The 57,671-nt window shown below is 67.7% G+C and carries 41 protein-coding genes (2 of these 41 cut by a window edge); 26 read left to right on the forward strand and 15 right to left on the reverse strand.

The window, feature by feature from the left end; translation table 11 throughout:
* Positions 1 to 1,863, forward strand: partial view of a glycoside hydrolase family 84 protein gene (locus ACOQFL_RS17675; RefSeq protein WP_435545290.1) — the 3' portion only. Its footprint begins 186 nt before the window's first position; the window shows 1,863 of its 2,049 coding nt (coding positions 187-2,049); the start codon falls outside the window, past its left edge; the stop codon is at positions 1,861 to 1,863.
* 34 nt (positions 1,864 to 1,897) lie between these two features.
* Here ACOQFL_RS17675 and ACOQFL_RS17680 read toward each other — a convergent pair whose 3' ends face one another.
* Positions 1,898 to 2,152, reverse strand: a complete 255-nt coding sequence (locus tag ACOQFL_RS17680; protein ID WP_435545291.1) for a PspC domain-containing protein — start codon at positions 2,150 to 2,152, stop codon at positions 1,898 to 1,900.
* A 151-nt stretch (positions 2,153 to 2,303) separates the two neighbouring features.
* Positions 2,304 to 2,861 (reverse strand): suppressor of fused domain protein, encoded by a 558-nt coding sequence (locus ACOQFL_RS17685; protein WP_435545292.1) that lies wholly within the window; start codon positions 2,859 to 2,861, stop codon positions 2,304 to 2,306.
* Between the two features lie 200 nt (positions 2,862 to 3,061).
* Between ACOQFL_RS17685 and ACOQFL_RS17690 the strand changes: the two genes are divergently transcribed.
* Positions 3,062 to 3,943, forward strand: coding sequence for an AAA family ATPase (locus tag ACOQFL_RS17690; RefSeq protein WP_435545363.1), 882 nt, complete (start codon positions 3,062 to 3,064; stop codon positions 3,941 to 3,943).
* Positions 3,944 to 3,980: 37 nt separating this feature from the next.
* On the opposite strand, the gene ACOQFL_RS17695 is transcribed toward ACOQFL_RS17690, so the two are convergent.
* Both ACOQFL_RS17695 and ACOQFL_RS17700 read right to left on the reverse strand, forming a co-directional pair.
* The gene (locus ACOQFL_RS17695) at positions 3,981 to 5,525 is read right to left on the reverse strand and encodes an MFS transporter (RefSeq protein ID WP_435545293.1); all 1,545 of its coding nucleotides are present in this window, start codon (positions 5,523 to 5,525) and stop codon (positions 3,981 to 3,983) included.
* Between the two features lie 467 nt (positions 5,526 to 5,992).
* Entirely contained in the window at positions 5,993 to 6,610 is a 618-nt protein-coding gene (locus ACOQFL_RS17700; protein ID WP_435545294.1) for an RNA polymerase sigma factor, read from the reverse strand.
* Between the two features lie 197 nt (positions 6,611 to 6,807).
* On the opposite strand from ACOQFL_RS17700, the gene ACOQFL_RS17705 reads away from it, so the two are divergent.
* On the forward strand, positions 6,808 to 7,536 hold the full coding sequence (locus tag ACOQFL_RS17705; protein ID WP_435545295.1) for a TetR/AcrR family transcriptional regulator: 729 nt from the start codon (positions 6,808 to 6,810) through the stop codon (positions 7,534 to 7,536).
* A gap of 144 nt (positions 7,537 to 7,680) precedes the next feature.
* Here the strand turns inward: ACOQFL_RS17705 and ACOQFL_RS17710 are convergent, their stop codons facing one another.
* From ACOQFL_RS17710 to ACOQFL_RS17720, 3 genes are all read right to left on the reverse strand, one after another.
* Positions 7,681 to 8,097 (reverse strand): hypothetical protein, encoded by a 417-nt coding sequence (locus ACOQFL_RS17710; RefSeq protein ID WP_435545296.1) that lies wholly within the window; start codon positions 8,095 to 8,097, stop codon positions 7,681 to 7,683.
* Positions 8,098 to 8,395: 298 nt separating this feature from the next.
* A complete protein-coding gene (locus ACOQFL_RS17715; RefSeq protein ID WP_435545297.1) occupies positions 8,396 to 8,944 on the reverse strand; it encodes a DUF4188 domain-containing protein in 549 nt (182 codons plus the stop codon).
* Between the two features lie 49 nt (positions 8,945 to 8,993).
* Positions 8,994 to 10,475: an aldehyde dehydrogenase family protein gene (locus ACOQFL_RS17720; protein WP_435545298.1), complete on the reverse strand. Its 1,482-nt coding sequence runs from the start codon at positions 10,473 to 10,475 to the stop codon at positions 8,994 to 8,996.
* A 244-nt stretch (positions 10,476 to 10,719) separates the two neighbouring features.
* Here ACOQFL_RS17720 and ACOQFL_RS17725 point away from each other — a divergent pair, with 244 nt between their 5' ends.
* The 14 genes from ACOQFL_RS17725 (at position 10,720) to ACOQFL_RS17790 (ending at position 36,695) form a co-directional block, all read left to right on the forward strand.
* Complete coding sequence (locus ACOQFL_RS17725) at positions 10,720 to 12,030, forward strand: NAD(P)/FAD-dependent oxidoreductase (protein WP_435545299.1); 1,311 nt, start codon at positions 10,720 to 10,722, stop codon at positions 12,028 to 12,030.
* 81 nt (positions 12,031 to 12,111) lie between these two features.
* Entirely contained in the window at positions 12,112 to 12,387 is a 276-nt protein-coding gene (locus ACOQFL_RS17730; RefSeq protein WP_435545300.1) for an acyl carrier protein, read from the forward strand.
* Positions 12,377 to 13,261 carry a thioesterase domain-containing protein gene (locus tag ACOQFL_RS17735; RefSeq protein ID WP_435545301.1) on the forward strand — a complete coding sequence of 295 codons (885 nt, stop codon included), beginning with the start codon at positions 12,377 to 12,379 and terminating at the stop codon, positions 13,259 to 13,261. Before ACOQFL_RS17730 ends, ACOQFL_RS17735 begins: the two co-directional genes overlap by 11 nt.
* A gap of 67 nt (positions 13,262 to 13,328) precedes the next feature.
* On the forward strand, positions 13,329 to 17,267 hold the full coding sequence (locus tag ACOQFL_RS17740; protein WP_435545302.1) for a beta-ketoacyl synthase N-terminal-like domain-containing protein: 3,939 nt from the start codon (positions 13,329 to 13,331) through the stop codon (positions 17,265 to 17,267).
* Positions 17,264 to 19,546 (forward strand): SDR family NAD(P)-dependent oxidoreductase, encoded by a 2,283-nt coding sequence (locus tag ACOQFL_RS17745; protein ID WP_435545303.1) that lies wholly within the window; start codon positions 17,264 to 17,266, stop codon positions 19,544 to 19,546. Before ACOQFL_RS17740 ends, ACOQFL_RS17745 begins: the two co-directional genes overlap by 4 nt.
* Positions 19,547 to 19,560: 14 nt before the next feature.
* Positions 19,561 to 26,841, forward strand: coding sequence for a beta-ketoacyl synthase N-terminal-like domain-containing protein (locus tag ACOQFL_RS17750; protein ID WP_435545304.1), 7,281 nt, complete (start codon positions 19,561 to 19,563; stop codon positions 26,839 to 26,841).
* Positions 26,842 to 26,846: 5 nt separating this feature from the next.
* Positions 26,847 to 28,430, forward strand: coding sequence for a PfaD family polyunsaturated fatty acid/polyketide biosynthesis protein (locus ACOQFL_RS17755; RefSeq protein ID WP_435545305.1), 1,584 nt, complete (start codon positions 26,847 to 26,849; stop codon positions 28,428 to 28,430).
* The gene (locus tag ACOQFL_RS17760; protein WP_435545306.1) at positions 28,427 to 30,199 is read left to right on the forward strand and encodes an acyl-CoA dehydrogenase family protein; all 1,773 of its coding nucleotides are present in this window, start codon (positions 28,427 to 28,429) and stop codon (positions 30,197 to 30,199) included. Before ACOQFL_RS17755 ends, ACOQFL_RS17760 begins: the two co-directional genes overlap by 4 nt.
* Entirely contained in the window at positions 30,196 to 31,959 is a 1,764-nt protein-coding gene (locus ACOQFL_RS17765) for an acyl-CoA dehydrogenase family protein (protein WP_435545307.1), read from the forward strand. The genes ACOQFL_RS17760 and ACOQFL_RS17765 overlap by 4 nt, the downstream gene beginning before the upstream one ends.
* A 115-nt stretch (positions 31,960 to 32,074) precedes the next feature.
* A complete protein-coding gene (gene accA, locus ACOQFL_RS17770) occupies positions 32,075 to 33,763 on the forward strand; it encodes an acetyl-CoA carboxylase carboxyl transferase subunit alpha (RefSeq protein ID WP_435545308.1) in 1,689 nt (562 codons plus the stop codon).
* A 107-nt stretch (positions 33,764 to 33,870) separates the two neighbouring features.
* Complete coding sequence (locus ACOQFL_RS17775; RefSeq protein WP_435545309.1) at positions 33,871 to 34,398, forward strand: acetyl-CoA carboxylase biotin carboxyl carrier protein; 528 nt, start codon at positions 33,871 to 33,873, stop codon at positions 34,396 to 34,398.
* Positions 34,395 to 35,759 (forward strand): acetyl-CoA carboxylase biotin carboxylase subunit, encoded by a 1,365-nt coding sequence (locus tag ACOQFL_RS17780; protein ID WP_435545310.1) that lies wholly within the window; start codon positions 34,395 to 34,397, stop codon positions 35,757 to 35,759. The genes ACOQFL_RS17775 and ACOQFL_RS17780 overlap by 4 nt, the downstream gene beginning before the upstream one ends.
* Positions 35,760 to 36,104: 345 nt before the next feature.
* Positions 36,105 to 36,308 (forward strand): cold-shock protein, encoded by a 204-nt coding sequence (locus tag ACOQFL_RS17785; protein ID WP_092974098.1) that lies wholly within the window; start codon positions 36,105 to 36,107, stop codon positions 36,306 to 36,308.
* Positions 36,309 to 36,518: 210 nt separating this feature from the next.
* Positions 36,519 to 36,695, forward strand: a complete 177-nt coding sequence (locus ACOQFL_RS17790; RefSeq protein ID WP_435545311.1) for a hypothetical protein — start codon at positions 36,519 to 36,521, stop codon at positions 36,693 to 36,695.
* A 129-nt stretch (positions 36,696 to 36,824) separates the two neighbouring features.
* Here the strand turns inward: ACOQFL_RS17790 and ACOQFL_RS17795 are convergent, their stop codons facing one another.
* Positions 36,825 to 38,723: a bifunctional sugar phosphate isomerase/epimerase/4-hydroxyphenylpyruvate dioxygenase family protein gene (locus ACOQFL_RS17795; protein WP_435545312.1), complete on the reverse strand. Its 1,899-nt coding sequence runs from the start codon at positions 38,721 to 38,723 to the stop codon at positions 36,825 to 36,827.
* A gap of 74 nt (positions 38,724 to 38,797) precedes the next feature.
* Here ACOQFL_RS17795 and ACOQFL_RS17800 point away from each other — a divergent pair, with 74 nt between their 5' ends.
* On the forward strand, positions 38,798 to 39,598 hold the full coding sequence (locus tag ACOQFL_RS17800) for an IclR family transcriptional regulator domain-containing protein (RefSeq protein WP_435545313.1): 801 nt from the start codon (positions 38,798 to 38,800) through the stop codon (positions 39,596 to 39,598).
* A 10-nt stretch (positions 39,599 to 39,608) separates the two neighbouring features.
* Here the strand turns inward: ACOQFL_RS17800 and ACOQFL_RS17805 are convergent, their stop codons facing one another.
* Complete coding sequence (locus ACOQFL_RS17805; RefSeq protein WP_435545314.1) at positions 39,609 to 40,583, reverse strand: zinc-dependent alcohol dehydrogenase; 975 nt, start codon at positions 40,581 to 40,583, stop codon at positions 39,609 to 39,611.
* Positions 40,584 to 40,781: 198 nt separating this feature from the next.
* Here ACOQFL_RS17805 and shiA point away from each other — a divergent pair, with 198 nt between their 5' ends.
* Positions 40,782 to 42,116: a shikimate transporter gene (gene shiA, locus ACOQFL_RS17810; protein WP_435545315.1), complete on the forward strand. Its 1,335-nt coding sequence runs from the start codon at positions 40,782 to 40,784 to the stop codon at positions 42,114 to 42,116.
* A 212-nt stretch (positions 42,117 to 42,328) separates the two neighbouring features.
* On the opposite strand, the gene ACOQFL_RS17815 is transcribed toward shiA, so the two are convergent.
* The 3 genes from ACOQFL_RS17815 to ACOQFL_RS17825 form a co-directional block, all read right to left on the reverse strand.
* Positions 42,329 to 42,529, reverse strand: a complete 201-nt coding sequence (locus tag ACOQFL_RS17815) for a hypothetical protein (RefSeq protein WP_435545316.1) — start codon at positions 42,527 to 42,529, stop codon at positions 42,329 to 42,331.
* A gap of 207 nt (positions 42,530 to 42,736) precedes the next feature.
* The gene (locus tag ACOQFL_RS17820) at positions 42,737 to 42,991 is read right to left on the reverse strand and encodes a hypothetical protein (RefSeq protein ID WP_435545317.1); all 255 of its coding nucleotides are present in this window, start codon (positions 42,989 to 42,991) and stop codon (positions 42,737 to 42,739) included.
* 180 nt (positions 42,992 to 43,171) lie between these two features.
* Positions 43,172 to 44,431: an SGNH/GDSL hydrolase family protein gene (locus ACOQFL_RS17825; RefSeq protein ID WP_435545318.1), complete on the reverse strand. Its 1,260-nt coding sequence runs from the start codon at positions 44,429 to 44,431 to the stop codon at positions 43,172 to 43,174.
* 342 nt (positions 44,432 to 44,773) lie between these two features.
* On the opposite strand from ACOQFL_RS17825, the gene purU reads away from it, so the two are divergent.
* From purU to ACOQFL_RS17840, 3 genes are all read left to right on the forward strand, one after another.
* Positions 44,774 to 45,694: a formyltetrahydrofolate deformylase gene (gene purU / locus ACOQFL_RS17830; RefSeq protein WP_435545319.1), complete on the forward strand. Its 921-nt coding sequence runs from the start codon at positions 44,774 to 44,776 to the stop codon at positions 45,692 to 45,694.
* A gap of 83 nt (positions 45,695 to 45,777) precedes the next feature.
* The gene (locus tag ACOQFL_RS17835) at positions 45,778 to 46,944 is read left to right on the forward strand and encodes a vWA domain-containing protein (protein WP_435545320.1); all 1,167 of its coding nucleotides are present in this window, start codon (positions 45,778 to 45,780) and stop codon (positions 46,942 to 46,944) included.
* Positions 46,937 to 48,097, forward strand: coding sequence for an XdhC family protein (locus tag ACOQFL_RS17840; protein ID WP_435545321.1), 1,161 nt, complete (start codon positions 46,937 to 46,939; stop codon positions 48,095 to 48,097). The genes ACOQFL_RS17835 and ACOQFL_RS17840 overlap by 8 nt, the downstream gene beginning before the upstream one ends.
* Positions 48,098 to 48,228: 131 nt before the next feature.
* Here the strand turns inward: ACOQFL_RS17840 and lexA are convergent, their stop codons facing one another.
* Entirely contained in the window at positions 48,229 to 48,882 is a 654-nt protein-coding gene (gene lexA, locus ACOQFL_RS17845; protein ID WP_435545322.1) for a transcriptional repressor LexA, read from the reverse strand.
* 659 nt (positions 48,883 to 49,541) lie between these two features.
* Here lexA and ACOQFL_RS17850 point away from each other — a divergent pair.
* The 4 genes from ACOQFL_RS17850 to ACOQFL_RS17865 all read left to right on the forward strand — a co-directional run bounded on the left by ACOQFL_RS17850 (position 49,542) and on the right by ACOQFL_RS17865 (position 54,473).
* Positions 49,542 to 50,105: a (2Fe-2S)-binding protein gene (locus ACOQFL_RS17850; RefSeq protein ID WP_435545323.1), complete on the forward strand. Its 564-nt coding sequence runs from the start codon at positions 49,542 to 49,544 to the stop codon at positions 50,103 to 50,105.
* Positions 50,102 to 52,570, forward strand: a complete 2,469-nt coding sequence (locus ACOQFL_RS17855; RefSeq protein ID WP_435545324.1) for a xanthine dehydrogenase family protein molybdopterin-binding subunit — start codon at positions 50,102 to 50,104, stop codon at positions 52,568 to 52,570. The genes ACOQFL_RS17850 and ACOQFL_RS17855 overlap by 4 nt, the downstream gene beginning before the upstream one ends.
* Positions 52,567 to 53,421 carry an FAD binding domain-containing protein gene (locus ACOQFL_RS17860; RefSeq protein WP_435545325.1) on the forward strand — a complete coding sequence of 285 codons (855 nt, stop codon included), beginning with the start codon at positions 52,567 to 52,569 and terminating at the stop codon, positions 53,419 to 53,421. The genes ACOQFL_RS17855 and ACOQFL_RS17860 overlap by 4 nt, the downstream gene beginning before the upstream one ends.
* A gap of 116 nt (positions 53,422 to 53,537) precedes the next feature.
* Positions 53,538 to 54,473 carry an SRPBCC family protein gene (locus tag ACOQFL_RS17865; RefSeq protein ID WP_435545326.1) on the forward strand — a complete coding sequence of 312 codons (936 nt, stop codon included), beginning with the start codon at positions 53,538 to 53,540 and terminating at the stop codon, positions 54,471 to 54,473.
* A 176-nt stretch (positions 54,474 to 54,649) separates the two neighbouring features.
* Here ACOQFL_RS17865 and ACOQFL_RS17870 read toward each other — a convergent pair whose 3' ends face one another.
* Together ACOQFL_RS17870 and ACOQFL_RS17875 are read right to left on the reverse strand one after the other, a co-directional pair.
* Positions 54,650 to 56,011 (reverse strand): SPFH domain-containing protein, encoded by a 1,362-nt coding sequence (locus ACOQFL_RS17870; protein ID WP_435545327.1) that lies wholly within the window; start codon positions 56,009 to 56,011, stop codon positions 54,650 to 54,652.
* Positions 56,011 to 57,671: the 3' portion of an SPFH domain-containing protein gene (locus ACOQFL_RS17875; protein ID WP_435545328.1), read on the reverse strand. The gene runs 139 nt beyond the window's last position; 1,661 of the gene's 1,800 nt are visible here — the last part of the coding sequence; its start codon lies off the right edge, out of view; it ends in the stop codon at positions 56,011 to 56,013. The genes ACOQFL_RS17870 and ACOQFL_RS17875 overlap by 1 nt, the downstream gene beginning before the upstream one ends.

Raw genomic sequence — 57,671 nt, forward strand, 5'->3', positions numbered from 1 at the left:
CCGACCAGCATGATTCCCAACGGTGGGGACGTGCGCGTGTCGGGCAAGGTCGCCCTGGTCACCGATCCCAGTGTGGAACCGTGGACCCGCAGCCTGGCGGTGCGGGTGCTGCGCGCAATCGGTGCCGAGGAGGTCGTCGTGCGGGAGCCAGGTCGCTCCATCGATGACTCCGACCTGCGGGTTCGGCTGGGAAGCCGTTGGTCGCCCACGGTACGCAAGACCTTCCAGGACACCGAGCTGGACTTCCCGGACGGGGACGAGAAGCTGGCATCCGAGAGCTACGCGATATCGGTGCGCGACGGTCAGAGCCCGGCCATCGCGCTCGGCGGGATAGACCCCGCGGGCGCCTACTACGCCGTGCAGACGCTGCGGCAGCTCGCCACACCCGGGCGGGTCGCGGGGGTCGCTGTTCTCGACGAGCCGGAGATGTCCACTCGTGGAGTTATCGAAGGCTTCTACGGCAGTCCGTGGACCCATGCCGAGCGGATGGACCAGCTCGCGTTCTACGGTTCCGTCAAGCTGAACAGCTACGTCTACGCACCGAAGGACGACCCGTACCACCGCGACCGCTGGCGCGATCCCTACCCGGCCGACCGATTGCGGCGGTTGCGCGATCTGCAGCAGCAGGCCACGCAGCACCACGTCAAACTCACGTTCGCGCTCTCGCCCGGCAAGTCGATCTGCTTCTCCGATCCGGACGACTGGCGTGCGCTGACGGACAAACTCCAGTCGTTGTACGACATCGGTATCCGCAGCTTCTCGGTACCGTTCGACGACATCGACTACGCCGAGTGGAACTGCGAGTCGGACCGCGCCGAGTACGGTGCGCCCTCCGCACGTGCGGCGGGGGTGGCGCAGGCACGGCTGCTCAATAGGTTGCAGCGTGAGTTCCTCGACGCTCACGTCGGGACGATGCCGCTGCAGACGGTGCCGACCGAGTACTCCGACACCGACAACTCACCGTACAAAACCGCGATTCGACAGCGGTTGGATCCCGCGGTCGAGGTGATGTGGACCGGTGAGGGAGTGATCCCGGAAGACATCACCGTCGATGACGCGGCCTCGGCCGAGCAGGTGTGGGGCAGGAAACCGCTGCTCTGGGACAACTATCCGGTCAACGACTACGACGCCACCGAGGGACTGATGATGCTCGGCCCCTACGCCGAACGGCAACCGGGGCTGGGGCTGCGACTCTCCGGGCTGGTGATCAACCCGATGAACCAGGCAGCCGCGAGCAAGGTGGTCGAGATCTCGGCGGCGGACTTCGCGTGGAACAGCACCGACTTCGACGAGCGACGGGCCTGGCACGAGGCCGCCGAGTATCTGGCCGGTGATCGTTTCCGGGGTGACGAACAGCGCTTTTCCCCGGACAGCGGGACGGTCAACGCCTTGATGGTCTTCTTCGACCTCAACCACACCGCTGTGCTGCCGGACGGTGAGCCGTGGCTGGAGCCCGCACCGGAGCTGCGGCGTCGGCTGGACGAGTTCCGCGAGGCGTGGAACGGCGATGCCTCGAACCGGCAGGGGGCGGTTTCCGAGCTGCGTGGTTACGCGCGCTCGATCGCCGAAGCCCCCGAGAAGATCCGGAAGGGCACCCCGGAGGATTTCGTCTCCGATGTGCGGCCCTGGTTGCGGGCCACTGATCTCTGGGGCGATGCCCTGCTGGCCGCACTGGACGGACTGTCCGCGCGGGCGTCGGGGGATTCGGCGACCGCTTCCGAGGAATTCCGCCGGGCCGCGGAGCTGGCCGCCCGCGCGGGTTCGGTGCGTACCGTCAAGGGCGAGACACTGCCGCAGGGGCCGGTGCGCCTCGCGGACGGTGTGCTCGACGACTTCGTCCGCCAAGCTCCCGACATGCGGTGAGCTTCCGAACGGGGTGTGGTTCGGTTCCGGAGTCTCACGCCTCCGGGACTATCAGCCAGCAGGCCAGATAGATCAGCAGTCCGGTGCCGAATCCCACCAGCGTGGCGACGACCAGCAGGATGCGCACGATCGTGGCGTCGATGCCGAACAGTTCCGCGGCGCCGCCGCAGACCCCCGCGATCATTCGTTCGTCGCGGCTGCGGCGGAAGCGGTGCTCGCGGTGCTGCCCCGTCGAGGCCTGCTCTCCCGTGCCGGTTGGCGGTTGTCCGAGCTGTTCCTGGTTCGTCATGACTTCAGTGAACCCGTCCGACCGGCGCGACGACTCCGGGAAGTGCCCTGACCCGTCCCGTAGTCCCGCCGAGGCGCCCCCCGAGACACCCCCGAGACGCCCCGGCGATTTCGCGAGAAACCGACACCGAGGTGACGGTTCGTCGCGGATCCTAGGCCACTGAGGGACGAAATACGTCGAGTAGATCGGTCTCCTGCTCCTGCCAGCGGTCGTAGAGCACGTCGCTGCCGTAACGCGCCACCAGCTGACTCTCGCCCCGTGAGATCGGCAGCAGGGTGATCAGGCGCAGCACGGCCTCGCCCGAACCGTCGCGGACCACGTCGAAGTCCTCCCCCAGGTAGGGGTGCGGGGCCGCCAGGGCGCCGCTGATCGAGGTTTCCGGCAGCAGTGCCCGATCGTTCATGATCAGCGCCCCCGGGCCCACGCGGCTGTTCGACTCCTCGAGCAGCTCCGCGACGACACCGGTGAGGTGTCGTGCGTACAGCTCCTGTCCGTGGTGCAGGGTGCAGACCAGCTCGTGCGGCAGCGGGGCTCCCGCGGTACGCGAACGCAGCCCGCTGGTCAGTACCGAGACGTGCCCGCCGTGCGGCGGATCGCAGTACACCAGGTGGTATCCCCGCTCCCGTGAGCCCGCCTCCGGGCTGTCCGCCCCGCGGATCCTGCCGAGGTAGTGCTCGACATGCGCGGGGAATTCACTGAACCGGCTCAAGATCCACCTCGGCTGTAGTTCGTTCCGCCACGTCGAGTATGCCCCCCGCCGACCGATGACGGTTCCTCTTTCGCGATTCCGCTCTCGGATCACGACCTCCGCTCGGAATATCGTGTTCGACCGGCCGGTGTTTCACCGGTGCGCCCGCATTTCGGGAAACGAGCACGTACCGGAATCGCACGGGCACCGAAAGTCCTAGAATCGGTGGGGTGAATTCTCCGGAGGACGTCTCGGCAGCGCTGCGCGGGACCGGCTACCTGCCCGACGAGGGCATCGCCACCGCTGCCTTTCTCGCGGGCAGGATGCACCGGCCGCTGTTGTGCGAGGGCGAGCCGGGCACCGGCAAGACGGCGCTGGCACACGCGCTCTCGGCCGCTCACGGGATCGAGCTGATCCGACTGCAGTGCCACGAGGGGATCGACGCGTCCCAGGCACTGTACGAGTGGGACTTTCCGAGGCAGCTGTTGCACCTGCGCACGCTGGAGGCGGCCGCCGATGGCGGTCTCGACGCCGAGGCGGCGGAAGCGTCGCTTTACACCTCGCGGTTCCTGCTGGCCCGACCGCTGCTGCGGGCGCTGCGCGAGACCCCCTGCGTGTTGCTGGTGGACGAGATAGACCGCGCCGACGACGAGTTCGAGGCGTTCCTGCTGGAGATCCTCTCGGACTACACGGTGACCATCCCCGAGTTCGGGGTGGTGGCCGCTGCGGAACCGCCGCTGGTGGTGCTCACCTCCAACCGCACCCGCGAGATCCACGACGCTTTGAAGCGGCGCTGCCTCTACCACTGGCTGGAGCACCCCGATCCGGAACGCGAGGTGAGCATTCTGCGCAGCAGGGTTCCCGAGCTGGACCGGCGACTGGCCGAGCAGGTGGCCGGCGCGGTGCGCCGGATGCGTTCGCTCGAGCTGCTCAAGCCGCCGGGTGTGGCGGAGTCCATCGACTGGGCGAGTGCGCTGCTCGCGCTGGGCAGGACCGAGCTGGACACCGAGACGGCCGCCCGGACACTCGGCGCGGTGCTGAAGTACCGCGAGGACGCCCAGCGCGTGCACGCCGCGGGCGGGTTGAGTGACTTCGAGACGTGAAGCCACGGTTGCCCGTCCCGGTGTTTCCGAGTCCGTCTCAGGCGGACTTCTTTCGACTCAACCACACGAATGCCACGGCGACAGTCGATGCGCACAGCAGAACCACGCCGTTGCACAGCAGACTGAGCTGTACCCCGGACTCGTAGGAGCGCAGAATCGCCGCCTGGATCATCGGGTCCTCGCTGCGGGGAACGCCCTGCCGCGCCGCTTCGACCAGTGCCTCGGCCTTCGGGGCGGCGACACCTGATTCGGCGAGCTCCTCCGAGAGTGCTCCCGCGAACCGAGTGCCCAGCACGGCTCCCAGAACCGCCGTACCCAGTACCGATCCGATCTGCCGAAAGCCGGTCACCGCGTTCGAGGCCGCTGGAGCCTGTTGCGGAGGTACCACCGACAACGCGGCCGAAGTGGAGGGTGCGATCACCAGTCCGCTCCCGGCACCGACGAGCGCCAGTGCCAAGCCGCTGAACAGGTAGGGGGTGTCCCTGCTCTGGGTGCTCAGCAGAAAGGCGGCGACCGCCGCGACGAACAAGCCGGTCAGCAGCATTCGTGCCGGGCCGAAACGCGCGGTCCAACGGCCGGCCAGCACCGTGACGATCATGAACGCCGCCATTTCGGCCAGCAGTCGCAGACCCGACTCCAGCGGAGTGTGCTGCTGGACCTGTTGCAGGAACATGACCTCCACATAGGTCACTCCCACGAAGCCGAACAGGCCGACGGCCGCGAGCGTCAGGGCTATCGAGTACGGCAGCGAGCGCATCATCCGCACGTTCAGCATCGGCTGCTCGGCACGCGCCTCGACCAGCACCAGTCCGATCAGGCACAGCACCCCCAGCGCAAGGCTGGTGAGCACGTGCGGTGCCGAGTAACCGTCCCGTCCACCCGCGATCACACCGTAGACCAGTCCGGTGAGTCCGATGATGGCGAGCAGCTGCCCACCGGGATCGAGGCGACGTTCCGGATTCGCCGATTCGCGTAGCGCGCGGATGCCCAGTGGCACCGTGATCAGTGCCAGCGGAGCGTTGATCAGGAAAACCGCTCGCCAGCTGGTCATGGAGTTCAACGCCCCGCCGAGTACCGGTCCGAGCGCCAGTGCGACCCCGGACATGGACACCCAGACCGAGATCATCCGGGCTCGTACGCTCGCGTCGGTGAAGGTCGTGACTACGTAGGACAGCGACAGCGGCAGGATCAGCGCACCGCCGATCCCGCTGATGATGCGTCCCGCCATGACGGTCCCGAAGGTCGGAGCCGCGGCGACCACCAGCGATCCGGCAGCGAGGATCACCACGCCAGTGAGGTAGGAGCGTTTCCTGCCGAAACGTTCACCTATGGCGCCGCCCGACAGCACCAGTGCCGCCAGCGCGAGCGTGTACGCACTGGACACCCAGCTCAGAAGCGCGGGTGGCACAGACAGTTCCACCTGCATGCTGCGCAGGGTGGAGATAGCGGCGGTGACCTCGATGAATGCCATGAACATTCCCAGGCAGCAGGTCACCATGATCATGAGATGCCGTGGCCGTTCGGCATCGGCTTCGGCGGTCTTCGTCGGACTACTGTCCCGTTGCTCGTCGGCTGTCGACATGGCCGATCCGTCCAACTCCGTTCATCTCGCACCCTCCGGCGGAAGGTCGTCGGGTTCGGAGGTCCTCACGGAACGGCTCGCGCGGTACCCCGGCTCACGCGCCGGAGAACCTCGGAAGCTCGGGCTGAGCGCACGTACCGGGAGAGGGCGTCCCGAAAGGACTTCCCGTAGGGGTGGCGACCCGTTGGTGAGGCAAGCGTGCCGCCACCCGGACAGATCCACCGCGGGCACGCACGGATACATCCCGACTCGGATATCACCCGAGCGTGGGAAATAGATCGTCCGGAACCCCCATGTGCCCGGCTGTTCAGCTATCCTGATTGCTCCGTTGAGTCGAGCCGCACGTCTCGTGGTGCCGTGGAATCGGTTGCGTGGACGTTGCTCGCGGCGGGCGAAGCCATCACCTCGGCACCGGTGCGCCGGGCCGAATTTCGCGCACCGGTGCCGAGCTCTCGTGGTGAATCGATCTAGACCATGTGCTGCTTGATCTTACGCAGAATTCGGTCCCTGGTGGGACCGATGGACCCCCGTGGCATCCCCAGAGTTCGACTGATCGCCTCGTAGCTCGCCGGTGGTTCCGACATGAGCATCCCCAGTAGGTTTCGTTGGTGCTGGTTCAGGGTTTGCACGGCCGCCCGTAGTCGAGGATCGAGTATCCGTTCGATACAGATCTCCTCCGCGGGGCGTTCGTGAACGGACGCGGTGCAGCGCTCCATGATCTGCACGCTGTCCACCGGTACCTGCCACGCGTGCTTGGACACGTGCTTCATGGCTTCCCGCCTGCTGGTGGTCACGATCCAGGCGGAGACGCGGTGTGGTTCCTGCAATCGATGGATGTGTTCGTGCAACCGTTGCCAGGTCTGCTGGCACAGGTCCTCGCTGTCGGCGTGGTTGAGGCCGAACGAACGTGCCACGGTCCATACCAGCGGCTGATACTCGGTGATCAACCTCGACCAGGCCCCGGCCTTACCCGCTCGGCACTCCTCGACCAATCCTGCTCTGAAGGCAGTCGATCTCCGTCCCCGTGCTTCGGATAACGGTCTTTCCGGCTCGTGCGTGATATCGGCGACCGCCGGTTCCGACATGTTGCCTCCTACGGACTTGACGTATCCGATCGAAGGCTAGCTATCACAGGACAAGTTTGAAAGAGCCTGTTTGCTTTAGTTACATAGCGCTAACTAGCGGGACACTGCTATAATGCGAGTTCATCATCTGTTCGGGTTGACGTGTTTCGCGATCGCGGGATCGACCCGAGAATTCCCCGAATGTGAGGTAGCGAGTGATGGTGTCCGAGGCCGCATCGAACAGGCGTTCTCCCTGGCAGGAACGCATGCGCGAGCGGACAGCCAACGAGATCAGGCAGAGCGCGGCGAAGCTGCTCAACGAACAGGGCATCGACGCCGTGTCCATACGTGCTGTAGCAAGAGAGCTCGGCATGAGTTCACCCGCGATATACAGATATTTCAGTAACCACGAGGACCTCGTGAACGCGGTCATCATCGACGTGTTCGAGGACCTCAACAAGTACCTGAGCGACGAAGCGGACGCGGTCTCGAACGTGGAGGACAAGATCGTCACTGCCAGCTGGGCGTTTCGGGAGTGGGCCGTCGCGCATCAGCGCGAGTTCGAGCTGATCCTGCATCATCCGCTTCCGCCTCGGATTCCCGAGGAAGTGGTCAACGCCCGGTGGAAGTTCGGGGCCACGTTCATGCAGCTGTTCGCCAGGCTCTGGTACGAGCGCGGTTACGCCACTCCCGCTCCGGAGGACATGACCGAGCAGCAGCACACCGTGGTCGAACGCTTCCGCTCGAACACCGGGGGAGCTTTCGATCTCCCCCCTGAGGCGTTGCTGGTCTTCATCCGCAACTGGAGCAAGCTCTACGGTGTGGTCTCGATGGAGGCCATGGGGCAGAACACCATGATGGGCGACGCCGCCAACCTGGTGTTCGACATGGAACTGGCGGAGATGGGCGACGCTTTGGGAGTGCCCCGACGGCCCCCGCACAAATGAGTGGTCGGCAGGTCGAACACGACTGGCCCGCTGGCCGCACTGCTCCTGGCGGGCTCCCGGAGCAGTGTCGGGCAAAGTCCCGAGCGGACGATGCGATCCCAGCGGTCCGAGTCCCGCGGGCCACCAGGTGCCGGAGTGCTCAGCTCAGGCGATCAGCAGGCCGATCCCGAGCGTGACGACTCCCAGCGCCAGAATCGCGGCACCGAGCCAAACCACGGCGATCATGCCGTTGGGCCGTGTCACGTCCCGACCCGCCGAGGACAGATAGAACCCGAGGGGCATCAACACGGCGGCCACCGGAACGCCGAGCCTCGCCACCCAGCCGAACGCACCGTCGACAGCCGCCGCGTCCGCCAGTATCAGGCATACCAGACTCAACGTGACCAGCATGCCCGCGTGTCCGTGCATGGCACGTGCGAACGCTCGTTGGAAATCGGTCATGGGAACATCACCGCGGACGATGCGCGAGACGAACCATCCGCCGAACTCGATCGTGACGATCGTCAGCAGGACTACTCCCGCGATGTACTGCGATTCGGGACTCAAGGCCAGGGTGGACAACTCTGCTGCGCTCCTCTGTGAATCCATTGCGGAACTTGCTCGTGTGGTGGACCGATCCGCACGGTGTGCGAAAGCCCCGCTTTCGCTGCCGCGAGCTCGTGGTGGCTCACGAGCTTCGCCGGGTGGGCGTCACGCGAGTCGAGGTGGTCCGAGCCGCCTCGGTCGGTTACGTCCGCCGGAGGAATCATCGACACGTTTTTCGGTGTGCGGTCGTGGTGCAGCGCCGATTCCCGGTGGGGAACCGAGATACCGTAGTGGGGTTCGTACTTTCGGTTCTCCCGGTTTTCCCGCGGCACGGTCACTCTTGGTCGCGAACTTGTTGCGCGTTCTCCTGGTGCGCTTCGTAAGGGGTTTCCCGTGGGGCTACTGTGGTCGCTCCGGAGCCTTCCTGCACCGGTGCTTCGGTGAATCTACCCATACCGAATTCGGGCATGTTCCGGTAGATGATGTGCATCTCATTCGGATGAGTGACGTAAGCTTCGTGGAAGACCCCGACACTGCCGTCCACGCCCACCCGGCGGTTGAAATTCCGCCACGCCGGCACGTGTTCCTGGTCGGCGCTGCGGGCATAGGCCATCAGATGGTCCATGTCCTTCCAGTACTCGACCAGCAGTGTCGTCCGCCCGAACCAGACGTGGTAGCCCAACATGCCCAGCTCCGGTTGTTTCCGCAGCTCGACGAGCATCGGTGGCATCGCCAGGAAACTCGGCAACCAGCGGTGAATCTTCCACCATTTGTTGATTCGCATTCCTATCAGGAAGACGACGGTACCGTCGGGTACGTCGGCGGTGCGTCGTCCACCAGTAGGGGAGTTGCGTCCCATCGCTGTCACCTCCGCGTTGGACATGCGTAATCGATTCCCGCGAGCACTTCGTCGTTTTGATTCCGGGGTATTCTCAGAAAACGAACGGTCTGCCCGGTTCGGTGACGGTCGTGGTTCGCCAGGTGCTGAATGTCTCGACACTCGCGACACCACCGAAACCTCCGCCGTTACCGGACGTCCCGAAACCACCGAACGGCAATCGTGGTTCACTGTTGACGGTCTGGTCACCGATGTGCACCATTGCGGCCCGCAATCTCTGCGCGATGGCCCGGCCCCGCTCCACCGAACCGCTCCGTACAGCCGCGGCCAAGCCGTACTCGGAGGCGTTCGCCAGCCTCACCGCCTCACTCTCGTGGTCGACGATCGTCACCGCCGCGACGGGACCGAAGATCTCCTCGGCGAATGCCGGACTCCCGTACGGCACGTCGGTCAGCACCGTCGGCGGGTAGTACGGCGCCGCCGCCTCCCTGGAGGTCAGCTTCCGTGCCCCCGCCTCGACCGAGGTGCTCACGATGGACGTGATCCGGTCGTGCTGTGTCCGGTTGATGATCGGTCCGACCTGTGTGTTCGGATCGTGCGGATCACTCACCACCAGACTCTCCGCGCGTTCCACCAGCGCGTGCAGATAGTCATCGGCGACCGAGCGATGCACCAGATGGCGCCCGATCCCGATGCACAGCTGTCCCGAGTGGATGAAACTTCCCCAGGCCCCCGCCTCGGCTGCGCTCTTCGGCTCCGCGTCCTCCGTCACCAGGAACGGGTTGTTGCCGCCCAGTTCGAGCGAGCACTTCTTCAGGCCCGCGCCCGCGCGGCGTCCCACTTCACGTCCGGCCCGCGTAGAGCCGGTGAAGGACACGCCGGCGACCTCGGGAGCATCGATGATCGCACCGGCCGTCTCGGCACCGCCGGGCAGCACGGCGAACACGCCGTCGGGTACCCCCGCTTCCCGCAGCACGTGCGCGAGCAGCATCCCGCCGCTCACCGGGGTGTTCGGGTCGGGTTTGAGCAACACCGCGTTGCCCATGGCCAGTGCCGGTCCGACCGAGCGCGTCGCCAACAGCACCGGCATGTTCCAGGGAGTGATCACTCCCACCACTCCGAGCGGGACGCGATGAGCACCCGCCACCCTGCCCGGCACCGTGCTCTCCGCCTCCACGGCCGTGTCGAGCAACGCGAGTTCGGCGGCCTCGGCCAGCTCCGCCGCACCGCCCCCCAGTTCCCAACGAGCCTTCGACCACACCGCGCCGGACTCCGCGACCAGCCAACCGGCGAGCTCCTCCCGCTCCCGGGTCAGCAGCCCGGCCGCGCGCCGCAGCACCTCCGCCCTGCTCTCGGCCGGAAGAGACCACCATTCCCGCTGCGCCTCGGCGGCTCGCGCCGCGGTCTCCGCCGTTTGCGTGGCGTCCGGGACGCCCACGGTCAGCAGCTTGCGGCCGCTCACCACCTCCGTGCTTTCCAGGCCGGAAGCGCCCGGTTGCCATCCGGCACCGAAGAAGTTGCCCTCCCAGGAAGCCACGGGCAGGACGGCCTGCCCGTGCGCGCCTTCGTGCTCCATCGCCGTTCCCCCTCCGAGCGGATCCCAGTCCTCGCGTTACCCACAGAACCCGCGTGAAGACCCGCTGATACATGAAACCGCGAAATCACCCGAGTCCCCACCGCACACGGCGGGCGTGTCCGGGTGGAAGCCGGTGGGGAAGCGGTCGTACGAGAAAAAATTCGCGGAAGGTGTATCTGTGTATCGCTCGCGGACTCTGTGTTGGCGAAGTCCCCCTGACGAGGGTCCGGTTGAAAGGGGAACGGTGACACCACGTACAGCAGTGATCGGTGGCGGGATAGCCGGTTTGTCGGCTGCCTACCATCTCCGCGACGAAACGCACGTGACTCTGTTCGAGTCCGATTCCGCTCTTGGGGGACACGCCTACACCGTCGAAGTCGAGGAAAACGGCCGAACAACGGGGCTAGACACCGCGTTCATCGTTTACAACGCGCCGCACTACCCGAAGATCGCCAACTTTTTCGACGAACTGGGAGTGGAGACACAGGATCACCCCGGAAGATTCAGCTTTTTCGATCTCGACACGGGGTCGAGCTACGTCTCGGACGACTTCGAGCTGACCGAGGAACAGGTCAGACAGCGTTATCCCGCGGACTTTCTGGAGCTGTGGCGCGAAGCCAAACGCTTCTACACGGAGTCTCCCAAGCACTTCATGCGCAAGCAGGCGGACATGCCGCTCGGCGAGTACTTGGACCGCAACGGTTACAGCGAGTCGTTCCGGTACGGTTTCGTCGTCCTGATAGCCACCGCCGCCTGGTCCGTGCCCGCCGACAAGATCTGGGAGATGCCCGCCAGCACCGTGATCGCGTTCTTCTTCGCGCACGGTGCGGAGGGGCTCGGCGGCAGGACCGTGCCCTGGCGCACGGTCACCGGCGGCAGCGTCAACTACGTACGCGCGGTGCGACGTGCCCTCGACGAGGCCGGCGCACAGGTGCGGCTGTCCTGTCCGGTGATGGGGGTGGAGGAGCGGCCCGACGGTGTCGCCGTTCGCACCGAACGCGGTGAGCTGGACGTTTTCGATCACGTCGTGCTCGCCACCCACGCCGATGACTCGATGGCGATGCTGCGTCGACCGAATCCGCGGCAGCGCGAACTCGCGGCGGTGCGCTACCACCCCACCAGGGCGACACTGCACACCGACAGCGCTGTCATGCCCTCCGATCGCACGGTGTGGCGGAGCTGGAACTACGGCAGGGTCGGCGACGGTGAGGAGTACAACTCCTGGGTCGTGTACTACCTCAACGATCTGCAGCAGATCCCCGGGGACACCGACTACTTCCTCACGCTCGACTCGGGCGTGCCGATCAGGGACGAGGCGGTGATCGAGGAGATCTCGTACCGTCACCCCGTTTTCGACATCGGGGCTCGTCGGTTGCAACACGACATATATTCGATCAACGAGAGCAGTCGACGGGTAAAATTCGCCGGTTCCTATTTCCACTCCCGCAAGATGGGGCCGGACATCATCGGTTCGCACGAGTCGGCATTCGATTCCGGTCAGGCGGCCGCGGAATCCGTACTTCGATCGGTCGCCGAGCCGGAACCCGCGCGCTGAAAGAAGAGCACCCACTCCTCCGAACCATCTGTATCTAGAGTACTAGAACAGTTTTCGTCCATATCCGCAGGAGGGATACCTGTGTCCGAAAACGGGCAGAAAACGCTCACGGCCGAAGGTGTACGCGAATGGCTCGTGGAAAAAGTGGCGCATCGTCTCGACATCGGTGCCGACCAGATAGATGTCAACCAGTACTTCGACGAATTCAACCTCGATTCGACGGAGGCGCTGGTCCTCTCCGGGGAGTTGGAGAACTGGCTCGGTTTCGAGCTGGAGACCACCGCCCTGTGGTATCACCCGACGATCGCCGAACTGTCCGAGTACATCGTGGAAGTACGTGACGCGAATGCGGCCTGACTCCCCCCGGCCGCTGATTCGACGGGTCGATGAGCGGACCGGTGCCGAACACCCGCTGGTGCTGGTGCACCCCGGCGCGCTGCGTGCCGACGTCTACGGGCGGATCGGTGAGAACCTCCCCGAGGACCGAAGTCTGCACGTGATCGACATGGAGGCGATCGACGAGTACTACGCCGCGGCGTTCGGTCAGTGGTACGGCGACGTCTCGGTGGAGAGCCTGGCCACCACCGTAATCGGCGCGCTCCGCGACGCGATCGGCGAACCGGCCGGTGGTTGGACCCTCGCCGGGTGGTCCTTCGGCGGTGTGATCGCGCACTCCGCGGCGGGCATGCTCGATGCCTCGGAACCGCCCGAGCGGTTGGTGCTGCTGGACAGCATCGCGCCGGTCCCCGGCTACCTCCGTGCTCCTGACGAGGAGTTGGAACCCGAACTGGTGCTGCCCTGGTTCGGGTTCTATCTGGGAGCCAGGCGTGGTGTGGACATCCCGGAAGCCGACTACTCCGATGTCGACCTCGTCGACGGTCTGCGACGACTGCTCGAACTGGCGATCGAGGCCGGCGCGCTGCCCTCCGGAACGACCTACCCCGGCCTCCGCAAGGTCTTCGACACCTACAACGCCGGACTGCTGCGCAACAACCGCATCACCCGGGGACACCGCCCGATCGCCTGCCGCGCGCCGGTCACGCTGGTTCGGCCGCGCTCGGGATTGCTGGACACGCCACGACCTCTGGGTTGGGAACAACTCCACGACGACGTCGACGTGGTGCGTTGTCCCGGAAACCACTACTCGATGCTCAGCGAGCACGAGCCGGCGAGCCTGATCGCCTCGGCACTCGTCGAACCGCGGTCCCGGGCTCTCGGAGAACCCGCCTGAACTCCCCACCCGATCCGCCGAAAACCAACGGGCACGCCCGATCGCCCGTCTACCGCTGGGAAGCAACATGCGACAGGACGAGCACGCGAGCACACGGCTCGGCGACACGCCGATCGCGATTGTCGGACTAGGCGCGCTGTACCCGCGTTCGGGAGACCTACGCGAATTCTGGAGCAACGTCGTCGAGGCACGGGACTGCATCGAGGAGGTTCCCGAGAGTCACTGGAGTATCGCCGATTACTACGATCCCGATCCGACCGCGCCGGACAAGACCTACAGCAAGCGCGGCGGATTCATCCCGACGGTGCCGTTCAACCCGATGGAGTTCGGGTTGCCACCCAACACGCTCGAAGTCACCGACGTGTTGCAGCTGCTTAGCCTGGTGGTGGCCAAGCAGACACTGCACGACGCCGGTGCCGCCGACATGTCCCGGGAGCACAAGGATCGGACCGGGGTCGTTCTCGGTATCACCGGGGCGAACTCGCTGACCCAACCGCTGGCGACGAGGCTACAGACCCCCGTCCTCAAGGAAGTGGTGCGTAGCTGCGGACTCGACGACACCGCCGCCGAGGAGATCGCGGACAAGTTCACCAAGGCGTTCGCGCCCTGGGAGGAGAACTCCTTTCCGGGAATGCTCGGCAATGTGGTCGCGGGGCGTATCACGAACCGTTTCGATCTGGGCGGAACCAACTGCACCATCGACGCCGCCTGTGCCAGCTCGCTCGCGGCCGTACGCATGGCCGTGGACGAGCTGGTCTCCGGGCGTGCGGACATGATGGTCACCGGTGGGTGCGACGCGGAGAACACCATCCTGATGTATCTGTGCTTCTCCAAGACGCCCGCACTGTCCAAGACCGACCACATCCGTCCGTTCGACGACTCCTCCGACGGCACGCTCATCGGCGAGGGCATGGGGATGCTCGCGCTGAAACGTCTCGACGACGCGGAGCGCGACGGGGACCGCATCTACAGTGTGCTGCGCGGGATCGGCTCCTCCAGTGACGGCCGGTTCAAGAGCATCTACGCCCCTCGCGAGGACGGGCAGGTCACCGCGCTGAACCGCGCCTATACCGACGCCGGGTTCGGTCCGGAGAAGGTCGGGCTGCTGGAGTGCCACGGCACCGGCACCGCGGTGGGGGACCTCACGGAGCTCACGGCGCTGGGCAGGCTCTTCTCCGGCGGTGAACGTTCCCAGTTCGCGGCCGTCGGCAGCGTCAAGTCCCAGATCGGCCACACCAAGGCCGCGGCCGGGGCGGCCGGACTGATCAAGACGTCGCTGGCGCTGCACCACAAGGTGCTGCCGCCCACCATCAACGTGGAAACCCCCCGTGCGGACGCCGATTTCGAGAACTCGCCGTTCTACGTCAGCGGCCGTACCCGCCCGTGGGTGTTGGAGCCCGAACGCGAACGCCGTCGTGCCGGGGTCTCCTCGTTCGGGTTCGGCGGGACCAATTTCCACTGCGTTCTCGAAGAGCACACTCCCGACGCGGACGATCTCGCGGTGCTTCACCCGGCCTGCCGGGTTCACTTCTGGCACGCCGCCTCGACCGCTGAACTCGCCGATTCGCTGCTGGAGGACGCGGCTCCGGACGATCCCGACGGGGAGATTCCGAGCACCGACGCCAGGGTGGCGATCGTCGCCCGAACCCAGGATGAGCTCGACGAGCTCCGGCAAGACGTGGCCGATAAGCTGTGCTCCGGTTCGCAAGGCGAGCCGGGGCCGTTGCCCAACGGTGTGCATTTCCGCTCGGAGGGCGGGGACCCCGGCAGAGTGGCGGCGTTGTTCGCCGGTCAGGGCAGCCAGTACGTCGGTATGGGGGAGCGGGCCGCGATCTGTCTTCCCCCCGTCCGTGCCGGGTTCGACGCCGCGAGCACGGCGGGGGACGCCGCCGCTCCGCTGAGTGGGGCGGTGTTCCCGCCGCCCGCCTTCGACAAGGCCACCGCCGAACGGCAGCAGGAGACGCTGCGGCGCACGGACAACGCGCAGCCCGCGATCGGTGCGTTGTCGGTGGGGCAGTACAACTACCTGCGGCACCTGGGATTCACCGCCGACGGCGCGATCGGGCACAGCTTCGGTGAGCTCACCGCCCTTTGGTGCGCGGGCAGCCTCTCGGAGGAGACGTTCCACCATCTCGCCCATCAGCGAGGCGGGGCCATGGCCGAGCGCGCCGACCCGGACGAGGACCCCGGAACGCTGGCCGCGATTCGGGTCGGGCGTGACCGGGTGGAGGAGCTGCTGGGTTCTCACCCCGATGTGACGTTGTGCAACGACAACAGTCACGATCAAGTCGTCGTCGGCGGGAAGACCGCCGCTGTCGAGGCCTTCGTCGAACGGTGCCGCACGGAGGGGATCGGGGCACAGCTGCTCCCCGTGGCCGCGGCCTTCCACACGTCCTGTGTGGAGCACGCCGTGGAACGCTTCCGCGAGACGGTCCTGAGCAGTGATGTCTCCGCACCCGGGATACCGGTCTACGCGAACACGCGTGGCGCCGAGTACGGCGAGGACGTCGACAGCAACCGCTCCGTGCTCGTGGACCAGTTGATCAACCCGGTCGACTTCCGTGAGCGGATCGAGCAGATGTACTCGCAAGGGTTCCGGACTTTCGTCGAGTTCGGCCCGAAATCCGTGCTCAGCGGTCTTGTGCGCTCCGTTCTCGCCGATCGCGCGGACGTCGTCGTGCTCAGCGCCGACGCCGGTCCGAACTCGGACTCCGACTACTCGCTCAAGCAGCTCGCGGCACGGCTCGCGGTGCTGGGCATCCCGTTGCGGGGTTTCAACGACTTCACCGCGCGGAGCGAACCCGCTCCGGCTCCCACCGGGATGAACATTCCGCTGAACGGTGTGAACCATGTTTCCGAACGGCGTCGGGCCGAGTACCGCGAGGCGCTGAACAACGGTTACCGGATAACGCCACCGACCGCTCAGGACCTCCCGCACGACCGGGACGTCCGGCCCGATGTCTCCCCCGTCGTCCGTGCCGAGCCCCAACAACTCGTCGCCCACTCGGCCGGTGACGACTCCGCGCGACCCGAACCGCTCGCGGAGCGGCCGGGCTCCGGCACCGCTTACCACGAACAGGGGAACGAAACCGTGTATCGCCAACCGCAAGGAGGAAGTGTCGGCATGCGAAACGATTCCGGTGGGACCGAAGGCTCGATCGGTTCGATGGCTTCCGACCATCTCTCGATGCACGGTGAGTATCTCAACAGTCAGCTCAGAATCGCCGAACGGCTCAGTGAGCTGCTCGGCGAGCGCGCTTCCGAGGGCGGTCCGGACCAGCACGTGGTGGACGGCATCAACGCCGTCACCAACCACAGCCTCGCCATCGGTCGCAGTCACGTGCACGCCAGCGAGGTGTTGCGCAGCTTCGCGCATCTCGCCGCTGGAGCCACACCGCAGGCACCGGTCGCCGACCCCGACGGTTCGTCCGTTACCGCTGTGGGGCCTTCGGAGCCGACTGATCCGCACGCCGGCTTCGCCCGACTCGGTGGCCCGGAAACGGCCGCTACGGAACGGCAGGCCCTTACCGCCTTCTCCGGTCCGGCGGTGAACGGCGACGGACCCGCGGTCAACGGCGCGGACGAGCGGAACGGTCGAGCCGTCGGCGAACCCCGTCCCGCCGTCGGGACGGCCGTGGCGGATAGCCCCGTGGTGGGGAGCCCCGTTCCGGAGGAGCCCGCCGCCGGTGTGTCCGCCGTTGAGGGTGTTTCGGAGGTTGTCTCGTCGGGTTTGGATGTCGGGACGGTGCGTGAGGCGTTGTTGGCGATCGTGTCCGACAAGACCGGTTATCCGAGCGACATGTTGGATTCGGGGATGCATGTCGAGGCGGATCTGGGGATCGACTCGATCAAGCGGGTGGAGATCATGGGTGCGCTGCGTGAGCGTTTTCCGGATGCGCCCGCTGTTTCTCCGGAGCGGTTGGCCGAGTTGAACACGCTCGACGACATCGTCGGTTTCCTGGCCGGAACCACCGAGGAGGTGGCCGAGGCCCTCCCAAAAGCGTGACGCCCGGGATCGGGCGCACCCATCCACACCTGGTCGCGCTGCCACCTCCAGCCGAGCTGATCGGCGCTTTCCGGCAACGACCGGTCGCGCTGCTGGCGGGTGAGGACTGCCCGCTGCGGCACGAGCTCGAAACCGCGCTGCGGCGGTACGGCTGGACAGTGCACCACGGCCAACAGCCGCCGGAGGATTCGGAGCTGGACGCGGTGATAGCCGTGTACGACCCCGCCTCCGACGACACCGAGCGGGCGCTGCGCGGGCTCGCGGACGCTCTCCTGCTGGCCAGGAACACGCAGGGGCCGCTCCGTGCGGGTGCCGAGGGACGTGGCGCGTTCCTCACCGTCACCAGGTTGGACGGCCGATTGGGCACCGGCGGCACGGCCGACCGCTCGAATGCCGTGCTCGGTGGACTTCCGGGGTTGGTCAAGACCCTCGACATCGAGGCTCCGGAACTGTTCTGCAGGAGCCTGGACATCTCGCCGCGGCTCGACGAGCGGGAGGCGGCTTCGGCGGTGCTCGCGGAACTGAACGCCGCCGAGGTCGGATCGCCACAGGTCGGGATCGACGAGGACGGCCGCTGGACGGTCCGACTCGGCGAACAACCCCCGGCCGCCGTGCGCTCCGAGATGAGCGAACCCGGCCCGGACGACCTGCTCGTGGTAACCGGCGGAGGGCGGGGAGTCACCGCGACGTGTGTCACCGAACTCGCACGCCTCCACCGCCCGGGACTGCTGTTGCTGGGGCGCACCCCGCTGGAGGAGGAGCCCGAGTGGGCCCGTTCCGCGCCGGACGAACGGCTGAAGGAAGCCGCGGCGGCCGACATCAGGAGTCGTGGTGACAAACCCACGCCCCGAGCAGTGGACGAATCCGCCAACCGGATACGTGCGCAGCGCGAGATCCGGGAGACGCTGGAAGAGCTTCGTGCCTCCGGTAGCAGGGCCGAGTATCTCGCGGTGGACGCCACCGACGCCGCCGAGACCGCTCGGGTGCTGCGTCCGCACGCCCAACGGATCACCGGGATCGTGCACGGGGCGGGAGTGTTGACAGACAGGCTGATCGCCGACAAGGACGAACGGGAAGTCCGCCGCGTACTGGACGCGAAACTGGTCGGCCTCGACAACCTGCTCGCCGCCGTCGAGCGGGACAGGCTGCGACACGTCGTGCTGTTCTCCTCGGTGGCCGGGTTCTTCGGCAACCGGGGGCAGTCCGACTACGCGATGGCCAACGAGGCGCTCAACCGCATCGCCTGGTCGTTGAAGCACGACTCCCCGGAGCTGGCCGTCACCTCCGTCAACTGGGGAGCGTGGGCGGGCGGCATGGTCACTCCCGAACTGGAACGAATGTTCGCCGAACGGGGCGTGCCACTGATTCAGCGGGAAACCGGTGCCGCGCTGTTCGCGGAACAGTTCTCCCCCGAACGCGGTGACGACACCGTTGTCGTCGTGGGGCCGAACACCCCGCTCTCCGAAGCGTCCCCGGCTCTTCCCGAGCGGGGCTTGACCGTGCGGCGAGGCCTCGAAGCGGTGGTTCACTCGCCAGTGATCACCGATCACGTCGTCGGGGACACACCGGTACTGCCCGCGACCGCCGCTCTCGGTGCGATGCTGCGGATCGGGCACGACCTGGGGATCGAGAGCGCACGGCCCCACGAGTTCAAGGTTTTCAAGGGCATCACGTTCGACGGTTCCGCACCGGGACACCTGGATTTCCGGGTGGAACCGGACGACTCCACCGATTACGTCGTCACGGCCCTGGATCCGCACGGCAGGCCCCGCTACCGGGTGAAACTGGACACCGGTCCGCCCACGTCGGGTGATGCCGTCCTGGACCCTGTGGACGTTTCCGCGCTTTCCGCCGCCGAGGTCTACGAGGACGGCACACTGTTCCACGGCCCGCTGTTGCGCGGTGTCGAGTGGATCGGGGGCGACGCGGACGAACTGGTGCTGCGCTGTCGGATGCGTGATCACGATCTCGCGCGGGGCGCCTGCGGGGCTCACGACTACAGTCCCGTGCTCGCCGATCTGTTGCTCCAGGCCGCACTGGTGCGTGTCCGGAAGCAGCACGGAGTGGCGAGTCTGCCCACCGGGATCGGTTCGGTCGAGCGGTTCTCCGAACTGCCCGACGACTCGGATTTCCTGATCACGGTGTCCCATGCCGAACAAGCGGCCGGTTGTTACCGCTGCACCGTCACGGCTGTCGAACCGGCCGGGCGTGTCCTGCTGCGATTCCGTGACGTGGAGCTGGTCACGAACGCGGAGCTCGAAGGGAAGTTCTCCCAGTGACGCGGAGCGATGCGATGTCCGGACAAGCCAATACCGGGCAGGAACTGGCCGTCGTCGGCACGGCCTGTCTGCTACCCGGTGCCAACACTCCCGAACAGTTCTGGCGAACGATCGCGTCCGGGTCGGACTTCCGGGTCGAGGGCGGCACCGAGACCTTCGGCACCGGCCCCGAGATTCCCGGCGGGTGGGGCGACGAGGAACACCGGATCACCACCACACGAGGCGGATTCGTCACCGAACCCGACATCGACCTCGACGGCCTGGGCATCCCGGAACAACGGCTGCGGGAGCTCGACGACGTGGTTCGCTGGCCGCTGCACACCGTGCGGGCCGCCCTCGCCGACGCCGGTATGGCGGAGGCTGACGAGCGGCTCGCACGCACCGGCCTGGTGCTCGGCAACTACTCGTTCCCCACCAAGTCCAGTGTGGAGCTCTGTGTGCCACTGGTGCGCTCGATGGTCGACGAGGGGATGCGCAGGGCCGATATTCCCGTGCCTGGCGGTGAACCCACCGGACACGGTGTGGCGGCGGAGAATCTGCGGCCCTCCGGGCTACCCGCCACCGTCGTCGGCTCGGCCTTCGGTCTCGGCGGCCCGACGCTGGCACTCGACGCGGCCTGCTCGTCCGCGCTCTACGGCGTTTCACTGGCCCGGGACTACCTCGGCACCGGAAAGGCCGACGTGATGCTGGCGGGTGCGGTCTGCGCTCCCGATCCGTTGCTGATCCATCTGTCGTTCTCCGACCTCGGCGCCTACCCCGAGGACGGCCGCAGCGTGCCGTTCGACGCCGGTTCCAACGGTATTCTTACCGGTCAGGGCGCCGGTATCCTGGTGCTCAAACGCCTGGCCGACGCCGAACGGGACGGCGACCGAATCCATGCCGTCGTCTCCTCGATCGGTCTGACCAACGACGGCGCGGGCAAGCACCTGCTGAGCCCGAGCGAAACCGGTCAGATCGGGGCCTACGAACACGCCTACCGCGACGTGTCGCCGGATTCGGTGGACTACATCGAGTGCCACGCCACCGGAACTCCACTGGGCGACGCCACCGAACTGCGTGGCATCTCGGCCTTCTTCGGGGAGCGCGTTCCGTGGCTCGGCTCGGTAAAGGGCAACATCGGGCACCTGCTCACGGTGGCGGGATTCAGCAGCATGCTCAAAGCGGTACTGATGCTGCGTGAGGGAGTCGTGCCGCCGTTGCCGGGACTCGACGAGGTCCGAACCCCCGAGGGGGGTGAGGGCGCCGCCGCCCGAGTGGTCCACGACGAGACCGGGAATCCCGCGGGGGCGACCGGGCCGAGTCGGATCGGCGTGTCGGCGTTCGGCTTCGGCGGTACCAACGCGCACCTGCTGCTCGACGCGCACGACGGTCGGTCGTCCACTTCGCCCGACCGCACGCAGCACGCCGAGGCCGTGACCGTGGTGGGGCTGGGAGCTCGGGCCGCTGCGGCCACCTCGCCGACCGAACTGCACCGCGCCTTGCACCACGGTGCGAACCTGCTGCGGGAGCTGCCCGAGCCACGCTGGTACGGCTCGGATGCGATCTCCGACTCCCCGGCCGCCGTGCCGGTGGAACAGGGCTACATGGCCTCCCTGGAGGTCGCCGCCTCGACCTATCGGATCCCACCCGCCGAACTGGGCCACTTCAATCCGCAGCACCTCGCGCTCTTCCAAGCGGCAGAGCAGGCACTGGACGAGGCGGGGCTGCACGCCCCCGGCCCCGGAACCAGCGCGACCGACCTGCCACCCCGGCGCGTCGCCGTGGTCGTGGCCATGGAAATGGACCCGCGCACCCACAGCCACCGGGCCCGGTTCGACATCGGAGCCCACGTCCGTGCCGAGTGCGCACGGGCGGGTGTCGATATCGGTGCGGACGAGATGGACTCGCTCGAAGCGGCCGTACGCGGTGCCGTGCACGACCGGATCGGTTCCAACGAGGTCCTCAGCTACATCGGCAACATCATGGCGAGCCGGATCTCGGCCTCGCGCAACCTCACCGGACCCTCGTTCACGGTCTCGTCGGACGAGACGGCCGGCGCCCGGGCGATCGAGGTCGCCCAGCTGCTGCTGTGCGACCCCTCGGTGGAAGGGGTCCTGGTGGGTGGGGTGGATCTCGCCGCCAGCGCGGAGAACACCGCGGCCGACGCCCGGTTGACGAACGAAGCGGGCGTCACCGCGCTACCCAACGGCGATGGTGCGGCGGCCGTGTTGCTGACCCGCGAGCGGCAGGCCGAGGAGTGGCCTCGTCGCTACGCGACGGTGGACGGGCTGCACTTGCGCACCGAGCGGCACCCCGGCGCGGATTCGGTGAGAGCGGGTGCCCGCGCGGCGCTGGCCGAGGCCGACATCGATCGGACCGAACTCGATTACGTGGAACTCGTCGGTTCCAGCACCGAGGAGCTGACCGGACTGATCAGCGGGATCGCCTCGCTCGTCCCACGGCCTTCCGACGGGGACCCCACGTGCGTGCTCGGCGAGTCGGCGAGCCTGACCGGGAACACGCGCAGCGCCGCTGTGCTGTTGTCGCTGGTGCGGGTGTGCGTGTCGATGTATCTCGCCGAACTTCCGGTAAGCAGCGCACGCGCAGTGGAAGCGGCCTCCGCCGTTTCGGACCTCGACTCGTCGGCGCTGTGCGTAAACACCGGCACCGAACCGTGGCTGCGTTCCGCCACCGACACCGACCGCAGGGCGATGCTCAGCGTCGTCGGCCGCACCGGAACGCTCGCCGGGACGGTGGCCCACCTGCTGCTGCGGGGCGCCGATGTTCGCAGCGACGAGGTGAGCATCGACTGGCAGCGGCGGGAGGAGGCGCTGATCCTGCCGATCACCGGTCGGGACGGTACCGAGCTCGCGCGACGGGCCGCCGTGCTCCGTGACGAACTCACCGCGAATCCGGCACGGCAGGTGATCCGATCGGCGATCGACGCCGCCGATCGGCGGGGCTACCGCGCGGTGCTGGTCGCCCGGAACGACAGCGAACTGGTCAAGGAGCTGACCGCGGCCGAACGGGACCTGCCGGACGTGATCACCACCGGAGGGGAGTGGGCAACCCCGGCCGGTAGCTACTGCACGGCCGATCCCATCGGAACCGGGAAGATCGCGTTCGTGTACCCGGGTGCCTTCACCGCCTATCCACGGGCGGGTGATGGCCTGTTCCGCCTGTTCCCGGGGCTGCTCGCCCGGTTCGAGAGCGGTTGTCGGCAACCGGGCCTGCGCTACAAACAGCGTGCGCTCTACCCCAGGGCGACCGGTGGTGTGGAGCGCGGGAAGTTGATGCGGCACGAGTCCGGGCTCATCGAGGACATCCCCACCATGCTCGCGCTGGGCACCAACCTGGCGGTGCTCCACACCCAGCTGCTGCGGGACGAGCTGGGGATCGTGCCGGACGGTGCGTTCGGCTACAGCCTCGGCGAGAGCAGCATGCTGTTCGCCACCGGTGTCTGGGCCGAGTCCTCCCGGGACGACAGCGCGTTGACAGCAACCCCGCTCTTCAGGGACCAGCTGCGCGGGCCGAAGCGGCTGATCCGGAGAACCTGGGGAATCGACGACGAGACCCCGGACAGCGCGGTGTGGACGACGCGGGTGCTGCTGACCGCCCCGACATCGGTGCGCGCGGGCATGCACGGCCTCGACCGAGTGTTCCTCACCCACGTCAACACCCCGACCGAAGTGGTCGTCGCAGGTGCTCCGGAGCAGTGCGAGCGGTTGATCGAACGGCTCGGCTGCCAAGCGGCCAGGGCACCTGCCAACCACGTCATGCACAACTCGCTCGTGGACCCGGTGCTCTCGGAGCTCGCCGATCTGAATCGCTATCCGATGGGGGACGGTCCTGCTCCCGGAACGGAGCTGTTGTCCGGTTACACCGGCGGGCCGAGCGAGGTGTCCGATCCGGACGAGATCGCCTGGCGCATCGCGCGGACCCTGCGCGACACGGTCGACTTCGCCGCGCTGACCGAAACCGCACACGAACGGGGATACCGCTACTTCGTGGAGATGGGGCCAGCCGCGACCTGCACCAGGTGGATCGGCGAGACCCTGCGCGAGAAGCGCCACCTCGCCGTACCGATCGACAACCGGGGTAAGCAGGTCGGTGCTTCCGTGGCGAGGCTGCTGGCCCGACTCCACTCGCACGGCGTCGACATCGATCTGGCGAGGTTGTACCCGGCGGAGTCCGCGGAATCCGCGCGCGACGCCCTCACCGTAAGCGCGACCTGCGGCGGCGAATCGATCGTCGACCGGGTCGCCACCGCCTGCGCGGCGGTGCGTTCCGAGTCGAGCACGTGGAGGTACGGCATGTCCCCGGCGGCGGATTCCCCTTCGGGCACCGCGGGCACCGGAGCCATCGGCGGTGACGCGATAACCGAGGCCCCCTCACCAACCCGGTCACCCTCGCTGTCCACCGGTGCCGAGGACGTGCTCTTCGAGGGCGACGGTTCGGACGGCAACGCGATTCTCGTGGAGGGTGAGCCGTTCGTGTATCCACCGGCGATACGGGAGCAACTGTCGAACGCGCGGACCCGACCCGTGCCGGACACACCCGCTGCCGTGGCGCCCGCCTCTTCGTCCCGGCCCGGAGAACCTCGTCCTCCCGCGAGTCCTGAGCGGACGGGTCAGCGTGCCGCCGCGGATGTCCCGGCGAGTCACATGAGTCTGCTGTCGCGGCAGATCGCCGAAGCGCACCGTGCCGCACTACGTGCCCAGGACGCGTTGTTGTGGGAGACGATGCGGCAGCTGGAGCCGGACACGCCCCCGCCCGCCGTCGACGACGGCGCCGAGCGGAGCTTCCACACCGGTGCGGTCGCCCGGACCGGACCGAGCGCGCCCACCCCCGTGCCGACCGCTCCCGACCGCGGCGGAGCTCCCGAGACGTCCCCCACCGTCGACAAGCCGATCCTGGACGAACGCGACCTGCTCGAATTCGCGGGCGGTTCCGTCGGCGAGGTGTTCGGTTCGCGATTCGCCGAGATCGACGCCTACCCGCGGCGTGTCCGGCTGCCCGAACCGCCCTACCTGTTCGTCAGCCGGGTCACGGAGCTGGCGGGCCGGACGGGGGTGTTCGAGCCGTCCTCCATCACCACCGAGTACGACATCCCGCACGACGCCTGGTTCGCGGTGGACGGGTTGACCCCCTGCGCGGTGACGATCGAGGCGGGGCAGTGCGATCTCCTGCTGATCAGCTACCTGGGCATCGACTTCCACAACCGGGGAGAACGGGTTTACCGGCTGTTGGACAGCCGACTGGTCTTCCACGGTCCGCTGCCACGCGCGGGCCAGACGTTGCGCTATCGGATCAACATCGATCGTTTCGTCTGGAACGACGGTTCGCTGTTGTTCTTCTTCAACTACCGCTGCTATGCCGACGACGAGCTGATCCTCGAACTGCTCGATGCCTGCGCAGGCTTTTTCACCAAGACCGAGCTGGACAACTCCATCGGTGTGGTGACCGGCGAGTCCGACCGACGGCGGCGTGCCGAGTTCACCGAGTCCTGGTTCAAACCGTTGGCCCGGACCCCGCGCACGGAGCTGTCCGACGCGGATCTTCGGCTGTTGACCGAGGGCAGGCGCGGCGAGGTGTTCGGCCCCGAGTGGGACCAGCACGCCGACGGCTGCAACCCCTCACTGCGGCTACCGGACGAGATGCTGCGGATGATCGACGAGATCCCGCTGATCGACCGTCTCGGCGGGCCGCGGTCCCTCGGAGAACTGACCGCCGTCAAGAACCTGGAGCCCGACGGCTGGTACTTCCGCTGCCACTTCACCGGTGACCCCGTGCTCGCGGGATCCATGGTGGCCGAAGGCGCGGTCCAGCTGTTGCAGACCTACAGCTTGTACCTGGGTATGCACCTCGTCTTCCCGGATGCCGAGTTCCAGTCGGTGCCCGGGTTGGAGACCGAGGTCAAGGTGCGGGGACAGATCACACCGGAGACCTCGCGAATCCGGTACCACGCCGAGATCACCGAGTTGTCCATGCTGCCGCGCCCCACCGTGATCGCCGACATCGTGGTCTACGACGGGGAGAAACCGATCATCAGCATGCGCGACTTCGGTATCCAGGTCCGCGAGAAGCCCGGCACGCCCTATCGCCCCGAGCGAGGTGGTGTTCCCGAGTTCCTGGGCAGGCGCAATCATCGCGGTGAGGCGGCTTTCATCAACGAACTGCATCTCGCGCACGCTGCCAAGGGCGATCTGGCCACCGCGATGGGCACCGAGTTCGAGATCTACGACAACCGCCGCGCGCCGCACATCCCCAACGGCGATTTCCAGTTCGTGGACAGGATCATGCGGCTGGACGGCACTCGGGGAGAGCTCACACCCGGCTCGACCATGGCCACCGAGTACGACAGCCCGCCCGAAGCCTGGTACTACCGGGACAACTCGCGTGCCGCGATGCCGAACTGCGTGTTCATGGAGACATCGCTGCAGGCGGCGATCCTGCTGGGGTACTACATCGGCGCCACGCTGGAGACACCGGAAGACGAGCTGTCCATCCGGAACCTGGACGGCAACGCCCGACTGGTCACCGACATGGACCTCCGGGGCAGGACCATCCGGCACGAGTCCGAACTGCTGTCGCACCAGACCGTGACCGGAGCGACGTTGCAGAACTTCGGCTATCGGCTCTACGCCGACGACGTACTCGTCTACGAGGGCGAGTCGCTCTTCGGGTATTTCACCGCCGACGCGCTGTCGCAGCAGGTCGGTCTCGACGCCGGTCGCTACGTTCCACCCTGGTTGGACGAACAGCAGGGGAGCCGGGTCCGCACATTGCCGGTCCGAGCACGTGACGAGTGGTTCCGGCCGGACCCCGAGAGCGGGTTGCGACTGGACGACGGGCACCTGCGGCTGGTCGACGAGGTGGACGTGGTCGACGGCGGAGGACGGTTCGGGGAGGGATACCTGCGCGGCCGTCGCGTGATCGACCCGGACGACTGGTACTTCAGCTGTCATTTTCACCGCGACCCGGTCATGCCCGGTTCGTTGGGCGTGGAAGCCGTGATCCAGGCCCTGCAGCTCCACGTCATCGATTCCGGACTCGCCTCCGGCATGTCGGGGGCCTACTTCGCCATCCCCACCGACGTGGCGATGAGCTGGAAATATCGCGGACAGATTCTCCGCGGCGACCGCGAGATGACCTTCGATCTGCACGTCAAACGGGTGCACCGGGAGAACGGGAGGTTGCTGGTGATCGCCGACGCGAACGTGTGGAAACCCGGACTGCGCATCTACGAACTGCATGACGTGGCCGTCGAGGTCCGTGCCGAATCCGCCGCCGAGCACTCGAATACCGAGAGGTGATCGCAGTGACCGTCACCGAACCGACACTCCGGTCCGGCCCTCGGGCCGATCCGGCAGGAATCAACGCCGTACTCGGCGAACTCGACAAACCGTGCTACGTGATCCGCACTCACGAGGGCCCCGCGGTGTGCGACGAGCCCGTGGCCGACGATTCCCGGATCGTGGCCGCCATCGGCCCACTGCCCGCCGAGCGGCTGGGGTCGCCGCGTTTCCGTGCCGACCACGGTGTCCGATACGCCTACGTCGGTGGAGCGATGGCGGGCGGCATCGCACAGGAGGACTTCGTCATCGCCCTCGCCCGTGCGGGGTTCCTCGGCTCGTTCGGGGCGGCCGGTCTGCTGCCCGATCGGATCGAACGCGCGCTGCGGCGGTTCGCCGCGGAGATTCCGGGACTTCCCTACGCGGTCAACCTGATCCACAGTCCCAGTGAGGAAGCACTCGAACGGCAAACCGTCGAGCTGCTGCTCCGGCACGGGGTGCGTCGCGTGGAGGCCTCGGCCTTCATGGAACTGACCGAGCACATCGTGCGGTACCGGGTCGCCGGGCTCTCCGCGAACCAACGTGGGGAACCGCTGATCGCCAACAGGGTGATCGCGAAGGTTTCGCGTACCGAAGTCGCCGAGCGCTTCATGCGTCCCCCGCCCGTCGAGCTGGTGCGGCGGCTGCTCAACGAGGGGACGATCACCCGGCAGCAGGCAGAGTTGGCGGCGAGCGTGCCGATGGCCGACGACATCACGGTGGAGGCCGATTCGGGCGGTCACACCGACCGTCGTCCGATGACCGCGCTGTTCCCGGCGGTGGTACGCACCAGGGAGACCGTGGCGAGCGAGTTCGCGCCCGCGGCGCGGCTGCGGATCGGCGCGGCAGGCGGGATCGGCACCCCACACGCCGCCGCGGCCGCGTTCGCGCTCGGTGCCGACTACGTGGTGACCGGCTCGGTGAACCAGTCCTGTGTGGAGGCCGGAACCTCGGAGTCCGCGAAGGAACTGCTCGCCAAGGCGGGAGTGGCCGACTGCGAGATGGCTCCCGCCGCGGACATGTTCGAACTGGGCGTCGAATTGCAGGTGCTGCGCAAGGGAACGCTCTTTCCGATGCGGGCGAAACGGCTGTTCGAGCTGTACCGCTCGTACACCGGCATCGAATCGCTGTCCGCCGAGGACAGGGAAAAGCTGGAGAAGCAGATCCTGCGTAAACCGGTGGCCGAGGTCTGGGAGGAGGTGACCGAGTACTTCGAGCGCAGGGATCCCGAGCAGCTGCGCCGTGCCGAACAGGATCCCAAGCGCAGGATGGCGCTGATCTTCCGCTGGTATCTCGGCATGGCCTCGCGCTGGGCCTCGGTCGGTGACGACACCCGCACACCCGACTACCAGATCTGGTGCGGCCCCGCGATGGGCGCCTTCAACGACTGGGTGGCCGACACCTATCTGGCCGATCCCGGCAACCGGCGCGTCGCCGACGTGGCCGGACACATCATGCGAGGTGCCTGCCTGGTCGGCCGCGCCAATCAGCTCCGGCAGGCGGGTGTCCATCTCCCCGCGTCCTGCTCCGACTACCGCCCCCGCCGACCCGTCCACGCGGAGGAACGATGACTGTCCTCGCACCTTCGTCCGAGACGGCCGGACGCTACGCGGGAGCGAGCGCGCTGGACCACGCGCTGGGTGATCCGAGCGACCCGGGGAATCCTTACGGGTTCGCGGCCATGGTCGCCCGCGACCGGGACGCCGCTTTCCCGGAGGCCTTCCGGGAGCGAGTGGGACCCGAACTGCGATTGAGCTTCGTGCCGACCGCACACGGCGGCACGATGGTGGGACTGGACGAGACGCTGCTGCGTGTACGCCTCGCGGCCCGTCGCGATCTGACCGTCATGCCCGCCACGATGTTCAGCGTCACCGCGACGTGCTGCGTGCTCATCGCGGGCTCCGAACGGCAACGGGCCGAAGCGGTCGACCTGCTCGCACGTGGGGAATCCATCGGGTTCGCGCTGTCCGAACCGGAGCACGGCAGCGACCTGCTCAACAACGAGTGCGCCATGACTCCGGTCGACGACGAGCGGTTCCTGGTCGAGGGCTCCAAATGGCTGGTCGGGCTGGGGCAGCGCTGCACGGCGTTGTTGCTGGTCGCGCGTACCGGCGGTCGCGGTCCCGCCGCGTTCTCCGCCGCGCTGCTCCGGGACCGGCCGGTGAGTTCCGCCCGTAGCTCCGTGCCGCGGCACACCGCTGCCATGCGCGGGGTGGATTTCGCGGATTTCGAGTTCCGCGATACCGAAGTGCCCGGTACCGCACTGGTCGGCGAACGTGGTCGCGGTATGGAAACCGCGATGAAGGCGATGCAGCTCGTCCGGGCGCTGAGCACCGGGGCCAACCTGGCGGCTTCGGACACCGCGTTACGTCTGACCACCGGTTTCGCCGCCGAACACGAGGTCGCCGGGCGCCGCCTGCTGGAGCAGCCCCATCCGAGGCGGGAACTCGCGACCGCTGCCGCCGCCGTGTTCGCCGCCGACGTCGTGGCCGTCACCTGCGCGCGCGGTGTGCACGCACTGCCCGGGACGCAGAGTGTCTGGTCCAGTGTCGCCAAGGCGGTGCTGACCGACTGCAGCGAGGAGGCCTTCGCCAGATGCGCCAACGTTCTCGGCAGCCGCGGTCTGCTCGGTGACGGCGAGTACGCGCCGTTCGACGTGGCCCGTCGGGACAACGCGGTCGTGCGATTCATCGACACCAGTCCGGTGGCGAACCTGCGGCTGGTGGCGATGCAGCTCGGCCAGCTCTCCGCCACGACCATGGCCCGGTGCGAGACGGACGAGCGGTGGCTCACCGACCCGGCGCTGCGAGCCGCCTTCGAACTGGGTGCCGACCTGCCGGAGCTGTCGTTCGACGAGCTGCAACTCGGTGTGCGCGGTCACGATCCGGTGTGGGCGGCACTGCCGACGGTCGCCGAGGCCTGTGCCGTGGTGGACACCGAGGCGACCGTGACGGAGCGGTTGCGCGAGCTGAGCACCGCCCAGGAGCTGCTGCACCGCGACATCGAGCACCTCCGCGCCACGGCAGGCAGTGAGTTCGGCAGCGCACCGGAGCTGATCGACCTGGCGGAACGCTACTGCAGGCTGCACGCCGCCGCCTGCTGCGTACACACCTGGTGGTTCAACCGGGCGACGGCGCTGTTCGGTACCCCCGCGGCGGACAAGGGATGGCTGCGGGCCGTCCTCGGCTTTCTGCTCGACCGTGCCGAGGGGCGGAACAACCGCGTGGACCGGCAGGACGCGGCGGAACTCGGAACCACCGTCGCCGAGCTGCACCGCACGGGGCGACTGTTCTCCGCCGTGGCCCTGCCACTCGCGGAATCCGGGGAGGAGCCCTCATGACCGTCGAGAACATGATCGAACTGGCCGGGAGTCTGGAAGCCCATCTCGGTGACCCGCACGACGACACCAGCAGGATTCCGTTCAGTCGGATACTCGACCTCGACGAACGCGAACAGGTCCCGCACGAGCCGTTGAACGTGTTGTGGCGTTGGAACGTGCACGAGTACTGCCTGCCCGACTACTGGGGCGGCAGGGCCGGAGACGTCGAGATCGGTTTCAACCTGCTCCGGCTGATCGCCAGGCGTGATCCGAGCACCGCCACGGCGCTGATGGTCACACAGCTGGCTTTCATGCCCGCCTGGATCGCCGCCACCGAGAGCCAGGGGGCGCATTACGTCTCCGCCATCAGGCAGGGAACCCGGATGGCCTGGGCACTGTCCGAACGTGACCACGGAAGTGACATCACCGCCAACGAGACGCGGGCCGAGAAGGTTCCAGGCGGTTATCTGCTCACCGGAGAGAAGAACCTCATCGGCAACGCGACGATCGCCGACGTCGTGACCGTGCAGGCCCGCACCGACGAACGCGGCGGCCCGGCGGGTTGGTCCGTGTTCGCGGTGGACAAACGACAGTGCCCCGCGGGGTCGATCGTGGAGCTGCCGGGGGAACGACTGCACGGACTGCGGGCGATGGACATCAGCGGAGTCCGGTTCGAGGGGGTGTTCGTTCCCGAACACCACCGGCTCGGTGGTGAGGGGCAGGGGCTGGAGATCACGCTCCAGAGCGCCCAGGTCGCGCGCACGGTGATCAGTGGCCTGGCGCTCGGTGCCGCCGACACGGCGCTGCGCGTGACCATGGACTTCGTCACCCGACGCGAGATCTTCGGCAGTCGGGTGGTCGACATTCCCTACACCAGACGCCAGCTCGCGGAGTGCTTCGCCGACCTGCTGCTGGCGGAATCGGTCAGCACCGGGGCCGTGCGCGGACTGCAGGCCAATCCCACCCAGACCAGCGTCTTCTCCTCCGCGGTCAAGTACTTCGTGCCCACCCTGCTGGAACGGACCATGGCACAACTGTCCACGGTGCTCGGTGCCCGGCTTTACCTGCGGGGGAACCGACACTTCGGCATCTACCAGAAGATGCTCCGCGACGTGCTGGCGGCCACGTTCGTGGACGGCAACACCGTGGTGAATCTGAAGAACATCGCGGTGCAACTCGGCGCTTCGAGGTCGGACGAACCGACCGATCCCGCCGCGCTGGAGCGCACGCGTACCGTCTTCGACATCGATCGGTCGCTCCCCACCTGGGAACCGAGCAAGCAGTCACTGTTCGGCCGCGGACGCGACGACACGGTCGACACGCTACCGAACGGCATCGCCGGACTCCGCGAGATCGCGGCGCGGTCCGATTCCCCGCAGCGGGAATGGTTCGAACGTGCCGCCGAGGTGGGTGACCGCCTGCTGGCGGAACTCGGACGTCTCCGAGCCGAGTGCGCCGAGCTGCGCGAGACGATGGGCAAGTCCTACGGCTCCTCGGCGGAGGTCTACCGGCTGGCCGAGCAGTACTGCGCGATCAACGCTGGTGCGGCGGCGATTCACCTGACGGTTCACTCCTTCGACTCGATTCCCGGGGAACTGCCGGACGGGGCGCTGCTGCTGCTCGTGCTGGAACGTTCCTGGCGGCACTTCCGGCCGCACGAACCGGTCACCGATGTCGAGGTGATCGACCGCGTGATGGGGATTCTCGGCGACATGCACCAACGACACAGGTTGTTCTCGCACTGGCAGTTCCCCGTCGAGGCGTCGGACGGAACCGACTAGCGCGAGTACACCACGACGATCCGTCACCACGTCCCCGGCGATGCGACCAGGAGAACTCCCGGTTCGCGGCCGAACCCCTCGAGCCGGCGATCCGGAGGACATTCGAGGAGAACCGATGACAATCACCGAGAGCACTTCGTCGGGAACCGAGGGCGAAGTGCGCTGGACACACTGTCCGTCCTGCGAAAGCATGATCTATCTACGCAGGCTGTGGCGGCACGGCAACGTTTGTCCGGAGTGCTCGCACCACCTGCGCCTGACGATCTCCGACCGGTTCGCGATGCTGCTGGACGCGGACTCCTACCAACCCTTCGACACCGAGCTTACGGCCCGCGACGTGCTGTCGTTCAGTGACACCCGGCCCTATGAGGAACGGCTGGCGAAAGCACGCGAGAACACCGGGGCCGCCGAGGCGGTTCGCTGGGGGCTCGGCCGGATTCAGGGTGATCCCCTCGTCGTGGCGGGACTGGACTTCGCCTTCCTGGGCGGAAGCATCGGCGGGGTCACCGGTGAGCTGCTGGCCCGGGCCGCGCGAACCGCGCACGATCAAGGAACGCCGCTGCTGCTGATCACGGCCTCCGGCGGCGCCAGGATGCAGGAAGGTGTCGTGGCGCTGGCCCAGTTGGCCAAAACCAGCCAGGAGATCGGACGGCTGCGTGAGGCCGGTGTGCTCGTGCTCAACCTCAACACCGACCCCACCTACGGTGGGGCCACGGCCTCCTTCGCCACGCTGGGGGACGTGGTGCTGGCCGAACCGGGTGCCCGGATCGGATTCGCGGGCAAGAACGTCATCCAGCAGACGATCCGCACCGAGCTTCCCCCGAACTTCCAGACGGCCGAGTTCTTGGAACGCAACGGGATGTGTGATCTGGTCGTTCCCAGGGAGGAACTACGGTCGACCCTGGCCAGGTTGCTCGCGTCGCACCGGAACGATCCCGAATCGGACGAACCCGTGCCGAGCGGTGGCATCGTCACCGATCCGGAGCGGCTGCCGAACCGCGAGCCCGCCGAGGTGGTGGCGGCAGCGCGCGACATCGGCAGACCGACCACATTGGACTACTGCGGCCTGGTGTTCGACGAATTCGTCGAGTTGCACGGTGACCGGCTCGGTGCCGACGATCCCGCCGTGATCGGCGGCGTCGCCAAGCTCGCCGGGCGGCCCGTGGTCGTTCTGGGGCACCAGAAGGGGCACACCACCACCGAGCTGATCGAGCGCGACTTCGGGATGCCGCAACCGAGTGGCTACCACAAGGCCCGGCGCATGATGGATCACGCCCAGCGGCACGGAATGCCGCTGGTGACATTCGTGGACACACCCGGTGCCTATCCGGGGGTCGAGGCGGAACGAGAAGGTCAGGGGACCGCCATCGCCGAAGCGATCCTTCGGATGTCGCGTCTGAGCGTGCCCACCGTCGTGTTGGTCACCGGCGAAGGGGGCAGCGGTGGAGCGTTGGCACTGGGCGTGGGCAACCGGATGCTGATGCTCGAAAGAACCTACTTCTCGGTGATCAGCCCGGAGGGGTGTTCGACCATTCTGTTCGGATCCGCCGAGCACGCGGCCACCGCGGCCGAGTCGCTGCGGATCACCGCTCCGGACCTCGTACGGCTGGGCGTGATGGACGGCGTGGTAGCCGAACCCCCGGGGGGAGCCCAGGCCGATCACGTGGGCACCGCGTCCAACGTCCGTGCTGCCCTGCTGGAAACGTTGCGGGAGCTCGCCGAGTACACACCCGACGAATTGTTGGAGCAGCGGCGAGCTCGGATCGCGGCGATCGGCGAGCCGCGTACGCAACCCGGTGTCTGACCAGCGCTCCGGCGTCCGACCAACGTTCCGGCGTCCGACCAACGTTCCGGCGTCCGACCAACGTTCCGCTCCTACCGGCACGCCCCGCTCGACAGGAAGGAATCCACATGTCGATCGAGACCAACGGCACCAGGATCGCCGACAACGGTCACGACTCGCACCACACGACCACATCCGGTGTCCCCATCACGACCGCGCACCACACGATCGCCGAACTCGCCGAACACGCCGGAAAGCTCGTTTCGCGCGCCGACCGCCCGGTGCGCAGAATCCGGTTGCAGTCCGGCGCGGACTCCGTCGAGATCGACTGGGCCGACGAGCCGGGCGAGCTCCCGAGAAGCGCCCCACCGAGCTCGGTCGACGTTTTCGGGGACGCCGAAACCGAAACCAGGGTCACGGTGCGCGCACCCCTGGTCGGGACGCTCTACCGCGCTCCCGCGCCCGGTGAGGAGCCGTTCGTCGAGGCGGGTGCGACCGTCGAGGAAGGGCAACAGCTCGCCATCGTCGAGGCGATGAAACTGATGAACCCGATCAGTGCTCCCGTCTCCGGGCGAGTCGCGGCCGTTTCCACCCCTGACGGTGAACTCGTCGAGTACGACCAGGTTCTTTTCGAGATCGAACCGGAACAGGAGTGACGTTGTTCGACAAAGTCCTCGTCGCCAATCGCGGCGAGATCGCAGTCCGAGTGATTCGTACCTGCCGCAGGCTGGGTATCCGCACGGTCGCCGTCTACTCCAAGGCCGACGAACTCTCGTTGCCGGTTCGGCTCGCCGACGAGGCCGTGTGCGTCGGTCCCGCGAGCGCGCGGGAGAGCTACCTGCACATCCCCAACATCATCGGTGCCGCGCTGCGTACGGGCGCCGACGCCATCCACCCCGGATACGGGTTCCTGTCCGAGGATCCCTACTTCGCGGAGATCTGCGCCGACCACGGGATCACCTTCATCGGCCCATCGGCCGGAGTGATGGACGTGCTCGGTGACAAGTCGAGCGCGCGTAGGGTCATGCGGGAGAACGGACTGCCGCTGCTGCCGGGCACCGTGGAGCCGCTCGGTTCCTACGAAGAGGCCCGTCGTATCGCCGACGACATCGGTTACCCGGTCATCCTCAAGGCGGCGGCGGGTGGAGGGGGACGAGGTATCACCGTGGTGCGGGACCCCGCCGACCTCTTCGACGCGTTCCACACCACCCGGGCCAGTGCCCGGACCCTGTTCAAGGACCCCTCGCTCTACCTGGAGAAGTACCTCGAGTCCGCCCGGCACATCGAGGTGCAGGTCCTGTGCGACAGCCACGGCCGAGGGGTGCATCTCGGCGAGCGGGACTGCTCCGTGCAGCGACGCAACCAGAAACTGCTGGAGGAAGCCCCTTCGCCCGCGGTGGACGAATCGCTGCGCCGGGAGATCGGTGAGGCAGCGCTGCGTGGTGCCCTCGAAGCCGGTTACCAGGGTGTGGGGACGATGGAGTTCCTGCTCGACGAGCAGAACCGCTTCTGGTTCATGGAGGTCAACACTCGCATCCAGGTGGAGCATCCCGTCACCGAAGCCGTCACCGGCATCGACCTGGTCGCCGAACAACTGCACAGCGCGGCCGGTGAGCCGTTGGCGCTGCGGCAGTCGGACATCGAGCCGGTCGGACACGCCGTGGAATGCCGCATCAACGCCGAGGACCCCGCGCGGGGGTTCGTCCCCACACCGGGAACGCTGCACAACTACCGCGCCCCCGGGGGCCCGTGGGTGCGGGTGGACACGCACTGCCACACGGGAGCCGTCGTCACCCCGCACTACGACTCGTTGGTGGCGAAGCTGGTGTGCTGGGGACCGGACCGCGAGAGCGCGCTGGATCGGACGAGTCAGGCGCTGCGCGAGTTCGAACTGGAGGGAAACGGCGTAAGCAGCACCATCGGGCTACAGCGGACACTCGTGGAGGACGCGGTTCTTCGTGACGGTGGGGCCACCACTGGATTCCTGCGCGCACGCATGCCGGAGTTCGCCGGTTAGGTGCGCCCGGTACGCGGCTCGCCCGGGTGGCACGGACCGCGCTCACCCGGGCGAGCCGCGTGCGTGATGCATGTCACTTGGCTTGTTGACCGGTGGTTTCGCGGGAACTGGCCGGTGGTTTCGCGGGAAGTCGACGGCGGGTGTAGGCAGCGGCTGTCGTGGACGTGTATAGTCGCACTTGGTCGTCGTATTTCTGGGTCCGTGTTTGTGCACGCTCGCAGGATGTTGATGCGGGCGAGCTGCTGTCTTTGGTTGTAGCTGGAGTAGTTGCCGTCTGAGATCTTCCGGCCCGGGTGTTCGCGAGGTGCGTTCACCCGTCATACCAGCTCCCGTAAGGAGACAGACATGGCACAGGGAACCGTGAAGTGGTTCAACTCGGAAAAGGGCTTCGGCTTCATCGCCCCCGACGAGGGCGGGCCGGACATCTTCGTGCACTACTCGGCGATTGACGCCTCGGGTTTCCGTACCCTGGAGGAGAACCAGCAGGTGGACTACGAGGCCAGCCAGGGCAGCAAGGGCCCGCAGGCCGACGTGGTTCGCGTGCTCTGAGTCTTTTCGCAGAGTTTTTCTCCGGTGGCTCCTCATCCGCTCGGATGGGGAGCCACCGGTTTTTCGGGCGATCGACTACGCCCGACCTCATCTCGCAGACCACTCGGCCATCGTTACGTCGGCCGGGTGGTTCGAAGGAGCACTATCAGCATTACAACCCCCTCACGTCCTGCTCGGCCGCAGAACCACGGTAAGACGGGCAACCGTCCGGTGCCGTCGTCCCGCGGGCGCGCCCCCATTCCCGAGGCGGTCAGTACGGTCCAGTTCCTCGAACCGGCCCACACCCGGGAACTGCCGGAGCAGCCCGCTCCGAGCGCCGATCACAGCGATGCCGCCATGCGCGGACTGCGCACTCCGTTCGAGACCGATCCCTTCCGGGAAGCCTGACCGGTACGGCTCTCGCGAGGACGCCGGAGACGTGGCGTAGTACCTACTCGATGTCTCCGGACCCGCTCCCGAGACGTGCGAGAGGTTCCACCGAGCGGGCGATCCGAGAACCCGGTCGGAAAACTTCGATCAGGTGGCTCGGTGCAGCCGTGCCTGCCGATGGGCGGCCATGCGAACGGGGGTGTTCGCCGCGCCGTAACCCTGGTAGTCGCCGACGCGCTGCACGATCTCGAAGAACACCCGGGAACCGAGCAGATCGGTGCAGAAGTGGAAGAACTCACCCTGGGCATCCCGATCGTAGAGGATGTTCAGCATGCGTAGTTCGGACAGTAGCTCCGAGTCGAGCTCGTAGCGGGCGTCGAGGTCGTCGTAGTAGTTCTCCGGGATCCGCAGGATGGGCGCACCGCTGTCCCGCATGCTTCGTGCGGCGCCGATGATGTCGTCGGTTCCGAACGAGACGTGCTCGGGATCGGGGACGTCGGGCGCCCACTCGCCGCGGCGCAGTACGGCCGCGTGCATGGCGATGCGAATCCGACCGAAGCGGTTCCCGACGGCCTGGCTGCGTACCAGCCCGAACGGGGCGGCGTACTCGGTTTCCGCCTGTGGCCGCAGGTCGAACACCGACCGGTAGAACAGCATCGACTCGGCGAAGTGGTCGAACGGTTCCGCCACCGCGATGTGGTCGAGTTCGTCGAGTACCGGGTCTTCGGCGGGCGTGGTGCCGGTCGCCGTGAAATCGGCCCGCCAACTCGATGGATCGTCCTCCTCGGTGTGGCAGAAGTGGATCCGCTTGTCGTCGGGTGTGGCGATCGTGTGCAACTCGGCCTCGGTGTCCGCGTGTTGGCCGGGTAGTCGCGGCGCGAGCAACTCCCTCGCACGCTGCGCGGACGAGCCGGGATCACGGCTTTCCACCGCCAGTCCGGCGAGTTCGGCTGTGCCCGATTCGGTGGTCTTCTCCGACGTCCGGTTCAGCACGACGTCGCAGTCACCGTGCCGCCACAGCTGCACCGGCTTGGACCTGTGTTGTCCAGTGTGGACGAACCCCAGCGCGCTCAACGTCGTTGCGATTTCCGCTTCCGAACGTTCATCGACGTCGAGTTCGGCGAACGCCCAACCGGGCAGCTCGGGTGAGGAGGTCGGCTCGGTGATACCGACCCGGTACGGCCCGCGTGAACCGTGGGTCGCCACGCCGTCTTCCAGAGAAAGCAGCGAGCGCATGGCGTCGACGGCGGCGGGGCCCGGGTCGCTCTGGCGAAAGACGTCGTTGAAAACCTCGAGCGACAGCGGCCCGGTGTATCCCGCGGCCAGTACCTGGTCCACGAAGTGAATCAGGTCGAAGCTGCCCTGGCCGGGGAACAGCCGGTGGTGCCTGCTCAACCGCAGTAGGTTCATGTCCGGTCGAGGGGCGTCGGCCAGCTGCAGAAAGAACAGCTTTTCCGGATCGATGGTGGCGATGCCCGTGGGGCGCGGGTCCTTGGACAGGATGTGGAAGCTGTCCAGGCACACCCCGAGGTTGGGGTGGTCGGCCTGGTGCACGATTCGCCACGAGTGCTCCCAGGTGTTGACGAACCGTCCCCAAGCGAGGGCTTCGTAGGCGACGCGGATTCCCCGTGCCGCGGCGCGTGTGGCCAGGGCGTGAAGTTGTTCGGCGGCCAGATCGTCGTCGTCGATGGCCTGGGGCGCCAGCGTGGAGCACACCAGCATGGTGTCGGTGCCGAGGCGTTCCATCAGGTCGAACTTGCGCTCGGCCCGCCGCAGGTTCGTCTCGTGTTGTTCGGCGGGCAGGGCTTCGAAGTCGCGGAACGGTTGGTACATGTCGACGGACAGGCCGAGATCCGCGCAGCGGTCGCGGATCGCTTCGGGAGAGAGGTGCGAGTTGACCAGGTCGTTCTCGAAGATCTCCACCCCGTCGAAACCGGCGGCGGCACTGGCTCGGAGTTTGTCGTCCAGCATGCCGGACAGGCAGACGGTCGCGATCGTTTTGCGCACAGGATTGTTCACGTGCACTCCTCTGGTGGTCGAAGGCATGTGGTGAGCAGGCTGAATCGACGGCTAGACTGTGCGTGGTACGCACAAGCTGTGCGAGGTGGGAGGTCCCAGGTGTGGCCGAACCGGTGGTGAACGGACGCGAGGAGTACGGGCCGCACTTCGTGCAGTCCGTCGCGCGCGTGCTCGCGGTCATCCGGACGTTCGACGCGGAACGTCCCGTTCAGACCCTCGGTGAGGTGTCGCGGGAGACCGGCCTCGATCGGGCTACGGCGCGTCGGCTGCTGCTCACGCTCGCCGATCTCGGCTATGTCTCGTCCGACGGTCGCACGTTCGAGCTCACCCCCCGGGTACTCGATCTCGGGTACTCCTACCTGTCGAGCCTGTCCCTTCCGGAGCTGGCGCAGCCGCATCTGCGGTGGCTCGCGCGGGAGCTGAACGAGACCGCCGCGCTGGCCGTGCTCGAAGGCAACGAGATCGTCTACGTCGCGTTGGTGCCGAGTACCCGGCTGGCCGCCGTGAAGATCGACGTGGGCACGCGCTTCGACGCGTACGCGACCTCGATGGGGCGGGTGCTGTTGGCGGGGCTGCCCGAAGCGGAGCTCGAAGAGCGTCTCGCTTACCTGCATCTGGAACGCAAGACCAGCCGCACCGTCGGTGATGTGGCGACACTGCGCGCCGAGATCGAGAAGGCCCGCTCGCAGGGTTGGGCATTGGTCGATTCGGAGATCGAGGAGGGGCTGCGTGGTGCGGCCGCGCCGGTACGCGACCGTGCGGGGCGCGTGGTCGCCGCGGCCAACGTGTCGGTGCATGCCGGACGGACCACCCCGGCGCTCGTCGAACGGGACTACGTTCCCATGATTCTGCGCACCGTTCGGCTCATCGAGGCCGACCTGGTCAGCTCGGCCGCGCGGTGAAGCGGCGGTCTCAGGCGGCACCATCGATATTGACCCATACCTTGCCCGGGGTGGTGGCGACGGCCTCGAACGCCGCCGCCGTATCCGCGAGACCGAACTCCGCGCCCAGTACACGGTGCGGGGCCAACCCGCTGAGGGCGTCGATGGTGTCGGCGAAGTCGTCGGGATGGTCATAGATCAGGGAACCGACCAGCGACAGTTGCCGGTTCACCACGTGCCGCTCGCTGAGCCCGAGCGGTTCGCCGCCCATCCCGATGAGCGTGACGGTCGCGCCCGCCACCGTGTGCCGTAGTGCCGTTCCGAGGGCCGAAGGCACTCCGGAGGTCTCGAAGACGTGGTCCACCTGCCCGTCGGCCCGCTCGATGGGGAGCGCGCCCAGCGAAAGTGCCAGCTCGTGCCTGCCCGCGTGCGGTTCCTGCACGAACGGTGTGATGCCCGCGGCCACCAGCCAGCGGCAGAGGAACAGCCCCTGCGAACCGGCGCCGACGACCAGGCATCGATCGTCGGTGGTGATTCCCGAACGCCGGACGGCCGAACGTGCCACGGTCAGCGGTTCGGCGCAGACGAGGTCGCGAACGTTCACGTGATCGGCCACCGGGTGGACGAACTCGGCCGGTGCCGCGACGTATTCGGAGAGCACTCCCGGGACACCGAGTCCGACCGCGATGCGATCGGGGCAGCCCGAGGTGAACCCGCTCTTGCACTCGCGGCAGCGTAGGCAGCAGTAGTTCGGTTCGAGCGCGACCCGGCTGCCGAGGTGGCTGTTGTCGACGGAATCTCCGACGGCCACGATCTCGCCGACCCCTTCGTGGCCGAGCACCCAGGGATGGTGGGGAGCCGTTCGCTCACCCCGGACGACTCCCATGTCCGTGCCGCAGAGGCCGACCCCGAGCATGCGGAGGACGACGTCGTCCGCGCCGCAGTTCGGCTCCGCGGTGTCGATAAGCCCGATGTTTCCCGGTTCGATCAACGCAGCTGCCTTCATTCCCCACCTCTGTGCGCATTTCGCTCGCTTGTGCGTATGGCGCCTAGTGTAGCGAAGATATGCGTCCATGCATACTGCTGATGAGGCTTGCTGGTTGCTGCTGAATTGGCCCTCATCTCTTGACGAGCGGTTACGGGCAATTAACCATCTATGCAACAAACGCACGGCAGTGCGTTATATGCACAGCAGGAGGTTCATATGACGGGTACGGCGGAGCAGCCGAACCGGGGCAAACAGACCCGAGCTGCCTTCGGTGCCTTCATCGGGGCGGTCGTCGAGTGGTACGACTTCCTCGTCTACGGGATCGTCGCCGCGATCGTGTTCAACGAGGCTTTCTTCCCCAGCGTCAGTCCGGTGGCGGGGACGCTGGCTGCTTTCGCCACGTTCGGCGTCGGGTTCGTCTTCCGTCCGCTGGGGAGTGTCGTTTTCGGCCACTTCGGCGACAAGGTCGGACGTACCCGCACCCTCGTCTGGACGGTCTCGATCATGGGCGCCGCCACCGCGCTGATCGGCGTGCTGCCCACCTATGATGCCATCGGCTGGCTCGCCCCGCTGCTGCTGGTGCTCCTTCGTGCCCTGCAGGGGATCGCGGTCGGCGGCGAGTGGAGCGGTGCCGCGCTCATGTCCGTGGAGCACGCCCCACGCAAGCTGCGGGCCTTCTACAGCAGCGGTGTCCAGGTCGGTTATTCGGTGGCGCTGATCGTCGCCACGGGGCTGGTCGGCCTCCTGCAGGCGGTCCTCAGCGCCACGGCGTTCCAGACCTGGGGGTGGCGCGTGCCGTTCCTGCTCAGCGCGGTACTGGTGGCCGTGGCGCTGTGGATCCGGTCAGGGGTGCCGGAGAGCGAGGAGTTCACCGAGAACGTCGCGAAGCGGACCGAACGGCGGCGCAAACTCCCCGTGCTGGACGCGCTGCGCAAGCATCCGGCCGCGTTCTTCCAGATCTTCGGCATGCGGCTCGGTGAGCTGCTCACGATGTACATCGTCACGACCTTCGCCCTGTCGTACGCCACCGAACAGCACGATTTCAGCTCCGGGTTCATGCTCAACATCGGCCTCGTGGTGGGCGCCATCGGTATCGCGACCATCCCGCTGTACGCGTGGTTGTCGGACCGGTTCGGGCGCAAGCCGGTGTTCCTGTTCGGTGCCGGTGCGGGGGTCGTCGCCACTGTGCCGTACTTCCTCGCGATCGAGTCCGGCTCCCTGATTCTGCTCCTGATCACATCGGTGATCCTGGTCAACATCGCGCACGACATGATCGTCTGCGTGCAGCAGCCGCTGTTCACCGAGATGTTCGGTGCCGAGCACCGCTACAGTGGCGCCGGGATGGGATACCAGGTCGCGAGCGCGATCGCCGGTGGATTCACGCCGTTCATCGCGACCGCGCTGGTCGCTCTCGGCGACGGCGAGTGGTACTGGGTGGCGCTGTATCTCGGGCTGGGGTGCGCGGTCTCCGGGATCGTGGCGCTCACCCTGCGCGGTCACAGCGGCGAGCAGGCGCAGGCGGAGGAAGAACTCGCGGTCCAGCGAGCCTGAATCCGTGCACCCGGCGGGAGACGTGTGAAGGCGGGAAGCCGGTAGCGGTAATGGCCGGGGTGGCGTCGATTTCGCGAGAAATCGACGCCACCCGCACGGCGCCCCGCCGTGCGGGAAGGCGCTCACAGACGATCCGGACGACCGCGCACGGTCCTACCGTGCGGTTCCCCAACGGTGTCGGGGCGGCGGAGTTCGGGTCCTTCATCGCGGACTCACCGGGTTTTCTGCACGCTCAACCAGAGCGTCAGGAAACAGAAGCCGAACACCAGGAACGGACCTATGACGGGCGCGTAATTCCGCGGGGTGAGAATGTGCAGAATTCCCATCGCGATCGCCGCACCGAAAAAGAGGAAAGCCACCGCACTGGACCAGATCCTGGTCGTCTTCTCGGAATTTCCCGTCGGGTCGGACACGGTGGGTCAGTGTAACAGCGAGATCGCCGTGAAACACCGCTCGCCGTGTCGGGGTGAATGGATCCAGTCGCCCGCTCAAGAGGCAGAACTCCTCGCCGCGCTCCCAGGAAGCGGAACAACGAATTCGTAACGCGGCGGGAGGCCACGACGGTGCCGCTCGGCGATTCCGGCGACACCGCCGTGTTTCGGGCGTACTCTTCGGCTCGGTTATTCCGCCGTGGTCCCCTCCGGATCGAGCACGGTTTTCCAGGCCGCCTCCTGCGGCTCGGTCATTCCGCCGATCACGAACTCGCCGTCCTCGTTGAAGATCGGTCCTCCCGCCTGGGCGGTCGCCGCGGCGTGCGCGAGCGTGGCGTGCGCCTGGGCGTAGGCCACGTAGGTGCGTTCCCCCTCCTGGTCGTGCTGCTCCGGTGCTTCGGCCAGCAGGCGTTGCGCGGTCTTGAAGTGTTCGGGCCCGGTCATACCGGCAACCCTGCCAGACCGTGATCCGGCATCACGCGGGCGTGTGGGACGGGCGGGAACGAGCCGATACCGCCATCGGCGGGAATTCCCCCCGTTCGCTGAGGTACTCGGTCGGTGCGACCTCTCGCGCTTTCGGGAGTTCGCACCGACCGAGCCGTTCCGTGGAGCGATCGGGAGCGCTCAGTACAGTTCCCGTACTTCGACGGCCCGGGCCATGGCGGCCAATCCGGCGTCGTTCGGATGCACGTGGTCGCCCGTGTCGTAGCCAGGCGCCAACCTGCTCGGATGTCCCGGATCCCGCACCGCGGCGTCGAAGTCCACCACGGCGTCGAACGCCCCGGACTCGCGGATCCACTCGTTGACGGCACGTCGGTCGGCCTCGCCCGCCGCGTTGTAGCGCGGTGCACCCTCGAACGGTGTGATCGTCCCGCCCACCACACGGATACCGGCTTCGTGCGCCCGGGCGATCAGTTGTTCGTAGACGCCGATGAGTTCGTGCGGCTCCACGGCACCGGCGCTGTGGTGGATGTCGTTGATGCCTTCCAGCAGCACCACGGTTCGCACCCCGGTCTGGGCCAGGATGTCGCGTTCGAACCGCGCGATCGCCGGTTCACCTCCGAGTCCGGCGTCGGTCAGCAACCGGTTGGCGCTCAGTCCCGCGTTGAGCACTCCGAGTTCGCGCGGTTCCGGACGTTTCAGCAGTCGGTCCGCGACCACGTCCGGGTAGCGGTGGTTGGCGTCGAGCGTCGACTTCACGCCGTCGGTGATCGAGTCGCCGAAGAACACCACCGAACCGGCCGAACGGGTGCGGACGTCGATGCCGTCCAGGAAGTAGCGCGCCGTGCCGATGGCCTCGTAGTTCCGCCCCGAACCGCGCGTGGCGTCTCCCGGGGCGAGGAAGGTGGTCGACCTGCCCTCGTAATGTACCGAGGCCTGCCCGGTGGATTCGGGAAGATGCAGGCTGACCACGAGGTCGCTGTTGTCGGCCACCTCCAGATCGACCGGGTCCGAGACCCACTCCGCTCCTGTCGGCACCGTGGTGGCGGACCGCCCGTCGAACGTCACCGGCACCGCGGCCGAGGGGGCGATGCTCGGGGTTCCCCGTTCGCCCCGGCGCGGGGCCACCGTCACCGCTCCCACGGACAGCGGTTCCGTGCCGTGGACGTTCGTCAGGCGCAGGCGGAACCGGTCGCCACCCACCGAGAGGTGAACGACCTGGCGCAGCGTCTGATCGTGGAAGTGCTGGGGCTCCGGGCGGTTGTCCGGCGGAGTCACGGCCGCTGCCCAGGACCCCGCCCATTCCGAGCCGCCCGCGTGCGGAGGAGGTCGGTGGTCGGACGCCGCGGAGGGCGTTACCAGCAGCAGGGTGGTGGCGGTCAGTGCGAGGAAGTACCAGAGCCCGCTGCGGGACGTTGTTCTTCCGGAACGGGTGTGATGCAAGACGACCGACCTCGGCAGACTCGTCGTGGACGATTGAATCGTTTCAACAGAAACCTATTCCCGCGATCTCCGGCGGGCAATACTCCGGGTGGTGGTACCGGGGCCCGTACGTGACGACAGTGCCCGGACGGCCCCGGGATCGGCACGAGCGCGAGCGTCGTCGGGAAGTACGGGCTCTCCTGAACCGCTCCGATCTCCCGCTGCCGAGTCGAGCCGGTTCCGGCACAATCCGGCCCGGAAACCACCACGCGCCCAGCCACGGCGGCATCGAGGCACGCGGACCGGGTTGAATTCGTGACCACATCGGACCGGACACCCAGTTCCGGCGGAGGGAAAGTCCACTTGACGACCGAATCGGCGACGTCGCGGGCGGAGTCGCCCGCCTCGCCCCAGAACCACGCACTGCCGGAGAACCACGCCTCGCTGATCGTGCAGGGCGAGGACCGCACCGGCATCGTCGCCGCCGTGAGCACGGTGCTGAGCGGGCACGGTGCGAACATCGTCTCGTTGGACCAGTACTCCGACGATCCGCAGGGCGGTGCGTTCTACCAGCGCACGGTGTTCAGTCTCGCCGATCTCAAGGCCGTGCTGCCCACGATCGAGCGGGATCTGGAAGCCGAGCTGGCCGAGGGATTCGCCCTCGACTTCACGCTGCGCGATATGTCGATACCCAAACGTGTCGCGATCTTCGCCTCCAAGGAGGACCACTGCCTGCTCGACCTGCTGTGGCGGCACCGGCGGGGCCAGCTGCCGGTGACCGTCTCGATGGTCGTGTCCAACCACACCGACACCGCCGACGAAGTGCGCTCCTTCGGCATCCCGTTCGTGCACGTGCCCACGGGTGAGATGGGCAAACCAGCCGCCGAGGCCGAACACCTGCGGCTGCTGCGAGGCAACGTGGACTTCGTCGTGCTGGCCCGGTACATGCGAATCCTGTCCGGCGAGTTCATCGCGAGCCTGGGAGTGCCGATCATCAACATCCACCACTCGTTCCTGCCCGCCTTCATCGGGGCGGCTCCCTACGCCAAGGCCAAGGAACGCGGGGTCAAACTCGTCGGGGCGACCGCCCACTACGTGACCGAGGACCTCGACGAGGGGCCCATCATCGAGCAGGACGTGGTGCGGGTGACCCATGCCGATGCCGTCGCCGACATCCGGCGGCGGGGCGCCGACGTAGAGCGCACCGTGTTGTCCCGGGCGGTGCGGTGGCACAGCGAGGACCGCGTGGTCCGCACCGACAACAGCACCATCGTCTTCGCCTGATCGAGGCTCCCGAACGTCCGGGCCTCCCCCGGAGCGGTGGCGGAACCGAGTGGTGATCGCCACGTGAGGTGCACAATGTGGATATGCGCGAGGCGGAGCACACCCTCGAAGGGCTCGTCGGGTTCGCTCGTGCGCTGCGCCATTCCGGGATGCGGTGTGGCCCGGCGCGGGTGCGTTCCTTCCTGGACGCCACCGAGCACGTCGACTTCGCCGACCGTGCTCAGCTGTACTGGGCCGGCAGGCTGACGCTGTGTTCTGACCCCGACGACCTGCCCCGCTTCGACGCGGCGTTCCACGCCTGGTTCGGCAGGTTGGTGGAGACGGCCGAACTGCGGCAGGAGCAGCGCAGACAGGTGCGTTCCCGTGCGCTGCCGCTGGGTGGCGAGGAGCCGGAGTCGGCCGACTCGACGGAGCTCGAACAGCTCGCGGCAGCCGGGGACGTGGAAGTGCTGCACCGCCGTGACCTGGCCGAACTCGGCGAGGAGGAGCGCGCCCACCTGCGGCGGATGATCTCCTGGCTGGATCCGCGTCCGCCGCGTCGTCCCGTGCTGCGTTGGCGCCGGGCGCGCGCCGGGCGACTCGATCCCGGAGCGACCATGCGGGCCATGATCCGCACCGGTGGAGAACCGGTGCGCCTGGTGCGGCGGAAACGCGGGGACCGGCCGCGCAAGGTGGTGCTGCTGATCGACGTCTCGGGATCGATGAGTCCCTACGCCGACGCGCTGCTGCGCTTCGCGCACGTGGTGACGCGGGCAGCGCCCGCCAGTACCGAGGTTTTCACCCTCGGCACGAGGCTGACCCGGGTGACCAGGCAGCTGCGGCAACGTGACCCGGAGTTCGCGTTGACCTCGGCCGGGCGGGCGGTGCCGGACTTCTCCGGCGGTACGCGACTGGGAAGCACGCTGCGCGCGTTCCTGGACCGGTGGGGACAGCGCGGGGCCGCTCGGCAGGCGGTGGTGGTGTTGTTCTCGGACGGCTGGGAGCGCGGGGACACCGCCGAGCTCGCCGAGCAGATGAGCAGACTGCGTAGGCTGGCACACGCGGTGTTGTGGGCCAACCCGCACGCTGGTCACGAGGGCTACGCCCCGGTGCAGTCCGGCATAGCGGCGGCGCTGCCGCACGTGGACGGGCTCGTGGCCGGGCACAGCCTCGCCGCGCTGCGGGAGCTGTGGCAGCGGGTGCGAAGTTGTTCGGAGTCGGCCGCCGCAGGCCGTCCCGCAGGGGATTCCGTGGAGGTGAGTGGTGCGTGACGTACTCGGTGCGCTCCGGCGGCACTGGGAGTCCGGAAATCCCGTAGGGGTGGGCACCGTCGTGGCGACCTTTTCCTCGGCACCGCGCGCGCCCGGCGCCGCCATGCTGGTCGACGGGAGCGGCGAGGTCTCCGGCAGCGTTTCCGGCGGGTGCGTGGAGGGGGCGGTCTACGAGACGGCCGGTTCGGTGCTCTCCGGTGACCCGCCGACGCTGTCCCGCTACGGCGTCAGCGACGACGACGCGTTCGCGGTGGGACTGACCTGCGGTGGAATCATCGACGTCTTCGTGGAGCGCGTGGATCGCGCGTCCTTCCCCCGCTTCGACGCACTCGCCGACTCGGTGGCGGTGGGTGAACCGGTAGCCGTGGCGACCGTGGTCGAGGCGCCGGACGAGTCCCGCGTGGGCAGGCGGGTCCTGGTGTGGCACGAGCGCAGCGAGGGCGAGCTGGGCTCGGACCGGCTCGATGATGCGGTGGTCGACGACGCCAGGGGGATGTTGGCCACGGGCAGAACCGGGGTGCTGGAGTACGGCCCGGACGGGCAGCGGCGCGGTGCGGGACTGCGGGTGTTCGTCAACTCGTTCGAGCCACCACCCCGGATGCTGGTGTTCGGGGCCATCGACTTCGCGGCCGCCATGACCCGGGTGGGAGCCTTCCTGGGGTATCGGGTGACCGTGTGCGACGCCCGCCCCGTGTTCGCCACCTCCAGCAGGTTCCCCGACGCGCACGAGGTCGTGGTGGACTGGCCGCACCGCTATCTGGAGGCGGAGGCCCGGGCGGGCAGGTTGGATCCCCGCACCGCCGTGCTGGTGCTCACCCACGATCCGAAGTTCGACGTGCCGGTGCTGCGTGTCGCGCTGCGGCAGCCGTTGGCCTACGTCGGGGCGATGGGCTCGCGGCGTACCCACCGCGACCGGCTCGAAAGGCTGCGTGCCGAAGGGGTGACGGATTCCGAACTGGCCGCGCTCTCCTCCCCGTTGGGGCTCGACCTGGGGGCACGCACCCCGGAGGAGACCGCCGTGTCCATCTCGGCCGAGCTGATCGCCTCCCGGTGGGGCGGGACCGGTCAGCGGCTCTCCCGGATGGAGGGGGCCATTCACCACGAGCCGGAGCTTCCCGAGGTGCCCGAACGTTCCCGACCCGCCGAACAGTAGGACCCGGCCGGGGCCTTGCCGGGCGGGACACGGTACGGCCCGTTCGGGCCTCGCGAAGCCCCATGGGCGTGGGGACGCCGGGGCGGAATCCGATTCCGGCCGGACACCGGTCGGGCCGGACACCGGCCCGGTCAGAGGCTGCGCAGCACCGAGACCACGATGCCGAGGACCACGGCGTCGTCGCCGTCGATCACCTCGTGGGCCGGGTTGCGCGGTTCGAGCAGCACGTGGCCGCCGCGGCGGCGGTAAACCTTGACCGTGGCCTCCTCGTCTAGCATCGCCGCGACGATCTGACCCGAGTGCGCCTCGGGTTGTTGGCGTACCACGACCACGTCGTCGTGGTTGATCCCGGCGTCGATCATCGAGTCGCCACGGACCCGCAGCGCGAACACGGTGCCGCGCGCGGCGAACTCCCGTGGCAACGTGAGTACGTCGTCGACGTGCTCCTCGGCGGTGATCGGGGTGCCCGCGGCGATGTCGCCGACCACCGGGACGCTCACCCGGTCGCCGCTCGGTTCCCTCGTCGCGGAGTCCGCCAGGAACATGCGTACGTCGATCGGCCGCGAGACCGTGGTTCCGCGCCGGAGGAAGCCCTTCCACTCCAGGTTCGCGAGGTGTTTCGAGACCGAGGAGGACGATCGCAGCCCCACTGCGTCACCGATCTCGCGTGTGCTCGGTGAGTACCCGTGTTCCACCACCCAGTCCCGGATCGCCGCCAGGATGCGCCGCTGGCGTGGGGGCAGGGTGGAGGTGTCCGGGTGATCGAGATCGTCGTAGGTGGTCACGGGCGTAGATGGTAGAGGCGGGTCCCGCCGAGTCGATCACCGGTGTGCCGCGTGGCGTCCCGGGTGAGGCCGCGTCACTCTGCTGCGTGAAAGGGACTGCGAAGGGGATTCGGGTCGGGGTGGCGTGGCGTCGATTTCGCGCGAAATGTTCGGGGCCGAAGGAATGTGTCGGGGAGGTGGCCGCTGCGCGTCGTGGGGGCGCCCGGAGAGCGGCTGCTTCTCCTGATCGCTTGTTGACCAGCTCTTCCGGGGCTCTCACCTGATCGTGGCGCGGGAACCGTGTGTCGCTGCCCGGGTGCGGTGCGTGTTGTTCGGGATCATTGCGTGGAGTCGCAAGGGGCTTGCCTCGCCGCCACGGGCGTAGCAGCCTCGAAAGTGTGACAGCAGTCACTGCCGAGGGGTGTTTTCGCGATGGTTCGGTTGCTCGGGCCGCTCGGCCGAAGCGGGCCGGGCGTTATCTCGTGTGCGGGGAGTGCGCGTGGCGGGTGCGTGGGGCCGCGAGCGGCCGGTGCCGCCGCGCCCCACCGCGGTTCGCCGCTCGCCGGTTCCCGCGTGGCGAAGCGTTCCCACGAGCGCGGGTCGAACCGTTCGGAGAGTCCCCGAGGCGTCGTCCCCATGCATGTCCGCACCATGCGGGCAGGCTCCGTGAAGGAGGCCCGATGCCGCGCATAACCGTCGAGGTCGACGGAACCACCTATACCGACGAGGTACAGGCCAGAACGCTGCTCGTGCAGTACCTGCGTGATCAGCTCGGCAAGGTCGGCACCGTCGTCGGTTGCGACACCAGCAACTGTGGTGCCTGCACGGTCCATATGGACGGGCACAGTGTGAAGTCCTGCTCGGTGCTGGCCGTGCAGGCCGACGGGCACGAGGTGACCACCGTCGAGTCCCTCTCCCGCGACGGGCGACTGCACCCGATGCAGCGGGCGTTCCACGACAACCACGCCCTGCAGTGCGGGTTCTGCACGCCGGGAATGATCATGCAGGCGTTGGACCTGCTCGCCGAGAACCCCGAGCCCGACGACGAGCAGATTCGCGAGGGGCTGGAGGGCAACCTCTGCCGCTGCACCGGCTACCAGAACATCGTGCGCGCCGTGCGCGATGCCTCCCAGCAGATGCGAGCGGGTGCGGGTCCCGCGATGGAACACTCCGGCGAGGCTCCGGCCCCGCGCACCTCGACCGAACAGACCACTCAGCAGCGGGTAGCCGGAGGACAGTCATGACCGCGACACCGGTGAGCCCCACCGAGCCGGAACTCGGCCGTTCCCGCAAGCGCAAGGAAGACGCACGCCTGGTCACCGGCAGGACACGTTGGACGGACAACATGACCGTCCCGGGAATGCTGCACATGGCGGTGCTGCGCAGCCCGGTCGCGCACGCCCGCATCACCTCCGTCGACACCTCCGAGGCGCGGCGCATGCCCGGCGTACAGGCCGTGGTCACCGGTTCCGACATCGCCCAGCGGCAGGGCAGCCTGCCGTGCGCCTGGCCGGTCACCGAGGACATGAAGGCCCCTGCCGCACCGGCCATGGCGGTGGACACCGTCAACTTCGCGGGCGAGGCGGTGGCCATGGTCGCCGCGCGCAGTGCCGCCGAGGCACGCGACGCGCTCGACACCATCGACATCGACTACGAGGACCTCGACGTGGTGCTCGACATCGAGTCGGCCGCCAGGGACGACTCGCCGCTGGTACACGAGGACCTCGGCACCAACCGCAACGCCACGTGGACCTTCGACTCGGCCGAGGCCGGGACCGGCGGTGACGTGGACGCGGCGCTGCGCGAGGCCGAGATCAGGGTGGATCGCACCTTCCGGCAGCAGCGGCTGATCCCGGCCTTCATGGAACCCCGCTCGGTGCTGGCCGATCCGACCGGCGAGCAGTACACGATGTACTCGGCCACCCAGGTTCCGCACATCCTGCGCACCATGCTGGCCATGACGCTGGGGACGCCCGAGCAGAAGATCCGGGTGATCGCCCCCGACGTCGGCGGTGGATTCGGCGGCAAACTCCAGGTCACACCCGAAGAGATCCTCACCTTCCTGCTCGCCGAGCAACTTGGACGGCCGGTCAAGTGGACCGAGTCCCGCTCGGAGACCATGGTGGCGGGCCACCACGGACGCGACCAGGTGCAGCGGCTCTCGCTGGCGGCGCGCTCGGACGGCACCGTCACCGGTCTCGACGTGAAGCTGCTCGCCGACATGGGGGCCTACCTGCGGTTGGTCACCCCCGGGATTCCGATACTCGGCGCGTTGATGTTCAACGCGATCTACAAGTTCCCGGCCTACCGGTTCAGCTGCACCAACGTGTTCACCAACAAGACGCCGACCGACGCCTACCGCGGCGCCGGACGTCCGGAGGCGACCTTCGGCATCGAGCGGATGATGGACGAACTCGCGGCGGAACTCGACATGGATCCGATGGAGATCCGGCGCAAAAACTGGATCGGCCACGACGAGTTCCCGTACACCACCGTCGCCGGGCTGACCTACGACTCGGGCAACTACGAGGTCGCCACCGACCGCGCGATGGAGATGTTCGGCTACCAGCAGCTGCGTGACGAGCAACTGCGACGCAGGCAGTCCGACGACACCGTCCAGCTGGGTATCGGGATCTCCACCTTCACCGAGATGTGTGGGCTGGCTCCCTCCCGGGTGCTGGGGTCGTTGTCCTACGGGGCGGGTGGCTGGGAGAACTCCCAGGTCCGCGTGTTGCCCACCGGCAAGGTCGAGGTGGTCACCGGGACCTCGCCACACGGCCAGAGCCACGTGACCTCGTGGAGCCAGATCGTCGCCGACCGGCTGGGCGTGCCGTTCGACGACGTGGAGGTGCTGCACGGGGACACCCAGAGCTCACCGCGCGGGCTGGACACCTACGGGTCGCGTTCGCTCACGGTGGGCGGTATCGCCGCCGTGCACGCCGCCGACAGGGTGATCGACAAGGCCAGGCGGATCGCGGCGCACATGCTGGAGTGCTCCGAGGACGACCTCGACTTCTCCGCCGGCAGGTTCGCCGTGCGGGGTACGGACAAGGGTATGGCGATCACCGACGTGGCGCTGGCCGCGTTCACCGCGCACGACCTTCCGGAGGGTGTGGAGCCCAATCTGGACGCGGAGGCGAACTTCGACCCGGAGAACTTCTCGTTCCCGCACGGCACGCACCTCTGCGCCGCCGAGGTGGACACCGGAACCGGTGCGGTGCGGATCAGGTCGTACGTGTGCGTGGACGACGTGGGCAGCGTGGTCAACCCGATGATCGTGGAGGGGCAGGTGCACGGTGGTCTCGCGCAGGGTATCGCCCAGGCCCTCTACGAGGAGGCCGTCTACGACGACGACGGCACGCTCACCACGGCCACCCTCGCCGACTACCTGGTGCCCTCGGCGGTGGATCTACCGGAGTTCCACACCGACCGCACCGAGACCGACGCCACCTCGAACCCGCTGGGTGTGAAGGGGGTCGGCGAGGCGGGAACCATCGCGTCGACGCCCGCGGTGGTCAACGCCGTGGTCGACGCGCTCCGCCAGTACGGAGTGAACGACGTGCAGATGCCGTGCTCGCCGCAGCGGGTCTGGCGCGCGCTGGCCGGTGTCCGAGCAGGTTCCTCGACCGGTTCGGAATCCGGCGGCGGACTCGGATCGATCGAAAGCGGTGGCGGCTTCGCGACCGGAGCGAGTGGAGGTGCACGGTGATTCCAGCCGAGTTCGAGTACGTGGCACCGTCCACGGTGGAGGAAGCGGTACGGACGCTGGACCGAGCGGGCGACGAGGCCAAGGTGCTGGCGGGCGGGCAGAGCCTGTTGCCGGTGCTTCGGATGCGGATGGCCGATCCCGGCCTGGTCGTCGACCTCGGCAAAATTACCGAGACGCAGGGGGTCCGCGAGGACGGCGACGCGCTGGTTATCGGAGCGATGACCAGCCATCACGACGTTATGCGTTCCGACCTGGTGCGACAGCACGCCGAACTGGTGGCGCTGGCCACCCGCACCGTGGCCGATCCCCAGGTGCGCCACCGCGGCAGCTTCGGCGGTTCGTTGGCCCACGCGGACCCCGCGGGCGACCTGCCCGCGCCCGTGCTGGCCATGGAGGCGGAGATGGTGATCGCCGGGCCGAGCGGCAGGCGAACCGTGCCCGCCGCCGAGTTCTTCGTGGACTACTTCACCACCGCGCTGGAGGCCAACGAAGTGCTGGTCGAGGTGCGGCTGCCCAAGTACACGGGTTGGCGGGCGCACTACGAGAAGTTCAACCGGGTCGCCCAGGCGTGGTCGATCGTGGGAGTGGCGGCCACCCTGCTGGTGCGGGACGGAACCGTGGCACAGGCCCGGGTGGGCCTGACGAACATGGGCGCCACGCCGGTGCGAGCACGCGGGGTGGAGCAGGCCCTGCTCGGCTCTCCGCCGAGCGGGGAGGCGATCCGGCAGGCGGCCGCGCATGCCACGGAAGGCACCCACGCGGGGAGCGATGCCAGTGCGGAGGCCGACTACCGCGAACACCTCGCCGAGGTGCTGACCGGCAGGGCGCTGGCCACGGCGGCCGGTGGATAGACGCACCCGTTCGGTGTGACGTGGGGGCTCGGATCCCGGTACCCGAGCCCCCACCGTCCGACACCTTCCCGGCGCGGCCCAATGGTTCGTAACCGGAAGTGATACGAGGAGGAGCAGTGCGACTCGAACACGAATTCACCGTCCCGGTTCCGGCCGATGTCGCGTGGCCGGTGTTGCTGGATCCCGAACAGGTGGCCCCCTGCATGCCGGGAGCCACCCTGAAAAGCGCCGAGGGCGAGGAGTTCGCGGGCTCGGTGAAGGTGAAGCTGGGGCCGGTGTCGCTGATGTACAAGGGCAACGGCAGTTTCACCGAGGTCGATCACGAAGAGCGCCGCGCCGTCATCGAGGCGAGCGGCAAGGATTCGCGTGGCAACGGTACGGCTTCGGCGAGTGTCACGGCCCGGCTCGCTCCGGAGGGAACGAGCACGAGGGTGCACGTGGACACCGATCTGAAAGTCACCGGCAAACCCGCACAGCTGGGCCGCGGGCTGATCTCCGATGTCGCGCAGAAGCTCATCGACCAGTTCGCGGAGTGCCTGGCGGGCAGGCTCACCGGCAGCGAATCGGAGGCAGGCACTGGGCGGGAAGCGGTCACCGGGCAGGAGACGTCCCCGGGGACGAGCACCGCGGCAGGCCACCCGGAGACCCCGCGAGAGCAGGGCGCGGGGCAGTCCGGTGCTTCCACCTCGGCCGCTCCCGCCGGAAACGGTTCCGGTCCCGCCGTGTCGAACGGCGGCGAACGGACCCCCGCGACTCCCGCTTCCGGGGCATCCGCCGGTGAAACGAGCGATGGTGCCTCAACCCCGGCCGACACCGGCCCCGGCTGGAAGGTCACCGAGGCGGAGAGCGGGGAGAGCTCCCGCTCGAGCGCCCGGTTATCGACGGTGCGCTCGGGCGGCACGGGACCGACATCCACTTCGGACGATGCTGTGGATCTGCTGGGCACGGCGGGTATGCCGGTACTGAAGCGAGTAGCTCCGGTGCTCGCCGGGCTGGCGGCGTTGACGGTGTTGTTCGTGCTGCTCCGCAGGAGAGCCCGCCGGGCGGGGTGAATCGGGAGGGCAGCTGTCGAGCTGTCTGTCCGAGCGCTCGATCGAGGGTCACACCGTTCTCGTCGCGGCTGGTTCGCGGGCGTTCCCCGCTTCCGTCGCGGGCCGAGTTCGGCCGGGCCGCCCGGAACATCCGGACACACCCGACCGAACCGGCGATCACCCTGGTTTCCGACCCTCTACTGGTTTCCGGAACCGTCCTCACCGAGCAGGGAGTCCGCGATGCCGTTGGCGGTACCGAGCGCACGCATCGCCTCGTCCGCATAGCTCTCGCCCCGGCCGTTCTCCGAACCCGACCCCTGGCGGGACTGGCCGTCGGAGAACGCCTCCGAAGTCAGCTTCGGCAGCAGCTGTGACAACAGCAGGGTGGACAGTCCCGACTGCTCACCCCCACCACCACGCACGACCACGGGGCGCGGTGCCCGCTCGGCGAGCCTGGCCCCCACCTCCAGCCTGCGTCGAGCCAGTTCGTAGTGCAGCACCGCCCGGTTGTCGCGGTAGGACTGGCCCAGCCGCTGCCGGGACTTCGCCTCGTTCTGCGCCTCGGTCAGCGTCGCCCTGCCGCGCGCCTCGATCTCCCACTGCGCCCGCTGCGCCTCGGTCTCCTGCTCCTCCAGCTGCCTGGCGACATCGCGCCGAGCCTGGTTGCGGGCCGCCTTCACCTCGACCAGTTTGGCGTCGCGGGTCTTCTTGGCGCGCTCGATCTCCATCAGCAGGTTGTCGATCCGACGCTTGCGGGTCAGCTCCCACTCCCGTTCGTAGGCGCTGAGCTCCTTGGCGACCCGCTCCCGGGTGGCGAGGTGCTGCTGGTACTGGTCCGGCAGCTGCACATCCGGGATGTTGGCGCCGAGGATGCTCACCCCGTACTTGTTGAGCTGCCGGTTCAGCGTCGCCTGCATGTCCTCGACATCGCTGCCGCGCAGCTCGTAGGCCTCCTCGGTGTGCACCTGCCTGCCGCGCTGCCGGATCGCGTCCTGCACCGCGCTGGACAGCACCACGTCGAAGTTGCCCGCCCCGATGGTGCGCACGAAGTCGATCGGATTGTCGATGCGGAACTTCAGGAAGAACTCGATCGCCTTCAACGGCACGTCCTCGGAGGTGGGGCAGGCCGCGACCGGAGCGTTGTACGGGATCTCGGTGGTGGTGTCGACGACGAACTCCACCTTGTCCCAAGGCCACCACAGGTAGTGCCGACCGGGGGAGAGCGTACCGGTGAAGGCACCGTAGCGGCTGCGGATGCCGGTGGTGCCCTGCTCGATCTCCACGATCGAAGCGCGCCACAGCGCGATCGCGGCGAGCACCAGCGCCACGGCAGCGGCGATCCCAGTGGCCACGGCGACCAGGCCGCCGCTGAACACCGCCGTGCCCGCCAGGTAGAGCGCCACGAACAGCAGCGCGACCCAGCCGACGCTCCGGCCGTCCTTCGGGATCACGACGGGAACGAGTCTGCCTTCGTCGCCGCCGCGAATGAGCTCACGGACCTTCGACCATGGCGCGACCACATCGGTGATCTTGGAAAAACCGCGTTGTTGGGTGGACATCACATCTCACCTGCCTGCTGTTGTTCGCCGCCCCGAGCCTCGCCATTTGAAGCCTCGTCGGTGGTCGTACCCGCGGTACCGTTCGGATCCGCTCCGGTCGCGGGGGCTGCCGGAGCGTTCTCCCCGCCGGTGGGGAGTGCGGTGGCGGCCTCCGCCCCGTCGAAGCCGGTCGTGCCGGCTTCCCCGAGCCCGGCGTCCGTGGTTTCGGGGGCGGTGGTTTCGGAGACTGGGGTTTCGGAGGGGGGGTTTTCGGGCTCCGCGCCGGGGAACTCCGACCCCGCTGCCTCCGTTCCGGACGACTCGGTGTGTCCACCCGCGGCCAGCAGTTGCTCGATCTCGGCCTCACGACCGCTGATGCGTTCCCGGATCGTCTCGGTGCGCTCCCGAATCGCTGCCACATCCGACTCGGACAGTCCCGCCGCACCCTCGTGATTGCCGAGCATCCGCCGCGCCGCGGCCGGGTAGTCGATGTCGTCCTGGTCCCCGAGCGAGACGAGTACCGGCAGGTGCTCGGCCAGACTCTCCAGCTTGTCGAGCACGTCCTTCTCGTAGTGGTATTCCAGGATCTCCGGATTGTTCGCGGCACTCACCGCGCGAATGTCCAGTGCCTGCGCTTCCAGCAGCGCGGAGTTGGCGTTGGCGGTGCTCTCGGCCTCCACGAAGCGCTGCCGCGCCTGCGCCTTGGCGCGGTTGGTCTCGCGTTCCAGCGCGGTGTCCATCTGCGCCTGGTAACTGGCGATCTCGGCCCTGATCCCGGACAGGCTCTCGTTCATCGAGGCCAGTTCCTTGTTCAGATCACCCTCGTCCTGTTCCTTGCGCAGACTGAGTTCGTACTCGTAGGTGTAGGCGTCCTTGGCCATCCGCACCATCTCCGGCGCGGCGAGGTCGGCCCGGTACTGCTGGCTCGACGGCTCGGCATGGGTGATGTTGGCGCTGGTCAGCCGTACGGCGGGCAGGAACTGCTCGTTCAGGCTGTCCAGCAGTTCCTGGGTGCTCTCCCCCACGAGGTCGTATATGTCCTCCGCCCGCTGCTGGTAGATCAGACTCCGGGTGACCTCGCTGACCGCGTTGGTCAGCTTGTCGGAGAAACCGGAGACGGCACCCAGCGCGAACATGAACTGCGTCGGGTCCTCGATGCGGAACTGCAGGAACAGGTCCACCGAGGCCTTGATGCCACCCCGAGTCGGCGCCTCGCTGATCGGCGCGTTGAACGGGTACTCCCGCGTCGTGTTCAGCACGTAGCTGACCTTCTTGCGGGGGTCGAGCAGCACCGTGCGGCCCGGTCCCACGGTGCGGTCGAGCTTGCTGAACTTCGTGATCATCGCCTGGCACCCCTCCGGCACCATGACGACACTGCGTCGTGCCCACAGCAGCACGGCCAGGATCACCAGCAGCGTCCAGAGCTGCGGGCCGAACCAAGCCGTCCCCACGCCGCTCGAGCTGGTCGCCACCAACCCGATCATCGCCAGGAAGGCCAGCCCCAGCACCGGGACCGCGAGGGCGACTATCGCGTTGCGCTTGGGGATCACGACGGGGCAGATCACATTGACCCACTCCCCGTCGTCACCCCGCTCCAGGGTGGTGTTGCTGACGATCGCACCGATTTCCTCCATCGATGCGTTCTGCTGCTCTATCCGGGTACCCGCCGAGCTGCCCTGTT

The organism is Actinopolyspora sabaoui (assembly GCF_051225635.1).
In the GTDB taxonomy this organism is placed as follows: domain Bacteria; phylum Actinomycetota; class Actinomycetes; order Mycobacteriales; family Pseudonocardiaceae; genus Actinopolyspora.

What these genes read in the sequence shown, in the direction of transcription:
- ACOQFL_RS17680 (WP_435545291.1), bottom strand. Translation starts at nt 2,152, where the DNA reads ATGACGAACCAGGAACAGCTCGGACAACCGCCAACCGGCACGGGAGAG.
- ACOQFL_RS17695 (WP_435545293.1), bottom strand. Translation starts at nt 5,525, where the DNA reads ATGTCGACAGCCGACGAGCAACGGGACAGTAGTCCGACGAAGACCGCC.
- ACOQFL_RS17700 (WP_435545294.1), bottom strand. Translation starts at nt 6,610, where the DNA reads ATGTCGGAACCGGCGGTCGCCGATATCACGCACGAGCCGGAAAGACCG.
- ACOQFL_RS17705 (WP_435545295.1), top strand. Translation starts at nt 6,808, where the DNA reads ATGGTGTCCGAGGCCGCATCGAACAGGCGTTCTCCCTGGCAGGAACGC.
- ACOQFL_RS17715 (WP_435545297.1), bottom strand. Translation starts at nt 8,944, where the DNA reads ATGTCCAACGCGGAGGTGACAGCGATGGGACGCAACTCCCCTACTGGT.
- ACOQFL_RS17720 (WP_435545298.1), bottom strand. Translation starts at nt 10,475, where the DNA reads ATGGAGCACGAAGGCGCGCACGGGCAGGCCGTCCTGCCCGTGGCTTCC.
- ACOQFL_RS17735 (WP_435545301.1), top strand. Translation starts at nt 12,377, where the DNA reads ATGCGGCCTGACTCCCCCCGGCCGCTGATTCGACGGGTCGATGAGCGG.
- ACOQFL_RS17740 (WP_435545302.1), top strand. Translation starts at nt 13,329, where the DNA reads ATGCGACAGGACGAGCACGCGAGCACACGGCTCGGCGACACGCCGATC.
- ACOQFL_RS17750 (WP_435545304.1), top strand. Translation starts at nt 19,561, where the DNA reads ATGTCCGGACAAGCCAATACCGGGCAGGAACTGGCCGTCGTCGGCACG.
- ACOQFL_RS17760 (WP_435545306.1), top strand. Translation starts at nt 28,427, where the DNA reads ATGACTGTCCTCGCACCTTCGTCCGAGACGGCCGGACGCTACGCGGGA.
- ACOQFL_RS17765 (WP_435545307.1), top strand. Translation starts at nt 30,196, where the DNA reads ATGACCGTCGAGAACATGATCGAACTGGCCGGGAGTCTGGAAGCCCAT.
- accA (WP_435545308.1), top strand. Translation starts at nt 32,075, where the DNA reads ATGACAATCACCGAGAGCACTTCGTCGGGAACCGAGGGCGAAGTGCGC.
- ACOQFL_RS17775 (WP_435545309.1), top strand. Translation starts at nt 33,871, where the DNA reads ATGTCGATCGAGACCAACGGCACCAGGATCGCCGACAACGGTCACGAC.
- ACOQFL_RS17785 (WP_092974098.1), top strand. Translation starts at nt 36,105, where the DNA reads ATGGCACAGGGAACCGTGAAGTGGTTCAACTCGGAAAAGGGCTTCGGC.
- ACOQFL_RS17795 (WP_435545312.1), bottom strand. Translation starts at nt 38,723, where the DNA reads ATGCCTTCGACCACCAGAGGAGTGCACGTGAACAATCCTGTGCGCAAA.
- ACOQFL_RS17805 (WP_435545314.1), bottom strand. Translation starts at nt 40,583, where the DNA reads ATGAAGGCAGCTGCGTTGATCGAACCGGGAAACATCGGGCTTATCGAC.
- shiA (WP_435545315.1), top strand. Translation starts at nt 40,782, where the DNA reads ATGACGGGTACGGCGGAGCAGCCGAACCGGGGCAAACAGACCCGAGCT.
- ACOQFL_RS17820 (WP_435545317.1), bottom strand. Translation starts at nt 42,991, where the DNA reads ATGACCGGGCCCGAACACTTCAAGACCGCGCAACGCCTGCTGGCCGAA.
- ACOQFL_RS17835 (WP_435545320.1), top strand. Translation starts at nt 45,778, where the DNA reads ATGCGCGAGGCGGAGCACACCCTCGAAGGGCTCGTCGGGTTCGCTCGT.
- ACOQFL_RS17850 (WP_435545323.1), top strand. Translation starts at nt 49,542, where the DNA reads ATGCCGCGCATAACCGTCGAGGTCGACGGAACCACCTATACCGACGAG.
- ACOQFL_RS17855 (WP_435545324.1), top strand. Translation starts at nt 50,102, where the DNA reads ATGACCGCGACACCGGTGAGCCCCACCGAGCCGGAACTCGGCCGTTCC.
- ACOQFL_RS17870 (WP_435545327.1), bottom strand. Translation starts at nt 56,011, where the DNA reads ATGTCCACCCAACAACGCGGTTTTTCCAAGATCACCGATGTGGTCGCG.